This is a genomic window from Streptomyces sp. MB09-01 (assembly GCF_033794505.1).
Classification (GTDB): domain Bacteria; phylum Actinomycetota; class Actinomycetes; order Streptomycetales; family Streptomycetaceae; genus Streptomyces.
In genome coordinates this window covers 1-56,498 of sequence record NZ_JARAYQ010000012.1, presented here as the reverse complement: position 1 = coordinate 56,498, position 56,498 = coordinate 1, and the positions used below count along the sequence as shown (strand labels likewise).

52 protein-coding genes, 1 tRNA gene and 3 pseudogenes (1 of these 56 running past the window's edge) are annotated in these 56,498 nt (G+C 69.4%); 22 read left to right on the top strand and 34 right to left on the bottom strand.

Going from position 1 to position 56,498, the window contains the following annotated elements:
• Positions 1–1,196, top strand: the 3' end of a protein-coding gene (locus PV721_RS04575) for a beta-glucosidase family protein (RefSeq protein ID WP_319721485.1). Its footprint begins 1,261 nt before the window's first position; the window shows 1,196 of its 2,457 coding nt (coding positions 1,262–2,457); the start codon falls outside the window, past its left edge; the stop codon is at positions 1,194–1,196.
• Between the two features lie 109 nt (positions 1,197–1,305).
• Here the strand turns inward: PV721_RS04575 and PV721_RS04570 are convergent, their stop codons facing one another.
• Entirely contained in the window at positions 1,306–2,202 is an 897-nt protein-coding gene (locus PV721_RS04570; RefSeq protein ID WP_319721484.1) for an SGNH/GDSL hydrolase family protein, read from the bottom strand.
• 249 nt (positions 2,203–2,451) lie between these two features.
• On the opposite strand from PV721_RS04570, the gene PV721_RS04565 reads away from it, so the two are divergent.
• Positions 2,452–2,946 (top strand): DUF3145 domain-containing protein, encoded by a 495-nt coding sequence (locus tag PV721_RS04565; RefSeq protein WP_030160508.1) that lies wholly within the window; start codon positions 2,452–2,454, stop codon positions 2,944–2,946.
• Between the two features lie 68 nt (positions 2,947–3,014).
• On the opposite strand, the gene fabF is transcribed toward PV721_RS04565, so the two are convergent.
• The 5 genes from fabF to PV721_RS04540 form a co-directional block, all read right to left on the bottom strand.
• Complete coding sequence (gene fabF, locus PV721_RS04560) at positions 3,015–4,280, bottom strand: beta-ketoacyl-ACP synthase II (protein WP_319721483.1); 1,266 nt, start codon at positions 4,278–4,280, stop codon at positions 3,015–3,017.
• Positions 4,281–4,359: 79 nt separating this feature from the next.
• Positions 4,360–4,608, bottom strand: a complete 249-nt coding sequence (locus tag PV721_RS04555) for an acyl carrier protein (RefSeq protein WP_319721482.1) — start codon at positions 4,606–4,608, stop codon at positions 4,360–4,362.
• A 55-nt stretch (positions 4,609–4,663) separates the two neighbouring features.
• Complete coding sequence (locus tag PV721_RS04550; RefSeq protein ID WP_319721481.1) at positions 4,664–5,668, bottom strand: ketoacyl-ACP synthase III; 1,005 nt, start codon at positions 5,666–5,668, stop codon at positions 4,664–4,666.
• A 19-nt stretch (positions 5,669–5,687) separates the two neighbouring features.
• Positions 5,688–6,605: an ACP S-malonyltransferase gene (locus PV721_RS04545; protein ID WP_319721480.1), complete on the bottom strand. Its 918-nt coding sequence runs from the start codon at positions 6,603–6,605 to the stop codon at positions 5,688–5,690.
• 89 nt (positions 6,606–6,694) lie between these two features.
• Positions 6,695–7,912: a PucR family transcriptional regulator gene (locus tag PV721_RS04540; protein WP_319721479.1), complete on the bottom strand. Its 1,218-nt coding sequence runs from the start codon at positions 7,910–7,912 to the stop codon at positions 6,695–6,697.
• A 93-nt stretch (positions 7,913–8,005) separates the two neighbouring features.
• Here PV721_RS04540 and PV721_RS04535 point away from each other — a divergent pair, with 93 nt between their 5' ends.
• Positions 8,006–8,659 carry a pirin family protein gene (locus PV721_RS04535; protein WP_319721478.1) on the top strand — a complete coding sequence of 218 codons (654 nt, stop codon included), beginning with the start codon at positions 8,006–8,008 and terminating at the stop codon, positions 8,657–8,659.
• On the opposite strand, the gene PV721_RS04530 is transcribed toward PV721_RS04535, so the two are convergent.
• Positions 8,656–9,474: a serine hydrolase domain-containing protein gene (locus PV721_RS04530; RefSeq protein WP_319721507.1), complete on the bottom strand. Its 819-nt coding sequence runs from the start codon at positions 9,472–9,474 to the stop codon at positions 8,656–8,658. The two genes, PV721_RS04535 and PV721_RS04530, sit on opposite strands and share 4 nt — an antisense overlap.
• Before the next feature lie 78 nt (positions 9,475–9,552).
• Between PV721_RS04530 and PV721_RS04525 the strand changes: the two genes are divergently transcribed.
• Positions 9,553–9,936 carry a MerR family transcriptional regulator gene (locus PV721_RS04525; RefSeq protein WP_319721477.1) on the top strand — a complete coding sequence of 128 codons (384 nt, stop codon included), beginning with the start codon at positions 9,553–9,555 and terminating at the stop codon, positions 9,934–9,936.
• On the top strand, positions 9,933–10,964 hold the full coding sequence (locus tag PV721_RS04520) for an aldo/keto reductase (RefSeq protein WP_319721476.1): 1,032 nt from the start codon (positions 9,933–9,935) through the stop codon (positions 10,962–10,964). The genes PV721_RS04525 and PV721_RS04520 overlap by 4 nt, the downstream gene beginning before the upstream one ends.
• 22 nt (positions 10,965–10,986) lie before the next feature.
• Here PV721_RS04520 and PV721_RS04515 read toward each other — a convergent pair whose 3' ends face one another.
• The 7 genes from PV721_RS04515 to PV721_RS04485 form a co-directional block, all read right to left on the bottom strand.
• Positions 10,987–11,328, bottom strand: coding sequence for a hypothetical protein (locus PV721_RS04515; RefSeq protein ID WP_319721475.1), 342 nt, complete (start codon positions 11,326–11,328; stop codon positions 10,987–10,989).
• Complete coding sequence (locus PV721_RS04510; RefSeq protein ID WP_319721474.1) at positions 11,328–11,903, bottom strand: ABC transporter permease; 576 nt, start codon at positions 11,901–11,903, stop codon at positions 11,328–11,330. Before PV721_RS04510 ends, PV721_RS04515 begins: the two co-directional genes overlap by 1 nt.
• On the bottom strand, positions 11,900–12,787 hold the full coding sequence (locus PV721_RS04505; RefSeq protein ID WP_319721473.1) for an ABC transporter ATP-binding protein: 888 nt from the start codon (positions 12,785–12,787) through the stop codon (positions 11,900–11,902). Before PV721_RS04505 ends, PV721_RS04510 begins: the two co-directional genes overlap by 4 nt.
• Positions 12,784–13,170 carry a GntR family transcriptional regulator gene (locus tag PV721_RS04500; protein WP_319721472.1) on the bottom strand — a complete coding sequence of 129 codons (387 nt, stop codon included), beginning with the start codon at positions 13,168–13,170 and terminating at the stop codon, positions 12,784–12,786. The genes PV721_RS04505 and PV721_RS04500 overlap by 4 nt, the downstream gene beginning before the upstream one ends.
• 96 nt (positions 13,171–13,266) lie before the next feature.
• Complete coding sequence (locus tag PV721_RS04495; RefSeq protein ID WP_319721471.1) at positions 13,267–14,112, bottom strand: DUF4429 domain-containing protein; 846 nt, start codon at positions 14,110–14,112, stop codon at positions 13,267–13,269.
• A gap of 76 nt (positions 14,113–14,188) precedes the next feature.
• A complete protein-coding gene (locus PV721_RS04490) occupies positions 14,189–15,328 on the bottom strand; it encodes an alpha/beta hydrolase (protein ID WP_319721506.1) in 1,140 nt (379 codons plus the stop codon).
• Between the two features lie 218 nt (positions 15,329–15,546).
• Positions 15,547–16,218, bottom strand: coding sequence for a TetR family transcriptional regulator (locus PV721_RS04485; protein ID WP_319721470.1), 672 nt, complete (start codon positions 16,216–16,218; stop codon positions 15,547–15,549).
• 382 nt (positions 16,219–16,600) lie between these two features.
• On the opposite strand from PV721_RS04485, the gene PV721_RS04480 reads away from it, so the two are divergent.
• On the top strand, positions 16,601–16,996 hold the full coding sequence (locus PV721_RS04480) for a peptidase inhibitor family I36 protein (protein ID WP_319721469.1): 396 nt from the start codon (positions 16,601–16,603) through the stop codon (positions 16,994–16,996).
• On the opposite strand, the gene PV721_RS04475 is transcribed toward PV721_RS04480, so the two are convergent.
• Together PV721_RS04475 and aceE are read right to left on the bottom strand one after the other, a co-directional pair.
• Positions 16,977–17,876 (bottom strand): potassium channel family protein, encoded by a 900-nt coding sequence (locus tag PV721_RS04475; RefSeq protein WP_319721468.1) that lies wholly within the window; start codon positions 17,874–17,876, stop codon positions 16,977–16,979. The genes PV721_RS04480 and PV721_RS04475 overlap by 20 nt on opposite strands.
• Positions 17,877–18,010: 134 nt before the next feature.
• The gene (gene aceE, locus PV721_RS04470; protein WP_319721466.1) at positions 18,011–20,743 is read right to left on the bottom strand and encodes a pyruvate dehydrogenase (acetyl-transferring), homodimeric type; all 2,733 of its coding nucleotides are present in this window, start codon (positions 20,741–20,743) and stop codon (positions 18,011–18,013) included.
• 426 nt (positions 20,744–21,169) lie between these two features.
• On the opposite strand from aceE, the gene PV721_RS04465 reads away from it, so the two are divergent.
• From PV721_RS04465 to PV721_RS04440, 6 genes are all read left to right on the top strand, one after another.
• Entirely contained in the window at positions 21,170–21,601 is a 432-nt protein-coding gene (locus PV721_RS04465) for a DUF3052 domain-containing protein (RefSeq protein ID WP_319721465.1), read from the top strand.
• A gap of 138 nt (positions 21,602–21,739) precedes the next feature.
• Complete coding sequence (locus tag PV721_RS04460) at positions 21,740–22,198, top strand: peroxiredoxin (RefSeq protein WP_030657023.1); 459 nt, start codon at positions 21,740–21,742, stop codon at positions 22,196–22,198.
• A gap of 138 nt (positions 22,199–22,336) precedes the next feature.
• Positions 22,337–22,912 carry a TerD family protein gene (locus tag PV721_RS04455; protein ID WP_030009302.1) on the top strand — a complete coding sequence of 192 codons (576 nt, stop codon included), beginning with the start codon at positions 22,337–22,339 and terminating at the stop codon, positions 22,910–22,912.
• Positions 22,913–23,041: 129 nt separating this feature from the next.
• Positions 23,042–23,617: a TerD family protein gene (locus PV721_RS04450; RefSeq protein WP_319721464.1), complete on the top strand. Its 576-nt coding sequence runs from the start codon at positions 23,042–23,044 to the stop codon at positions 23,615–23,617.
• Between the two features lie 25 nt (positions 23,618–23,642).
• Positions 23,643–24,758, top strand: coding sequence for a DUF475 domain-containing protein (locus PV721_RS04445; protein WP_319721463.1), 1,116 nt, complete (start codon positions 23,643–23,645; stop codon positions 24,756–24,758).
• Between the two features lie 124 nt (positions 24,759–24,882).
• Complete coding sequence (locus PV721_RS04440; protein ID WP_319721462.1) at positions 24,883–25,623, top strand: Tellurium resistance; 741 nt, start codon at positions 24,883–24,885, stop codon at positions 25,621–25,623.
• 39 nt (positions 25,624–25,662) lie between these two features.
• Here PV721_RS04440 and PV721_RS04435 read toward each other — a convergent pair whose 3' ends face one another.
• Positions 25,663–26,403, bottom strand: coding sequence for a TerD family protein (locus PV721_RS04435; RefSeq protein ID WP_319721461.1), 741 nt, complete (start codon positions 26,401–26,403; stop codon positions 25,663–25,665).
• Between the two features lie 194 nt (positions 26,404–26,597).
• On the opposite strand from PV721_RS04435, the gene PV721_RS04430 reads away from it, so the two are divergent.
• The 4 genes from PV721_RS04430 to PV721_RS04415 all read left to right on the top strand — a co-directional run bounded on the left by PV721_RS04430 (position 26,598) and on the right by PV721_RS04415 (position 31,805).
• The gene (locus tag PV721_RS04430) at positions 26,598–27,764 is read left to right on the top strand and encodes an HpcH/HpaI aldolase/citrate lyase family protein (protein WP_319721460.1); all 1,167 of its coding nucleotides are present in this window, start codon (positions 26,598–26,600) and stop codon (positions 27,762–27,764) included.
• Between the two features lie 83 nt (positions 27,765–27,847).
• The gene (locus PV721_RS04425) at positions 27,848–30,322 is read left to right on the top strand and encodes a phosphoribosyltransferase (protein WP_319721505.1); all 2,475 of its coding nucleotides are present in this window, start codon (positions 27,848–27,850) and stop codon (positions 30,320–30,322) included.
• Positions 30,319–31,149 carry an HAD family hydrolase gene (locus PV721_RS04420; protein ID WP_319721459.1) on the top strand — a complete coding sequence of 277 codons (831 nt, stop codon included), beginning with the start codon at positions 30,319–30,321 and terminating at the stop codon, positions 31,147–31,149. The genes PV721_RS04425 and PV721_RS04420 overlap by 4 nt, the downstream gene beginning before the upstream one ends.
• On the top strand, positions 31,146–31,805 hold the full coding sequence (locus tag PV721_RS04415; RefSeq protein WP_319721458.1) for an O-methyltransferase: 660 nt from the start codon (positions 31,146–31,148) through the stop codon (positions 31,803–31,805). The genes PV721_RS04420 and PV721_RS04415 overlap by 4 nt, the downstream gene beginning before the upstream one ends.
• A gap of 15 nt (positions 31,806–31,820) precedes the next feature.
• On the opposite strand, the gene PV721_RS04410 is transcribed toward PV721_RS04415, so the two are convergent.
• The 3 genes from PV721_RS04410 to PV721_RS04400 all read right to left on the bottom strand — a co-directional run bounded on the left by PV721_RS04410 (position 31,821) and on the right by PV721_RS04400 (position 34,454).
• Positions 31,821–32,039 (bottom strand): zinc ribbon domain-containing protein, encoded by a 219-nt coding sequence (locus tag PV721_RS04410; protein WP_319721457.1) that lies wholly within the window; start codon positions 32,037–32,039, stop codon positions 31,821–31,823.
• A 48-nt stretch (positions 32,040–32,087) separates the two neighbouring features.
• Positions 32,088–32,648, bottom strand: a complete 561-nt coding sequence (locus PV721_RS04405; RefSeq protein ID WP_319721504.1) for a DUF4383 domain-containing protein — start codon at positions 32,646–32,648, stop codon at positions 32,088–32,090.
• A gap of 561 nt (positions 32,649–33,209) precedes the next feature.
• The gene (locus PV721_RS04400; RefSeq protein WP_319721456.1) at positions 33,210–34,454 is read right to left on the bottom strand and encodes a hypothetical protein; all 1,245 of its coding nucleotides are present in this window, start codon (positions 34,452–34,454) and stop codon (positions 33,210–33,212) included.
• A 105-nt stretch (positions 34,455–34,559) separates the two neighbouring features.
• Here PV721_RS04400 and PV721_RS04395 point away from each other — a divergent pair.
• A tRNA-Val gene (locus PV721_RS04395) sits at positions 34,560–34,634 on the top strand.
• Positions 34,635–34,696: 62 nt separating this feature from the next.
• Here the strand turns inward: PV721_RS04395 and PV721_RS04390 are convergent.
• The 10 genes from PV721_RS04390 to PV721_RS04345 form a co-directional block, all read right to left on the bottom strand.
• The gene (locus tag PV721_RS04390) at positions 34,697–35,839 is read right to left on the bottom strand and encodes a site-specific integrase (RefSeq protein ID WP_319721455.1); all 1,143 of its coding nucleotides are present in this window, start codon (positions 35,837–35,839) and stop codon (positions 34,697–34,699) included.
• Positions 35,839–36,036: a helix-turn-helix domain-containing protein gene (locus PV721_RS04385; protein ID WP_033225951.1), complete on the bottom strand. Its 198-nt coding sequence runs from the start codon at positions 36,034–36,036 to the stop codon at positions 35,839–35,841. Before PV721_RS04385 ends, PV721_RS04390 begins: the two co-directional genes overlap by 1 nt.
• A 460-nt stretch (positions 36,037–36,496) precedes the next feature.
• Complete coding sequence (locus tag PV721_RS04380) at positions 36,497–37,972, bottom strand: ATP-binding protein (RefSeq protein ID WP_319721454.1); 1,476 nt, start codon at positions 37,970–37,972, stop codon at positions 36,497–36,499.
• A 2-nt stretch (positions 37,973–37,974) separates the two neighbouring features.
• Positions 37,975–38,859: a bifunctional DNA primase/polymerase gene (locus PV721_RS04375; protein WP_319721453.1), complete on the bottom strand. Its 885-nt coding sequence runs from the start codon at positions 38,857–38,859 to the stop codon at positions 37,975–37,977.
• A 294-nt stretch (positions 38,860–39,153) separates the two neighbouring features.
• Positions 39,154–41,277: an ATP-binding protein gene (locus PV721_RS04370; protein WP_319721452.1), complete on the bottom strand. Its 2,124-nt coding sequence runs from the start codon at positions 41,275–41,277 to the stop codon at positions 39,154–39,156.
• Positions 41,278–41,370: 93 nt separating this feature from the next.
• On the bottom strand, positions 41,371–41,598 hold the full coding sequence (locus PV721_RS04365; RefSeq protein WP_319721451.1) for a DUF6257 family protein: 228 nt from the start codon (positions 41,596–41,598) through the stop codon (positions 41,371–41,373).
• A 73-nt stretch (positions 41,599–41,671) separates the two neighbouring features.
• On the bottom strand, positions 41,672–42,046 hold the full coding sequence (locus tag PV721_RS04360; protein ID WP_319721450.1) for a DUF6251 family protein: 375 nt from the start codon (positions 42,044–42,046) through the stop codon (positions 41,672–41,674).
• Between the two features lie 22 nt (positions 42,047–42,068).
• Positions 42,069–42,908, bottom strand: a complete 840-nt coding sequence (locus PV721_RS04355) for a DUF2637 domain-containing protein (protein WP_319721449.1) — start codon at positions 42,906–42,908, stop codon at positions 42,069–42,071.
• Positions 42,905–43,357 carry a DUF6303 family protein gene (locus PV721_RS04350; protein WP_319721448.1) on the bottom strand — a complete coding sequence of 151 codons (453 nt, stop codon included), beginning with the start codon at positions 43,355–43,357 and terminating at the stop codon, positions 42,905–42,907. The genes PV721_RS04355 and PV721_RS04350 overlap by 4 nt, the downstream gene beginning before the upstream one ends.
• Complete coding sequence (locus tag PV721_RS04345) at positions 43,354–43,623, bottom strand: DUF6284 family protein (protein WP_319721447.1); 270 nt, start codon at positions 43,621–43,623, stop codon at positions 43,354–43,356. Before PV721_RS04345 ends, PV721_RS04350 begins: the two co-directional genes overlap by 4 nt.
• 262 nt (positions 43,624–43,885) lie before the next feature.
• On the opposite strand from PV721_RS04345, the gene PV721_RS04340 reads away from it, so the two are divergent.
• Positions 43,886–44,752 (top strand): winged helix-turn-helix domain-containing protein, encoded by an 867-nt coding sequence (locus PV721_RS04340; RefSeq protein WP_319721446.1) that lies wholly within the window; start codon positions 43,886–43,888, stop codon positions 44,750–44,752.
• Positions 44,736–45,434, top strand: coding sequence for an HAD family hydrolase (locus tag PV721_RS04335; protein WP_319721445.1), 699 nt, complete (start codon positions 44,736–44,738; stop codon positions 45,432–45,434). Before PV721_RS04340 ends, PV721_RS04335 begins: the two co-directional genes overlap by 17 nt.
• A 1,418-nt stretch (positions 45,435–46,852) precedes the next feature.
• Here PV721_RS04335 and PV721_RS04330 read toward each other — a convergent pair.
• From PV721_RS04330 to PV721_RS04325, 3 genes and pseudogenes are all read right to left on the bottom strand, one after another.
• The gene (locus PV721_RS04330; protein ID WP_319721444.1) at positions 46,853–47,884 is read right to left on the bottom strand and encodes an LCCL domain-containing protein; all 1,032 of its coding nucleotides are present in this window, start codon (positions 47,882–47,884) and stop codon (positions 46,853–46,855) included.
• Positions 47,885–48,067: 183 nt separating this feature from the next.
• Positions 48,068–48,121 (bottom strand): annotated as a pseudogene (locus tag PV721_RS43850) (zinc-ribbon domain-containing protein); the annotation flags it as partial.
• Positions 48,122–48,675: 554 nt separating this feature from the next.
• Positions 48,676–49,424: pseudogene (locus tag PV721_RS04325) on the bottom strand (tyrosine-type recombinase/integrase); the annotation flags it as partial.
• 300 nt (positions 49,425–49,724) lie between these two features.
• On the opposite strand from PV721_RS04325, the gene PV721_RS04320 reads away from it, so the two are divergent.
• Both PV721_RS04320 and PV721_RS04315 read left to right on the top strand, forming a co-directional pair.
• Positions 49,725–50,171 carry a hypothetical protein gene (locus PV721_RS04320; protein WP_319721443.1) on the top strand — a complete coding sequence of 149 codons (447 nt, stop codon included), beginning with the start codon at positions 49,725–49,727 and terminating at the stop codon, positions 50,169–50,171.
• Between the two features lie 399 nt (positions 50,172–50,570).
• Positions 50,571–51,010: pseudogene (locus tag PV721_RS04315) on the top strand (NUDIX hydrolase); the annotation flags it as partial.
• Positions 51,011–51,871: 861 nt separating this feature from the next.
• Here the strand turns inward: PV721_RS04315 and PV721_RS04310 are convergent.
• Positions 51,872–53,662, bottom strand: a complete 1,791-nt coding sequence (locus tag PV721_RS04310; RefSeq protein WP_319721442.1) for a DUF262 domain-containing protein — start codon at positions 53,660–53,662, stop codon at positions 51,872–51,874.
• Between the two features lie 1,497 nt (positions 53,663–55,159).
• On the opposite strand from PV721_RS04310, the gene PV721_RS04305 reads away from it, so the two are divergent.
• A complete protein-coding gene (locus PV721_RS04305; RefSeq protein WP_319721503.1) occupies positions 55,160–55,849 on the top strand; it encodes a DUF4389 domain-containing protein in 690 nt (229 codons plus the stop codon).
• Positions 55,850–56,498 lie beyond the last annotated feature (649 nt).

The following is a 56,498-nucleotide window of genomic DNA, read 5'->3' as shown; positions in this document are numbered from 1 at the left end:
AGGGCAGCCTGCCGACCGGCCAGGTCCAGTGGATCGGCGACGACCTGCCCGCCGGCGCCACGTACGAGACCATGGCGAGCATCGAGGTCTCCGGCACGTTCGTCCCGCGCGAGAGCGGCGAGCACGCCTTCGGCACCCGCGGACTGGGCGCCTTCAGCCTCGCGGTCGACGGGCGGACCCTCTGGGAGGGCGTCCAGGAGATGGGCAACGAGGCCGACCCCTTCGAGGCCTTCTTCGGCGCCCCCAGCGAGCGCGCCCGCGTCACCATCGCCGAGGGCGAGCCCGTCGAGGTGTCGCTGACCTACCAGGTCCCCGACGTGTCGGCGCTGCCGCTCAAGGCGATCATGTTCTCGCTGCTCCACCTCGGCCCGCGGAGCGACCCCGACGAGCTGATCGCCGAGGCCGTGGCAGCCGCCCGCGCCGCCGACACCGCCGTCGTGGTCGTCGCCACCACCGAGCGCGTGGAGTCCGAGGGCTTCGACCGGCAGGACCTCACCCTCCCGGGCCGCCAGGACGACCTGGTGCGCGCCGTCGCCGCCGTCAACCCGAACACCGTGGTCGTCGTCAACGCGGGCTCCCCGGTGGAGCTCCCGTGGCGCGAGGACGTCGCCGCCGTGCTGCTGACCTGGTTCCCCGGGCAGGAGGGCGGGGCCGCGCTGGCCGACGTACTCCTCGGCGACGCGGAGCCCGGCGGGCGGCTGCCCACCACGTGGCCCGCGCGGTTCGCGGACGCGCCCGTCACCGAAGTCGTCCCCACCGAGGGGCGCCTGGAGTACGGGGAGAGCCTCTTCATCGGCTACCGGGCCTACGAGAAGCACGGCGTGGCCCCCGCCTTCCCCTTCGGCCACGGCCTCGGCTACACCGACTGGGCGTACGAGTCCGTGGAGGCCACCGCCGACACGGTCCGGGTCCGCCTCACCAACAGCGGTACCCGGCCCGGCCGCGAGGTCGTCCAGGTCTACCTCGCCCCCGTCTGCGACCCCGTGGAGCGCCCCGCGAGCTGGCTGGCGGCCTTCGCGGGCGTCTCGGCGGGACCCGGTGAGACCGTCGAGGCCGTGATCGCCCTGCCCGCCAGGGCCTTCGAGATCTGGGACCAGGAGACCTCCGGCTGGCAGCGGATCGGCGGGACCTACGAGGTCCGGGCGAGCCACTCGCACGGCGACACCCGGCTGACGGCCACGCTCGACATCGCATAACACACCGTAACCATCGGAAGTGGCTGGAAATCACCCCTGAAACACCCTTGAAAGCCGGTCCGGGGGCGAGTCCTGTCACTCGCCCCCGGACCCTCCGTGCACAGCGGCGTCAACGTGGCGGTTCGGCGGCCGTCACCTGGCGGTGCGCCAGTTCCGCCAGCCGCGCCTGCCCGTCCTTGCCCGGATGGAACCAGTCCCAGCGGCTTAACTGATCCGCCGCGAAGGGGTACTGGAACACCGCCCCGCCGTCGTAGCGGCACAGTGCGTCCCTCGCGCAGACCTCGCGCAGCACCTCGTTGTACTCGACCACGCGCGCCCGCACCTGCTCGCGACGGGCCGTCGCCCCCGTCGCCGCCGACAGCGGATCGGCGAGCATCGACTGACAGATGCCCAGCTTCCAGACCTGCCGCACCATCGGCAGGTCCTTGCCCTGCTCCCACAGCCGTTGGAGGTCCGGCACGCTGGAGACGTACACCTGGGAGGAGGGGGACGCGGTCCGGAGCCCGGCGAGGGCCTTCTCGAATCCGTCCCGGAACTCCGCCACCGGCGTCATCGACGAAGCGGTGGGCCGGCAGGCGTCGTTCGAGCCCACCATGACCGTGACCAGGTCGGGCTTGTGCGCGGCGGCCTCCGCCAGCTGTCCCGGCAGGTCCGCCATCCGTGCGCCGGTCACCGCGTAGTTCCAGCTCCGGGCGGGCACCCCGGCGTCCCCGAGCAGCCGGGCGGCGAGGGAGCGCACCGCGGGGTCGTTCCCGGTGGCCCACGAGACCTCGGGGCAGTCGGCCAGGACCGAACAGGCGTCGAAACCGCGCGTGATGGAGTCGCCCACGGCCGCGACCGAAGTCGGCGCCGTGTTCCAGCGCGGAGCGGCCTGCGCCCCGCGCTCGCCCTCGCCGCGCGACGCGCCCGGACTGCACCCCGTCACCGAGCCGGCCAGCAGCACGGCCGTCGCACCCGCGCCCGCGAGGATCCGGCGCGCGCGGCGGCGCGGAGCGGTGGTGCGCATGGGAAGGGGTCCTCCTCGTCGCCCCCGCATCGTTCGGGGGGTCCTGCTGAGTGAAAGCTCTGTGTTTACGGGCCTTGGAGCGACCGTACGTCACACCACGACCCCTGGCGCACGGTAGCTTTTTCCCGTGGCGTTTCGGCCGCAGGTCCCGTAGCGCAATGTCAAATAATTTCCGTTACATTACGTCACGTCACATACTGTCCGTTTTCTGGAGTTTATTCCCGACCTCGTCCACCACTGGAGGTCCCGGTGACGACACGTGGAGTTCTGTACGTGCATTCCGCACCGCGCGCGCTCTGCCCGCATGTGGAATGGGCTGTTGCGGGCGTGCTCGGGGTGCGGGTGAACCTCGACTGGATCAGGCAGCCCGCCTCCCCGGGCACCTGGAGAGCCGAGTTCTCCTGGCAGGCCGAAGCGGGCACCGCCTCGAAACTCGCCTCCGCGCTGCGCGGCTGGCACCTGCTGCGCTTCGAGGTGACCGCGGAGCCGTGCCCGACCGCCGAGGGCGAGCGCTACAGCTCCACCCCGGAGCTCGGCATCTTCCACGCCGTCACCGGCATGCACGGCGACATCCTGATCCCGGAGGACCGGCTGCGCGCCGCCCTCGCCCGGTCCGCACGCGGCGAGACCGACCTGGAGGCGGAGATCGCCAAACTGCTCGGCAAGCCCTGGGACGACGAACTGGAGCCCTTCCGCTACGCGGGCGAGGGCGCCCCGGTCCGCTGGCTCCACCAGGTCGTCTGAACCCCTTACGAGGCGAAGGGCCCCGCACAGCGACTGCTGCGCGGGGCCCTTCGTCGTGCGGTACGGGATCAGACGGTGCGGAACGCCAGGGTGACGTTGTGACCGCCGAAGCCGAAGGAGTTGTTGATCGCGGAGATCGGGCCGTCGGCCGGCAGCTTGCGGGGCTCGCCGCGCACGATGTCCGCGTCGATGTCCTCGTCGAGGTCGTCGACGTTGATCGTCGGCGGGGCCAGCCGGTTGTAGAGCGCCAGCACGGTCGCGACGGTCTCGATACCGCCCGCGCCGCCCAGCAGGTGACCGGTCATCGACTTGGTCGCGGAGATCGCGATGTGGTCGAGGTCGTCGCCCAGCACCTTGCGCAGCGCCTTCAGCTCGGCCGTGTCACCCTGCGGGGTCGACGTGGCGTGCGCGTTCAGGTGGACCAGCTCGGCCGGGTCGAGGCCCGTGTTGTCGAGCAGGTTCTGCACCGCGGCCGCGACACCGCGACCGGTCGGCTCCGGCTGCGCGATGTGGTGGCTGTCCGCGGACAGACCCTGGCCCAGCACCTCGCAGTAGACCCGGGCACCGCGCGCGGCGGCGTGCTCGGCGGACTCCAGGACGACGACGCCCGCGCCCTCGCCCAGTACGAAGCCGTCACGGCCCTTGTCGTACGGACGGGAGGCCTGCTCGGGGTTCTCGTTGTTCTTGGACATCGCCATCATGTTGGCGAACGCGGCGATGGGCAGCGGGTGGATCGCCGCCTCGGTGCCACCCGCGACGACCACGTCGGCACGGCCGGTACGGATCATCTCGACGGCGTAGCCGATGGCCTCGGCGCCGGAGGCGCAGGCGCTGACCGGAGTGTGCACGCCCGCCTGGGCGTTGACCTCGAGGCCGACGTTGGCCGACGGGCCGTTCGGCATGAGCATGGGGACGGTGTGCGGGGAGACCCGGCGCACACCCTTTTCCTTCAGCACGTCGTACTGGTCGAGCAGGGTGGTGACGCCGCCGATACCGGAGGCGATCACGGTGCCCAGGCGCTCGGGCCGGATCTTCTCGTCCTCGCCGGCGGGGGCGGCGTAGCCGGCGTCGGCCCACGCCTCGCGCGCCGCGATGACGGCGAACTGCGCCGAGCGGTCGAGCTTGCGGGCCAGCGGCCGGGGCAGTACCTCGCTCGGGTCCACGGCGGCACGGGCGGCGATGCGTACCGGGAGTTCGGCGAAGCGCTCGCCCTCCAGGGGCGTTACGCCGGAACGGCCGGCAAGCAGACCTTCCCAGGTCGAAGCGCTGTCGCCACCCAGCGGAGTGGTTGCGCCGATACCGGTGACGACCACGGTGCGATTGGTCGGGCTCACAGGAATTCTTTCTCCACGTCTCAGGGGGTGCTGAATTGTCACGGCGCCACCGCCAGGTGGCGACAAACGCTCGTCAGGCTCAGGCCTGGTGCTTCGCGATGTAGTCCGCGGCGTCGCCGACCGTCTTGAGGTTCTTGACGTCCTCGTCCGGGATCTTGACGTCGAAGCGCTCTTCGGCGGCGACGACGACCTCGACCATGGACAGCGAGTCGACGTCCAGGTCGTCGGTGAAGGACTTCTCGATCTGGACGTCCTCGACCGGGATACCCGCGATCTCGTTGACGATCTCCGCGAGACCCTCGACGATCTCTGCCTGCGTGGCGGCCATGTGGCGCTCCTTCTCTGGGTAACTGGGTAGGAAGACCGGGATGTGGATCCCGGTCCTAGGGGAGGGTAACGACCGTCGCGGCGTAGACGAGCCCCGCCCCGAAGCCGATGACGAGCGCGGTGTCGCCGCTCTTCGCCGCTCCGGTCGCCAGGAGCCGCTCCATAGCGAGCGGAATCGAGGCGGCCGACGTGTTGCCGGTGGTCTCCACGTCACGGGCGACCGTGACGTGCTCCGGCAGCTTCAGAGTCTTCACCATCGAGTCGATGATCCGCATGTTCGCCTGGTGCGGGATGAAGACGTCCAGGTCGTCCGCGGTGATCCCGGCGGCGTCGAGCGCCTGCTGGGCCACCTTGGCCATCTCGAAGACGGCCCAGCGGAAGACCGCCTGACCCTCCTGCGTGATGGCCGGGAACTTCTCGGCGGTGTCCTTGGCGCGGAACTCGTCCCACGGCACGGTCTGCTTGATCGTGTCGGACTTGTCGCCCTCCGAACCCCACACCGTGGGGCCGATGGCCGGCTCGTCCGAGGGACCGACGACCACGGCGCCTGCACCGTCGCCGAACAGGAAGGCCGTCGCGCGGTCCTCCAGGTCGGTCAGGTCCGAGAGCCGCTCCACGCCGATGACGAGGACGTACTCCGCCGAACCTTCCACCACCATGCCCTTGGCCAGGGTCAGACCGTAGCCGAAACCGGCACAGCCCGCGGAGATGTCGAAGGCGGCGGGCTTGACCGCGCCGATCCGGTGCGCGATCTCGGTCGCGATGGCCGGGGTCTGCTTGAAGTGCGAGACCGTCGAGACGATCACGGCACCGATCTGCTCGGGGGCGACACCGGCATCGGCCAGCGCCTTGCCCGAGGCCTCCACCGACATCGCGGCGACCGTCTCCTGGGGCGAGGCCCAGTGGCGGGTCGCGATGCCCGAGCGGGAGCGGATCCACTCGTCGGACGAGTCGATGGTCTCGAGGATGACCTCGTTGGGCACCACACGGGTCGGGCGGTAGCCGCCGACCCCGAGGATGCGGGCGTACGGGGAGCCCTTGGCCGGCTTGATCTTGGACATGCTGTGTGGGCTCCTTCTCTCAGGCCGTCAGTTCGGCGACGAGCGCCGCGGCCTTGTCGAGATCGTCCGGGGTCTTCAGCGCCACGCTCGGTACGCCCTTCAGCGCGCGCTTGGCCAGACCCGTCAGGGTGCCACCGGGGCAGAGCTCGATGATCCCCGTGACGCCCAGTTCGGCGAACGTCTCCATGCACAGGTCCCAGCGGACCGGGTTCGCGACCTGGCCGACCAGGCGGGCGACGACGTCGGCGCCCGTGGTGACGACAAGGCCGTCCTTGTTCGAGACGTACTTCAGCACCGGGTCCGCCGGGGAGAGGGCCTCGGCGGCCTTCGCGAGCGTGGCCACCGCGGGGGCCATGTGGTGCGTGTGGAAGGCGCCCGCGACCTTGAGGGCGACGATCTTCATGGAGCCTTCGGGCTTGTCGGCCTCCAGGGCAGCGATCTGCTCCATGGTGCCGGCGGCCACGATCTGGCCCGCGCCGTTGATGTTGGCCGGGGTCAGACCCAGCTTCTCCAGGTGGGCGACGACCACGTCGCGGTCACCGCCGAGGACCGCGGCCATGCCGGTCTCGGTGACGGCGGCGGCCTCGGCCATGCCGAGACCGCGGGTCCGGACGAACGACAGCGCGTCGGCCTCGGACAGCACGCCGGCGTAGGCGGCGGCGGTGATCTCGCCGACGCTGTGGCCCGCGACGGCACCGAAGGTCAGGGAATCGGGCAGCGCCGAGGCCGACAGCAGGCCCGCGGCGACCAGCAGGGGCTGGGCCACGGCCGTGTCGCGGATTTCGTCGGCGTCAGCGTTCGTGCCGTAGTGGGCAAGGTCCAGCCCGATGGCGTCGGACCAGGCGGCGACGCGGTCAGCGGCACCGGGGAGGTCGAGCCAGGGAGTCAAGAAGCCGGGCGTCTGAGCGCCTTGGCCGGGAGCGACGAGTACGAGCACCCTCACACTCTCTCTTGTGGATGGTCCCGGCCGCCGGTGGGGACAGGGACGAAGAACCGTCGGGGTAATTGTTGATGTCCGACAAAAGTCTAGGACTGGAGATCGCCGTCGGCCAGACGCCCCAGAATCAGGGCGATTCGCAGCGTGAACGCCGAGCGGACATCGGAGGGTGACCATCCGGTGACGTCGGTCACACGTCGCAGCCGGTAGCGCACCGTGTTGGGGTGCACGAACAGCATCCGCGCCGCCCCTTCGAGGCTGCTCGCCTGCTCCAGGTACACGCTCAGCGTCTCCAGCAGCGCAGAGCCGGCCTCTTCCAGCGGTCTGTAGATCTCCTCCACCAGTTGTTCCCTGGCAGCGGGATCGGAGGCGATCGCGCGTTCCGGCAGGAGATCGTCCGCCAGAACCGGACGCGGGGCATCCTGCCATGCCGTACAGGCCTTCAGCCCGGCCGCCGCGGCCTGCGCCGACTTCGTCGCGTTCAGCAGGTCGGAGACCACCGGGCCGGCCACGACCGGACCGGCCGCGAACGGCCCGATCAGCGACTTCGCCACCTGCATCGGGTTGTCGCTGCCGCCCGCGATGACGACCAGCCGGTCCCCGAGGACTCCGGTGAGGACCTGCAGCTTGTGGTGGCGGGCCGCCCGCCGGATCGCCTCCACCGTCAGCTCGCTGTCCCCCTCCGGCGCGGTGCCGAGCACCACGCACACGTGCTCGGGGGAGTTCCATCCCAGCGCCGCCGCCCGGGAGAGTGCACCCTCGTCGGCCTCGCCGGACAGCACCGCGTTGACGACCAGGGACTCCAGCCGCGCGTCCCACGCCCCGCGCGCCTCGGCGGCCTGCGCGTACACCTGGGCCGTCGCGAAGGCGATCTCCCGGGCGTACACGAGCAGCGCCTCGCGCAGGATCTGCTCGTCGCCCGGGGCCGCCACCTCCTCGATCGCGGTCTCCATGACCTCGATCGTGGTGCGGACCATCTCGACGGTCTGGCGCAGGGTGATCGCCCGGGTCAGCTCGCGCGGCGCCGTTCCGAACACGTCGGTGGAGATCGCCTGCGGGGTCTCCGGGTGCCGGAACCACTCGGTGAACGCGGCGATGCCGGCCTGCGCCACCAGGCCGATCCAGGACCGGTTCTCGGGTGGCATCGCCCGGTACCACGGCAGGGTCTCGTCCATCCGCGCGATCGCGTTGGCGGCGAGCCGGCCGGAGGACTTCTCCAGTCGGCGCAGCGTCGCGGTGTGCGGATGGGCGGGAGCGGGATGCGCGGAGTGTGTGGCGGGCGAATGCTCACGTTCGGGTTGGGGCACGTGACAAGACTGCCTTATCGGGACGGGTGCGCGGAGTCCGGTACCGGGCCGGGCCCGCGACCCCGTGCCGCGACTGGGTCTACCGTGGCTCCCATGATTGATGTACGCCGAGGCGCCGACCGGTACGAGGGCGGGGACCCGGCCGCCGGGATCGCCACCCGGCACGCCTTCTCCTTCGGGTCCTTCTACGACCCGGACAATCTGCGCTTCGGCCCCGTCCTGGCCTGCAACGAAGAGCTCCTCGCCGCGGGCGCCGGATTCGACGAGCACCCCCACAGTCACACCGAGATCGTGACCTGGGTCGTCGAGGGAGAGCTCACCCACCAGGACAGCACCGGCGAGAAGGGCCTGGTCCGGGCCGGGGACGTGCAGCGGCTGAGCGCCGGATCGGGCGCGCGGCACGTGGAGCGCAACGACGGCGTCGGGCGGCTGCGCTTCGTGCAGATGTGGCTCGCGCCCCTCGCCGCGGGCGGCGAGCCCTCGTACGAGGTGGTCCGGGACATCGCCGACGACACGCCCTACGAGGTCCCGGCGGCCGGCGCCGTACTGCACGTGCGGCGGCCCGGATCGGGCGAGCGGGTGGCCGTGCCGGCGGCGGAGCGGGTGTACCTGCACGTGGTGCGCGGTGACCTGCGCCTGGACGGGGAGGAACTGGGCCCCGGGGACTCGGTGCGGATCACCGCCGAACGGGACCTGGAGATCACCGCCGGGTCCCCGGGGGAACTGCTGATCTGGGAACTTCCCTAGGCCGGGCGCAGTTCGGCCAGGACCGCGTCCGTGAACGGGGTCCAGGCCGCAACGGCCCACGGGCCGAAGGCGCGGTCCGTCAGCGCCACGCACGCGGCGCGCGCGTCCGGGTCCACCCACAGGAAGGTGCCGGCCTGGCCGAAGTGCCCGAAGGTGCGGGGCGAGGAGGACAGGCCCGTCCAGTGCGGGGACTTGCCGTCGCGGATCTCCATGCCGAGGCCCCAGTCGTTGGGGGACTGGTGCCCGTACCCCGGCAGGACGCCCTTGAGCCCGGGGTGCACGACGGAGGTGGCCGCGGCGACCGTACGGACGTCGAGCAGCCGGGGCGCCTGCAGCTCGGCGGCGAAGCGCAGGAGGTCGGACACGGTGGAGACGCCGTCCTTGGCGGGCGAGCCCTCCAGGGTGGTCCGCGTCATGCCCAGCGGCTCGAAGACCGCCTGGTGCACGTACTCCGCGAAGGGGATGCCGGTGGCCTTGGCGATGTGGTCGCCGAGCACCTCGAAGCCGGCGTTGGAGTACAGCCGGCGCTCCCCGGGCGGGGCCGACACCCGGTGCTCGTCGAAGGCCAGGCCGCTGGTGTGCGCCAGCAGGTGACGGACCGTCGACCCCTCGGGCCCGGCCGGCTCGTCCAGCTCGATCGCCCCTTCCTCGTACGCGACGAGGGCGGCGTACGCGGCGAGCGGCTTGGTCACGGAGGCCAGCGCGAAGCGGTGGTCGACGGGCCCGTGGGCGCCGGCGAGGCTCCCGTCGGCGCGTACGACGGCCGCCGCGGCCGTGTCCACCGGCCAGGTTTCGATGATCCGCAGGCTTTCCATGCCGTTGACGGCCTCCATGCTTTCCATGCGGCCGAGCCTACTTGCTTGGAGTGCACTCCAGGGTTTTAGCGTGGGGTCATGAGCCAGAGCCTGACGCAGACGCGGTACACGATCAGCGAGGTCGAGGCCCGGACCGGTCTGACCCAGCACACCCTGCGCTGGTACGAGCGGATCGGCCTGATGCCGCACGTGGACCGCTCCCACTCGGGACAGCGGCGTTTCACCGACAAGGACCTCGACTGGCTGGCCTTCGTGGGCAAGCTGCGCGCCACCGGGATGTCGGTGGCGGACATGGTCCGGTACGCCGAACTGGTCCGCGAGGGCGCGCACACCGTCGGGGAGCGCCGCGAGCTGCTGGAGCGGACGCGGCACGAGGTGCGGGCGCGCATCTCGGAGCTCACGGACGCGCTGGCCGTACTGGACTACAAGATCGGCATCTACTCGGGGAAGGCACAGCCATGACGGAAGCCACGAAGATCGACCGGGCCGAACTGGGCAAGGGCGGCCCGCTGGTCGGCGTCCAGGGCCTCGGCTGCATGGGCATGAGCGAGTTCTACGGGGACACCGACGAGGCGGCCGCCCGCGCGACCCTGGACGCGGCGCTGGCCGCCGGGGTCACCCTCTTCGACACCGCGGACGTCTACGGGCGGGGGCGCAACGAGGAGTTCCTCGCCCCGTTCGTGGCCGCCCACCGGGACGAGATCACCCTGGCGACGAAGTTCGCCATAGAGCGCACCGACGACCCCGCCTACCGGGGCGTGCGCAACGACCGCGCGTACGTCCGCCGGGCCGTCGAGGACAGCCTGCGCCGCCTCGGCGTGGACGTCATCGACCTCTACTACATGCACCGGCGCGACCCCGCCGTGCCGTTCGCCGAGTCGGTCGGCGCCATGGCGGAGCTGGTGCAGGAGGGCAAGGTGCGCCACCTCGGCCTCAGCGAGGTCACCGGAGCCGAACTGCGCGAGGCGCACGCCGTCCACCCGATCGCGGCGCTCCAGTCGGAGTGGTCGCTCTTCAGCCGGAGCGTGGAGCGCAGCGCGGTGGGCGCGGCGGCGGAGCTGGGCGTGGCGCTGGTGCCGTACTCCCCGCTGGGCCGGGGCTTCCTGACCGGGGCCTTCGCGGACGCCACCGCCGAGCTGTCGCAGGACGACTTCCGGCGCCACCAGCCGCGGTTCACCGGTGAGAACGCGAAGGCCAACGCGGCGCTGCTGACCCCGGTCCGGGAGATCGCCGAGGAGCTGGGAGCGACCCCGGCGCAGATCGCCCTGGCCTGGGTGCAGCAGCGGGCGAAGGTGCACGGGCTGACCGTGGTCCCCATCCCGGGCACCCGCAAGCCGGGCCGGCTGCGCGAGAACACCGCCGCCACCCGGATCACCCTCGCCCAGGCGCAACTGGCCCGACTGGAGCCGATCGCCGCCCGGGTCGCGGGCGACCGCTACCCGGACATGAGCGCGACCTCGGAGGCCCGCGAGGGCCAGGACCCGAGCTGAAGACAGGCCCTGGCCGCGCGCCTCAGCGGTGCCGGGTGCGCAGCACCGCGAAGGCGGCCCAGAGGGCGAGGGCGGCCAGGGCCAGGACCATCGCCGTCTCGATGGACTGGGTGGGCCAGTAGTGCGTGGCCGGGTGGTAGTCGAGGTACCACCCGGTCACGTCCAGGTCCTCGGGACACGCCCTGCGGCTGCCGGAGTGCGCGAAGCAGGTCCACTCGGGCAGGCGTTCGCCCGAGGCCGTGGTGAGTCCGGTGTCCATCATGAAGGCGCCGCTCGGAGGCATCGGCACCCCGGTCGCGGCCGACGACGTGGTGAGGGTGCGTACGGGCAGGAAGGACCACCGCAGGGTGCCGAGCAGCGCCATCACCAGCCGGTGACGAGCCCGGTGACCGCCATGGCGGCGAGCGTGCGCCGTACGAGCTGGCCGACGAGGGTTCCCAGGGCCACGCCCAGGAGGCAGTACGCGACGAGCACCGTGCCGAGCGCTTCGTACGGTCCCCGGTCGGCCCAGGAGAACTGGTGCGTGCCGTCGAGCGGTGCCCAGCCGAGGCGGTAGACCCCGGCCAGGGCGGCCGAGCAGGCGACCGCGGCCGCCGCGGCCACCGTGATCTTCGAGGCGAGCCAGGCCCGGGCGGTCGACGACTGGGTCAGGGCGAGGCGGTAGGTGCCGCTCTCCAGTTCGCGGGCGACCATCGGGCCGGCGACGAAGGCCCCCAGCAGCAGGGGCAGGAGCAGCATCGCCATGCCGGCGTACTCCATCCCCACCCGCAACGGGCCGTCCGGGTGGTGCGAGCGCAGGCCTGACGGGATGCTCGCCCACCAGCGCAGGGCGGCGACGACGGCGAGGCTCGCCGCGACCGCGGCGGGCAGCGCCCACAGGGCGCGCCGGTGCTGGCGGACCGTGACCCAGCGCGGGCCCTTCAGGGTCAGCACGCTCATGCCTCCACCCCTTCGGCGGTGAGGGGATGGATGGTGAGGGGCGGGGCCGCGGGAGAACGCAGGTGGGCGAGCAGGACTTCCTCCATGGACGGGTGGGCCGTCTGCCAGGTGTCCGTGTCGACCGGGCCGTGCAGCCGCGCGAGTGCGGTGAGCCGGCGGCCCGTCGTACGCGACTCGACGACGGTGTGCGCGGCGAGGTCGGTGAGGGCCGTGGCGGGCCCGGTGAGCAGGCGGTGGGCCGCGACGACCTCGTCGGCGGGGCCGGAGAGGCGGATCCGGCCGCCGTCGACGAGCAGCAGGTGGTCGCAGGCGCCCTCCAGCTCGGTGAGGATGTGCGAGGACATCACCACGGACGTGCCGTTCTCGGCGGCGTCGGCCATCAGCGTCCCCATGAGCCGGTGGCGGGCGAGCGGGTCTAGATCGGCCATCGGTTCGTCCAGCAGGAGCAGGCCGGGGCGCTTTCCGAGGGCCAGCGCCAGGGCGACGCGGGTGCGCTGGCCGCCCGAGAGGGTCCGGACCCTTGCGCCGCGGTCGAGGCCGCCCTCGTCGACGATCCGCTCCGCGCTCTTGGCGTCCCAGCGGCCGGGGTTGAGCTCGCGGCCCATGCGCAGGGTCTCGTCGACGGTCAGCTGCGGGTAGAGGGGTTTGTCCTGGCCCACGTAGGCAGTCTCCTCGCGCGGCGGCGCGTCGATGGTTCCCTCGGTCGGCCGGAGCAGTCCTGCCGCGAGCGCGAGCAGGGTGGACTTTCCCGCTCCGTTGTGGCCGACGAGCGCGCAGACCCGCCGGGCGGGCAGCTGGAAGGAGCAGTCGCGCAGTGCCCAGCCGCGCCGCCGTCCGTAGCGCACGCCGAGTAAGGACGCCTCGATCACCGGATCATCCGTCACGCGTCTTCCCCCTTGAAGTGTTGGTCCAGCACGGATGTGAAGAGCGCGGCCACGTCGTCCCGTTCCAGCCCGGCGGCGTGCGCACGGCGTGCCCAGTCGGCCAGTTCCTCCCGCAGGGGGGAGTCGGCCGGTGCGCTGCCCAGGGACTTCCGGACGAAGGTGCCCATGCCGCGCCGCCCCTCCACGAGGCCCTCGCGCTCCAGCTCCCGGTAGGCCTTGAGCACGGTGTTCGGGTTGATGGCCGTCGCCTCGACGACCTCGCGCGCGGTGGGCAGCCTGTCGCCCGGTTCCAGGAGTCCCAGGCGCAGGGCCTGCTTGGTCTGGTGGACGATCTGCAGGTAGGTGGCCATGCCGCTGCGCCGGTCGATGCGGTACTCCAGCACGTGCAGCACCCTTTCACTAGTTAAGTAGTGAAAGGGTGCTGCACGGAATGGACGATGTCAACGCGCCTCCGTCCCGGGCGCGTTGGTACGGCCCCCCTAGGCCCGGAAGCGGTCCAGCAGCTCCGCGTACTCGGCGTCCGTGAGGAGCCCCGCGCTGTGCAGCTCGTCCAGGTGCCGCATCCGGTCGCCCCCGGTGCGCGCCGCCGGGACGGAGCCCACGGCGGCGACCCGGGTGCGGCCGCGCACCGCGGCCAGGATCGCGGCCGCGAACGGCAGCGACTCGTGCACCGCCCCGTAGCCCACGCCGAAGACGGCCGCCGTCAGGTCGTGGTCCGGGCGCGGATCGGAGGGGGTGTCCCGCACGTGGAGCCTCAGGTGGCCGCCCGGGCCCTCCGGGGAGCACCACTCGACGCCGGTGACGGCGGCCAGCGGGACGCGCTGGTCGCCCGCCTTCCACTTGGTGCCGGTGGCACCGGTACGGGACCAGTGGAAGGTGACCGCCGACCCGTCGAAGTCCACCCGGGCGTCGAACGCCTTCAGGTGGACCGGTGGCCGCGGTACCTCGACCAGGAAGCGGTCGGCCGGCTCGGCGGCATCCGGCCCCAGCCGGGACCGCAGGGCGTCCGCGAACGCGGCGGCGTGCGGCGCCCGGTCGCCCGGCAGTACCAGCCGGTACGGGTCGCAGTTCTCCTTCAGCTGCCCGGCGGCGGCCTCGATCAGCGGATCCGCGCCCGGCCGCGGGACGGCACGCAGAATCACCGTGTCCCGCTTCCCGGCGGTCACGGTCACCTCGGACACCGCTTCGAGGGGAATCCGGCGCGGGCCGAGGGCGTGCAGGAGTCTCGGCACTCTCGGCGTTCGTATCCCCCGTGAGAAGCGGATGAGCACCGAGTCCGAGTCGAACTCCCAGACGGCATGATTTCCGGCCAGTACGTCACCCATGCGGCACATCGTAAAGGGCGGCGCCCCCGCGCGTCCCCCCTCCGTGCCGGGCCCGTTTTCCGCGCCTCTACGCGCGTCAGTCCGCCTCTGTCCCGGAAATTCCACGCCGGCAGGTGTCGTCCCCGGTCGAGCAGACAACGGAAGCGAACGCGCCGGTTCCGATCTTGGCGAAGTTCTCCACCGAGTCCGTCTCTGGCGCGAAATAGCCGGTGTGACTCCTGGCCCTGGCCGAGGACAGCAGCCGCGCCCCGAACTCCGGAGACACCGGATCGGCGCCGTGGCCCACCCCGCCGACCTCCAGGTGCGGTACGTCCGCGATCCAGTCGCCCTCGTCCCGCGTCGCCCAGACCCGGGCCGAGGTGTGCAGGCCCTCGACGCTCGAAGCGCGCATCCCGGGGCTGCCCGCCACCACCACGTCCGTCACCCGGGCCGGCAGCTCGTGCGCGGCGACCCCGCACACCACCGATCCGTAGCTGTGGCAGAACAGCGCCACGCCCGACCCCCCGGGCAGGGACGCGGTCAGCGCCTTCAGCCGGACCGCGCCGTCGACGGCCATCCGGCCCGTGGCGGCGTCCACGCCCACCCCGGCGGGCGCGGTGTAGCCGGCCCAGGCGATGACCGCCGTCCGGCCGTCCGGCGCGGCCGCGCGCTGCGCCGCGTACAGGGACTCGGCCATGCCGACGGGTGAGGTCAGGCGGCGCTGGGTGCGCTCGAAGGTGAGCGCGTCGGTGTCGACACCGGGCACGATCACCGAGACCCGGCGGGCCCGGTCGAGGTCACCGAAGACCTCGGCCACGCGGCCGCCGCCGGTGGGATCGAAGGTGAGGATCTGCCGGCCGGGGGCGGCGAGAGAGGCGAAGCGGTGGGAGCGCCGGGTGGCCTCCTCCCGGTCGGCCGGGGTCAGGGCCACGTCACGGCTGCGGGCCTCCTCGACCCGGCGGGCCTGCTCCAGGCCGTGCAGGTTGGCCCGGTAGCGGGTGGCGGCGGGGGCCCCGTCGAGATTGCCCACCACGAGGGGGTAGCCGTCGGCGAGCCGGGCCCGCTGCGCTCCGTCGAGGCCCGCGAAGAACCGGGCCACCGTCCGTACGGGGGCGTCGGCGGGCGGCACCGGGCGGCCGTCGATCCTGGCCTTCGCCCAGGCCCGGAGCGCGGCGGCCCGCAGCGGGGTGCCCCCCTCGGGCCGGTGCACGGCCGTCCAGCCGGTGGTCGCCAGCATGATGAACACCACCGCCAGCGCGAGCAGCGCGCGCAGGGCGGCAGGGCGCGGGTCGGCGCCGGGAACGGGGGGGTGGGCGAGGCCGGACAGATTCACTGGGACCAGCGTAGGAGACCTCCACCAGCCGCGGCGCCCTGGGTGACAGGACTCACGGCCGACCGTGGGACCCCTTACGGAAAGCGGGTGATCCGCTACAACTCCCCGGGAAGTCCCGGCGATCAGGCCCCGGCCGCCTCCGGGCGCCAGCTCGCGGCCAGCGACGGGCCGAGGCGGTCGAGGTAAGCCTCCGTCAGCCGGCGGATCGCGGCCACGCTGGTGTCCTCGCCCTGCCCCCAGAGCCGCCCCGTGACCCGCATCACACCACAGAACGCGGCGACGGCCACCCGGGGCCGCGGATCGGCGTCCACGTCCAGGCCCTCTCGGTCGGCGATCACCCGGGAGATCCGTTCCTCCAGCTCCGTGGAGCGCCGCAGGTGCACGGCGAGCAGGGCCGGGGTGCACTCGATCAGTCGGTAGCTGCGCATGTAGAGGTCGACGGGGACCACGTCGGCGAGGGCCTCCTCGACGGTGTCCCAGGCGGCGAGCGCCGCGCCCCGCATGGCTTCGAGGGGCCCCTCGGAGGCCGGCCGGGCGTGCAGGGAGGCGACGAAGTGCGCCTCCGTCAGGTCCTGGACGGCGAAGACGACCTCCTCCTTGTTGGCGAAGTAGCGGAAGAAGGTGCGCTGGGACACGTCCACGGCGTCGGTGATCTCGTCGACGGTGGTGCGCTCATACCCCTGCGAGAGGAAGAGCAGGAGCGCGGCGCGCAGCAGCGCGCCCCGGGTGCGGCGCTTCTTGCGCTCGCGCAGTCCGGGCACCGGTGCCGCCGGCGCCGACCGCTCGTCGATCATCACTCCGGGCTCCCTTCCGACGCCGAGTGGGCGGTCAGAGTACCGGTGACCGACGGGCCGCGACCGTCGCGTTAAGCCGTTTGCGAAGGGCCGTCGCCGTCCCGGGCCCCGGCGCGCGACCGGCCGCGCGTGACACGTTCGGGTCGGCCGCCGTCCGGGCCCCACCCCCCGCCGGGGCGGGCGCGGGGCCGCTCCGAGGCTCCCGGAAGCGTCAACTCCGTACGGACGACCGCCCCGCCGGACGGTTCCGGCGGGCCCGTCGCCTATCCGGGTGGACCCGCCACGGGCCCCTTCCGCCCGCCCGTCACCGCAGGTCAGCGTGGTGTCAGCGAGGCCCCGGAATCGGTCCGGGCGCCCGCCGTCCACAAGGAGTTGACCCGTCATGCGTACGTGTGGAACCACGCGCGTCACCACCGTCCTGGCCGCGACCGTCCTGGCCCTCACCGCCCTCATCCCGAGTACCGCCACCACGGCCCAGGCCGCGGGCCCGCCGGCCCTCGGGGCCTGCGCGACCGGGCAGCTGTGCCTGTGGGCGAAACCGGAGTTCAAGGGCACCAAGCGGACCCACGAGCTCAGCACTCTGGACGTCGACAGCTGCACCGCGCTGCCCGCCGGGACCAGCGCCCAGTCGCTCACCAACCGCACCGGGCGGCCCGTGACCACGTACCAGTCGGCGGAGTGCGCGGAGACCGGCGAGTTCCAGACCTACCCGGGCGACGGGGTCTGGCTGCCCCAGTCGCCCTACCAGGTAAGGGCGTTCAAGGTGTGGGAGAGGTAGCTTCCCGCTGCGCCGGGGCGTTCGGCCGGTCGGGTGCGGGTGCGGGTGCGGGTGCGGGTGCGGGTGCGGGTGCGGGTGCGGGTGCCGGTGCCGGTGCCGGTGCCGGTGCGGGTCCGGGCGAGGCCGTGGCCCCGGTCGCGGCACCGGCCGCGGCCCCCGCGCCGCCCAGCCGGGCGACCTCGCCGCGCAGCGCCCGCACCTCCTCCCTCAGCTCCCGGATGGCCGCCAGCTGGAGCCGCTCCGCCTGGTCGTCGCGCTCGAAGCGGGAGATGAACCAGGCGGCGATGTTGGCGGTCACCACCCCGAGGAGGGCGATCCCCGACAGCATCAGGCCCACGGCCAGGACCCGGCCGAGTCCGGTGGTGGGCGAGTGGTCCCCGTACCCGACCGTCGTCATCGTGGTGAAGGACCACCACACGGCGTCGCCCAGGTTCTTGATGTTCCCGTCGGGGGCGTCCCGCTCCACGCTCAGCACCGCGAGCGAGCCGAACATCAGCAGCCCCACGACCGCCCCGGCCACGTACGTCGTCAGCTGGATCTGCGGGGCCATCCGGGCCCGCCGGCCCACCAGCATCAGCGTGGCGACCAGCCGCAGCAGCCGCAGCGGCTGCACGAGCGGCAGCACCACGGCGGCCAGGTCCAGCCAGTGGGTCCGGACGAAGTGCCTGCGGTCCGTCGAGAGGCCCAGCCGCACCAGGTAGTCGAGGGCGAAGGCACCCCACACCAGCCACTCCACGTGGGTGCAGGCCCGGTGTACGTCCGCGGTCGCGTCGGGGGCCACGATGGGCACGGCGTACGCCACGGCGAAGGCCACGGCGAGGAGGAGCAGCGGGGTCTGGGTACGGCTTTCCCACTGCGCCTGACGGGAGGGTTCCTTCATGCCGAGCATCGTAGGCAACGCGTGAAGAAGCGCGGGCCCCGGCCGGAGCCGGGACCCGCGCCGGGTCCGCGAGCGGTGCGCGGGGCGGACCGGGACCGCCGGCCCGCCTCACCCCTTCGGGTCCGCCGCAGGCGTCAGGCGTCGCCGCCCGCCGCGCCCGGGTCGGCCGCCGCCACGTCCAGCAGCTGGTACCGGTCGACGGCCTGCTTCAGCACCGAACGGTCGACCTGACCGGTCTTCGCGAGCTCGGTGAGCGTCGCCAGGACCACCGACTGCGCGTCGATGTGGAAGAAGCGCCGGGCCGCACCGCGCGTGTCCGCGAAACCGAAGCCGTCCGCGCCCAGCGAGGTGTACGGGCCGGGCACCCACCGCGAGATCTGGTCCGGGACCGCCCGCATCCAGTCCGAGACCGCCACGAACGGCCCCTCCGCACCCGACAGCTTCCGCGTCACGTACGGAACCCGCTGCTCCTCCTCGGGGTGGAGCAGGTTGTGCTCCTCCGCCTCGACCGCCTCGCGGCGCAGCTCGTTCCAGGAGGTCGCCGACCAGACGTCCGCCCGGACGTTCCACTCCGCAGCCAGGATCCGCTGCGCCTCCAGCGCCCACGGCACCGCCACGCCCGAGGCCATGAGCTGCGCCCCGACGATGCCCGAGGTACCCCTCGACACCCGGTGGATGCCCTTGAGGATGCCGTCCACGTCGACGTCCGCCGGCTCGGCCGGGTGCTGGATCGGCTCGTTGTAGACGGTCAGGTAGTAGAAGACGTCCTCCGCCTCCGGCCCGTACATGCGCCGCAGACCGTCCTGGACGATGTGCGCGATCTCGTATCCGTAGGCCGGGTCGTACGCCACGCAGCCCGGGTTCGTCGAGGCCAGCAGCTGGGAGTGACCGTCCGCGTGCTGCAGGCCCTCACCCGTCAGGGTGGTCCGCCCGGCGGTCGCGCCGAGGACGAAACCGCGCGCCAGCTGGTCGGCCATCTGCCAGAACTGGTCACCCGTGCGCTGGAAACCGAACATCGAGTAGAAGACGTAGACCGGGATCAGCGGCTCGCCGTGCGTCGCGTACGCCGAACCCGCGGCGATCAGCGAGGCCGTGCAGCCCGCCTCCGAGATGCCGTCGTGCAGCATCTGGCCGGTCGGCGACTCCTTGTACGCGAGCAGCAGGTCGCGGTCGACCGCCTCGTACTGCTGGCCCAGCGGGTTGTAGATCTTGGCGCTCGGGAAGAACGCGTCCATACCGAAGGTGCGGTACTCGTCGGGCGCGATCAGCACGAACCGCTTGCCGATCTCCTTGTCCCGCATCAGGTCCTTCAGGATGCGGACGAAGGCCATCGTGGTGGCGATCGACTGCTGGCCCGAGCCCTTCTTGGCGGCCGCGTACGTCGCGTCGCCCGGCAGCTCCAGCGGCTTGGCGCGCACCACACGGGTCGGCACGTAGCCGCCCAGCGAGCTGCGCTGGTCGTGCATGTACTGGATCTCGGGGGAGTTGCGGCCCGGGTGGTAGTACGGCGGGGCCCCGCCCTCCAGCTGCTGGTCGGTGATCGGGATGTGCAGGCGGTCGCGGAAGCGCTTGAGGTCGTCGACCGTCAGCTTCTTCATCTGGTGCGTCGCGTTGCGGCCCTCGAAGTTCGGGCCGAGCGTCCAGCCCTTGACCGTCTGCGCCAGGATCACCGTCGGCTGGCCCTTGTGGGCCTTGGCCGCCGCGTACGCCGCGTAGACCTTCTTGTGGTCGTGCCCGCCACGGCCCAGGTGCTGGATCTGGTAGTCGGTCATGTTCGCGACCATCGCGCGCAGCCGCTGGTCGTCCCCGAAGAAGTGCTCACGGATGTACGCGCCCGATTCGGTGGCGTACGTCTGGAACTGCCCGTCCGGGGTGGTGTTCATCTTGTTGACCAGGATGCCGTCGCGGTCCTGGGCCAGCAGCGGGTCCCAGGAGCGGTCCCAGATCAGCTTGATGACGTTCCAGCCGGCCCCGCGGAACTGCGACTCCAGCTCCTGGATGATCTTGCCGTTGCCGCGCACCGGGCCGTCGAGCCGCTGCAGGTTGCAGTTGACCACGAAGGTCAGGTTGTCCAGGCCCTCGCGGGCGGCGATCGACAGCTGGCCGAGGGACTCCGGCTCGTCCATCTCGCCGTCGCCGAGATACGCCCAAACGTGGGACTTGGAGGTGTCCGCGATCCCGCGCGCCTCCATGTACCGGTTCATCCGCGCCTGGTAGATCGCGCCGAGCGGGCCGAGGCCCATCGAGACGGTCGGGAACTCCCAGAAGTCCGGCATCAGCCGCGGGTGCGGGTAGCTGGAAAGGCCGTACGGAGCCTTCGACTTCTCCTGGCGGAACGCGTCGAGCTGCTGCTCGGAGAGCCGGTCCAGGAGGTAGGCGCGGGCGTAGATGCCGGGGGAGGCGTGGCCCTGGAAGAAGATCTGGTCGCCGCCGTCGCCCTCGTCCTTGCCCCGGAAGAAGTGGTTGAAGCCCACGTCGTAGAGGGAGGCGGAGGAGGCGAAGGTGGCGATGTGGCCGCCCACCCCGATCCCGGGACGCTGGGCGCGCGAGACCATGACGGCCGCGTTCCACCGGGTGGCGTTCAGAACCTTGCGCTCGATCTCCTCGTTGCCGGGGAAGAACGGCTCGTCCTTGGTGGCGATCGTGTTGACGTAGTCCGAGCTGCGCATCTCGGGCACGGCCACGCGCTTCTCACGGGCCCGCTCGATCAGCCGCAGCATCAGGTAGCGGGCGCGTTCACGGCCCCGCTCGTCGACTGCGGCGTCCAGGGAGTCGAGCCACTCCTGCGTCTCCTCCGGATCGAAGTCCGGGACCTGACTCGGCAGGCCGCCAATGATGATCGGATTGCGATCGGATGCGGAAGCCACGCTGTTCCTTCACTGTCGGGGGGAGTCGTGCCTTGGGTTCGCCGCCTCCCATGCTCTTACGCTCGACCGAAATCGTCATCTTTACCACCGGGTAATGGCCGGAAGATCGGTGGCGGGTCCGGACAAACCGCGATCTTACGCCCGAGCCGGGCGCCGGCTCCGTGAGACCGTTCGTCGCTCAAACAGGTAGGAAAGCCGTCGAGGGTCCCCGATGATGCCGAATGAGCTGGAATGGTGTGGGATGAGTCACCAGAGGTGCACACGGGAAGGCTGAAAGTTGCGGCGAGACGGCCGCAATCGTCACCGTTTCGACGGTCTCGGCGGCCGGGTACTTGCGCGATCCGCCGCGCCCGTGTGGACTACGCCCAATGCTGCGCGTACGCGCGCCGCCGAAGACATTCACCGAACATGAGCAGGAGGCACCCCGTGAGCGCGACCGCGGACCACGCGGAGAGCCTGGCCGCCCGGCTGGGTTTCCAGTCCGAACAGGTGGTCCAGGAGATCGGCTACGACGACGACGTCGATCAGGAATTCCGTGATGTCGTCGAGGAGCTCGTCGGCGAACTCGTCGACGAGGACTACGACGACGTCGCGGACGCCGTACTGCTGTGGTTCCGAGAGGAACCCGACGCCGACGATCTGGCGGACGTACTGGTCGATGCCACCGAGCTGATCGAGGACGGCGCACTGATCCTGCTGCTGACCCCCAAGACGGGCCGTCCCGGCTACGTCGAGGCCAGCGACATCCAGGAAGCCGCGGAGACCGCAGGTCTCTCGCTGGCCAAGGGCGCCCCCGTCGGCAAGGAGTGGGCCGCCACCAAGCTGGTGACGCCCAAGACTGCCGCCAAGAAGCGCTGAGCAGCGTCCTAGAGGACATCTCGTACACCCCGTCGGCCCCGGTCGGCGGGGTGTACGCGTTCGCGGCCCCGGCCGCCCTAAGCTGTGTCTCACCCGAACAGCCCAACGCAGTGATGCAGGAACGAAGGGATGCGACAGATGGCGATCGAGGTCGGCGACAAGGCCCCGGACTTCGAGCTCAAGGACAACCACGGCGCCACCGTGCGGCTCTCCGACTTCCGCGGGGAGAAGGCCGTGGTGCTGCTCTTCTACCCGTTCGCCTTCACCGGAGTCTGCACCGGCGAGCTGTGCGAGCTGCGCGACCAGCTCCCGCGCTTCCAGAACGACGACGTGCAGCTCCTCGCGGTCTCCAACGACTCCGTGCCGACTCTGCGGGTCTTCGGGGAGCAGGAGGGCCTGGAGTACCCGCTGCTGTCGGACTTCTGGCCGCACGGGGAGACCTCCCGCGCGTACGGCGTCTTCGACGAGGCGAAGGGCTGCGCGGTCCGCGGCACCTTCATCATCGACAAGGACGGCGTGGTGCGCTGGACCGTGGTCAACGGGCTGCCCGACGCACGTGACCTGAACGAGTACATCAAGGCGCTCGACAGCCTCTGAGCGAGTCTGCCCGGGCCGTACCCGCAGTTCCCTGCGAAAACCGCTTACGGGCGGGAACCCGTCACTAGGATCGAAACGTTGATCCGGTAGCAACCGCAAGACGGGGCACCGCCCCACACAGAACCCAATGGAGGACCCGTGGGAGTCAGCCTCAGCAAGGGCGGCAACGTCTCGCTGACCAAGGCCGCGCCTAACCTGACGGCGGTCATCGTCGGTCTGGGCTGGGATGCTCGCACCACCACCGGCGTCGACTTCGACCTCGACGCCAGCGCGATCCTGACCAGCGACCAGGGCAAGGTCACCAGCGACGCGAACTTCGTCTTCTTCAACAACCTGAAGAGCCCCGACGGCTCGGTCGAGCACACCGGTGACAACACCACCGGTGAGGGCGAGGGCGACGACGAGGCGATCAAGGTCAACCTCGCCGGCGTTCCTGCCGACGTAGCCAAGATCGTCTTCCCGGTCTCGATCTACGAGGCCGAGAGCCGCCAGCAGAGCTTCGGCCAGGTCCGCAACGCGTACATCCGCGTCGTGAACCAGGCCGACAACACCGAGCTCGCCCGCTACGACCTCTCCGAGGACGCCTCGACCGAGACCGCCATGGTCTTCGGCGAGCTGTACCGCAACGGCGCGGAGTGGAAGTTCCGTGCCATCGGCCAGGGCTACGCCTCGGGCCTGCGCGGCATCGCGCAGGACTTCGGCGTCAACGTCTGACCCCGAGCAGCCCATCCGTCCGGCGCCGTGCACTGTGTGTACGGCGCCGGACGCGCTTCACCACATCGCTGTACCCATGCACTGCCGCACCGCCACATCGCCACACCGTCGTCCGGGGAGGACCACAACATGGGCGTCACACTCGCCAAGGGGGGCAATGTCTCCCTGTCCAAGGCCGCACCGAACCTCACCAGGGTGCTGATCGGTCTCGGATGGGACGCGCGCTCGACCACGGGAGCCGACTTCGACCTCGACGCCAGCGCGCTGCTGTGCAACAGCGGCCGGGTGCTGGGCGACGAGTACTTCGTCTTCTACAACAACCTGAAGAGCCCCGACGGCTCCGTCGAACACACGGGGGACAATCTCACCGGCGAGGGTGACGGCGACGACGAGTCGATCATCATCGACCTGACCAAGGTGCCGGCCCAGGTGGACAAGATCGTCTTCCCGGTCTCCATCCACGAGGCGGACAGCCGCCGGCAGAGCTTCGGCCAGGTCAGCAACGCCTTCATCCGCGTGGTGAACCAGGCCGACGGCCAGGAACTGGCCCGCTACGACCTCTCCGAGGACGCCTCCAGCGAGACCGCGATGATCTTCGGCGAGGTCTACCGGTACGGGGGCGAATGGAAGTTCCGTGCGGTGGGGCAGGGGTACGCGTCGGGGCTCAGGGGCATCGCTCTAGACTTCGGGGTCAACGTTTCGTAAAGCCGTACAAGACGATGGGGTGCCAGTGGTTCTCAAAACCTTCGGCTGGTCGTTCGCAATCACTGCGCTCGGTCTGGTCGCAGCGGTGTTCTACGGGGGGTGGCAGGCCTTCGGGATCGTGGCGATCCTGTCGGTCCTCGAGATCTCGCTGTCTTTCGACAATGCGGTGGTCAACGCCGGAATCCTGAAGAAGATGAACGCCTTCTGGCAGAAGATCTTCCTCACCATCGGCGTACTCATCGCGGTCTTCGGTATGCGACTGGTCTTCCCCGTTGTGATCGTCGCGATCAGCGCCAAGATCGGGCCCATCGAGGCCGTGGAACTGGCCATCAACGACAAGGAGATGTACGAGCAGCTCGTCACCGACGCGCACCCGTCCATCGCCGCGTTCGGTGGCATGTTCCTGCTGATGATCTTCCTCGACTTCATCTTCGAGGACCGTGACATCAAGTGGCTCGCCTGGCTGGAGCGCCCGCTCGCCAAGCTCGGCAAGGTCGACATGCTGTCCGCCTGCATCGCGCTGATCGTCCTGGTCATCACCTCGATGACCTTCGCCGCCAACGCCCACCAGCACGGTGGCGTCCACGTGGACAAGGCGCAGACCGTCCTGATCTCCGGCGTCCTCGGCCTGATCACCTACATGGTCGTCGGCGGCCTCTCCGGCTACTTCGAGAACAAGCTGGAGGAAGAGGAGGAGGCCGAGCACGAGGCGGAGGAAGAGGCCAAGAGGACCGGCAAGCCCGTCTCGGCCGTCGCCATGGCCGGCAAGGCCGCCTTCTTCATGTTCCTCTACCTCGAAGTCCTCGACGCCTCCTTCTCCTTCGACGGGGTCATCGGCGCCTTCGCCATCACCAACGACATCGTGCTCATGGCCCTCGGCCTCGGCATCGGTGCCATGTACGTCCGGTCGCTGACGGTCTACCTGGTCCGCCAGGGCACCCTCGACGACTACGTCTACCTGGAGCACGGCGCGCACTACGCCATCGGCGCCCTCGCCGTGATCCTGCTCGTCACCATCCAGTACGAGATCAACGAGATCATCACCGGTCTCGTCGGCGTGCTGCTCATCGGGTGGTCCTTCTGGTCCTCGGTGCGCCGCAACAAGCGCCTGGAACTGGAGGGTTCCACCGCCGAGGCATGACCGCGGCGGTAATGCGGAACGCTCCATTGCGGGGCGGTCCACCGGGTCCACGGACCCGGCGGGCCGCCCCGCTTCCGTAGGCTCCACAGGGACCAGGGGACCAGGGGATCAGGGGGGTAGGGGGATGGGCTTCTTCGACGGCATCATGGGCAGCCGCGCCGTGCAGTTCCAGTCGGGCAGCGCCTCGTCGAACGCGATCGAGCTGACCAAGCGGCACTCGACGGTGTCGCTCACCAAACAGGGGGCCGTCCACGGCAATCTGCGCGTCAATCTGTCCTGGCGCATGCGCACCTCGGACATCGGCGGCCGCTCCGGGCAGAGCGGCCAGCTCTTCCGGCACCCGTTCAAGCTGTTCAAGCCGGACATGGTGCAGGCGCACACCCAGGGCATGGTCAACGTCGACCTCGACATGGGCTGCCTGTACGAGCTGACCGACGGCACCCGTGGCGCCGTACAGCCGCTGGGGAACCTGCTGGGCGACCTCAACGACCCGCCGTACGTCAAGCTCAGCGGGGACGACCGGTTCGGTTCGGCCTCGGGGGAGACCCTCTACGTCAACCTCGACCACGCGGACGAGATCAAGCGGCTGCTGGTCTTCGTCTACATCTACGACCAGACCCCGGCCTTCGACCGGACGCACGCCATGGTCACCCTCTTCCCCGTCACGGGGCCGCGGATCGAGATCCCGCTGGACGAGCGGCAGCCGCAGGCCCGCTCCTGCGCGGTGGTCTCCCTGGAGAAGGTCAAGGGCGAGCTGGTCGTGCGGCGCGAGGTGAAGTTCGTGTACGGGTTCCAGGCCGAGCTGGACCGGCTGTACGGCTGGGGGCTGCAGTGGGGGCGGGGCTACAAGAGCACCAAGAGCTGACCGGAGCCCCGGCGGCGACGCCGGCGGGGCGGTACCGGCTCAGCGGCGGATGAACTGCGGACCCTGCACCGGCAGCCGGAAGGACGGATCGCCGCCCGGACCCGGCACCGGGGACACCGGCTGCGGGTACCCGTAGGCCGGCTGGACGGCCGGCGGGGCCTGCGTGGGCGGGGCCATCGCGGTCGTCTGCTCGGAGGCGGGCCCCGCCGCCGGGCCCGCGGCGGCCTCGGCGGCGTTCTCGTCGACCGAGATCCCGTGGTCGGTGGCCAGGCCCACCAGCCCGTCGGAGTAGCCCTCGCCCAGCGCGCGGAACTTCCACCCCTCGCCCCGGCGGTACAGCTCCCCGCAGATCAGCGCCGTCTCGGCGCCGGTCTCGGGCCGTACGTCGAAGTAGGCCAGCGGTTCGGAGCCGCCGGTCGCGGTGGCGTCGTAGAGGAGGATCCGCAGGTCGTGGACCCGCTGGAAGGGGACGTCCTCGGCGGAGGCGACCACCAGGATCCGGTCCACCGTCGGCGTCACCGTCCGCAGGTCCGCCTGGACGGCGTCGGTGATCGCGTCGCCGATCTGCTTCTTGCCGAGCCGCCAGACGGCCCCCGAGGGGTGCCGGGGCTGGTTGTAGAAGACGAAGTCCTCGTCCGAACGCACCCGGCCGTCCGGGCCCACGAGCAGCGCGGAGGCGTCCACGTCCGGCACCTCGGCGCCGCCGGTCCAGCGCAGCACCGCCCGGACCGCCACGGCGGCCACCGGGATGTTCGAGCCCTTCTGCATCGCGTGCGTCATGCACGTCATCCTGCCCTCCCGGGGTGGAGCGGGACAATGCGGCCCCCCGTAGGGCCTTGTCTCGAACGGGAGACCTGGGCATGGTGCAAGAGGGTTACCTGAACTTCATGTGCTTGAGGAACTCTTGACTCACGTTCGTACGTACTATTACCGGCCATGCCAGTTGGGCCGCCGAGGCAGTACGGGGGAAGCACATGCGTCACTTTGGGCACATAACGCCCACCGTCCGTAAGGACCTCTTCCACCAGGAACCGGCGGCATTCACCGGAGCCTCACCCGCCCGCGTCCTCGCCGCCGCGCTGGGAGCCACGCTCTACAGCCCGGCCACCCGCCCCGCACTCGCCGCGGACATCCGCAAGCAGGCCGGCCGCGGAGTCGTGTCCATGGTCCTCTGCCTGGAGGATTCCATCAGCGACGCCGACGTCTCCGGAGCCGAGGAGAACCTCGTCCGGCAGTTCGCCGAGCTCGACGCCGACGAAGCGGAGCTCCCGCTCCTCTTCATCCGCGTCCGCACGCCCGAGCAGATACCCGACCTGGTGCGCCGCCTGGGAAGCTCCGTGCGGCGCCTGGCCGGATTCGTACTCCCGAAGTTCGACGAGAGCCGGGGCATCGCCTTCCTCGAAGCCGTCGCCCAGGCGGAGACCGTCAGCGGACTGCCCCGGCTGTATGCCATGCCCGTCCTGGAGACCCCGGACCTCCTGCACCTCGAAACCCGCGTCGAAACCCTCGCCGGCATCTCCCGCACGGTCAACAGCCACCGCGAGCGGGTCCTGGCGCTCCGGCTCGGCGTGACCGACTTCTGCTCGGCCTACGGACTGCGCCGCACCCCCGACATGACCGCCTACGACGTCCAGATCGTCGCCGGCGTGATCGCGGACGTCGTGAACGTCCTCAGCCGCGCCGACGGCACCGGCTTCACCGTCACCGGCCCCGTCTGGGAGTACTTCCGCAGCCAGCAGCGCCTCTTCAAACCCCAGCTGCGGCGCAGCCCCTTCCTGGAGGAGGGCGTGGAGGAACTGCGCACCGCCCTCATCGAGCACGACCTGGACGGCCTGCTGCGCGAGATCGAACTCGACCGGGCCAACGGACTGCTCGGCAAGACCTGCATCCACCCCGCCCACGTCACGCCCGTGCACGCCCTGTCAGTGGTCTCGCACGAGGAGTTCTGCGACGCCCAGGACATCCTGAACCCCGAGCGCGGCGGCGGCGGAGTCATGCGTTCCGCCTACACGAACAAGATGAACGAGGTGAAGCCCCACCGGGCCTGGGCCGAGCGCACCATGCTGCGCGCCGAGGTCTTCGGTGTGGCGAAGGAGGAAGTCGGCTTCGTCGACCTCCTCACGGCCGGGCTCCAGGTGTGAGCGGGCCCTCGGAGCAGCAGAGTCGGACACAGAGGAACCCGCCGGCGCAGGGGAACGCGCCGACGACGAGGAAAGGCAAGACGATCGAAGCAGTGTGGTCGGGTACCTGGGTCGCGCAGCGGCTGGGCGTCAGCCTCGAGGACTCCGAAGGGGGCCCGCGGCTGACGGAGCTGCTCGGGCTGGCCCTGCGGCGCAACCCCAAGCGGGCGCACCTGCTCGTCTCGCAGGTGCTGGGCAAGCACGTCCCGCAGTCCCCGCGGACGGTGTACGCCGCCGGGTACGGGCTCGGCGAACGCGTACGGGCGCTGCTCGGCGAGGACGGCGCCGCCACGGCGGTGGTCCTCGGCTACGCCGAGACCGCCACCGGGCTCGGCCACTGCGTGGCCGACGGCCTCGGCCGCGCCCCCTACCTGCACTCCACCCGCCGGCCCGTGCAGGGCGTGCAGCCGGCCGGCGGCTTCGAGGAGGCGCACTCGCACGCCACCTCGCACCTGCTGCTGCCCGAGGATCCGCGGCTGCTCGCGGGCAGCGGCCCGCTGGTCCTCGTCGACGACGAGTTCTCCACCGGCAACACGGTCCTGAACACCATCCGCGACCTGCACGCCCGCCACCCCCGCCCGCACTACGTGGTCGTCGCCCTCGTGGACATGCGCTCCCCGGCCGACCGGGACCGGCTCACCGCCTTCGCCGCCGAGCTGGGCGCGCGGGTGGACCTCGTCGCCCTCGCCTCGGGCACGGTCTCCCTCCCGGACGGCGTCCTCGCCAAGGGCCAGGCCCTGGTCGAGGAACACGAGAACCAGCCCGCGCCCCCTGCCGAAACCGTTCAGGCGGCTCTCACCGAGGGCATCCCCGCAGACGGCCCGCAGCCGATCACGCGCGTCGACCTGAACTGGCCCTCGGGGGTACCCGACGGTGGCCGCCACGGCTTCACCCCTGCCCACCGCACGGCACTGGAGGCCGCTCTCCCCGCTCTGGCCGGCCAGCTCACCGCCGCGCTCGGCACCGAACCCGGCCGGGTCCTCGTACTCGGCAACGAAGAGCTGATGTACGCGCCGCTGCGCCTCGCGAAGGCCCTGGAAGAGGCGGGGGCGGCCCGCGAGGTCCGCTTCTCCACCACCACCCGCTCGCCGGTGCTCGCCGTGGACGACCCCGGCTACGCCATCCGCACCCGGCTCGTCTTCCCGGCCCACGACGCACCCGCCGACGGCCCCGGCGACCGCTACGCCTACAACGTCGCGGGCGCCGGCTTCGACGCCGTCGTCGCCGTCGTCGACTCGGCCGGCGACACCCCCGAACTCCACGCCGGGCTGCTCGCGGCCCTCGCCCCGCACGCCGGCCGCGTCGTACTGGCCGTCGTCCCGTCGTACACACCCGGCACACCAGCCACATCCGGCATATCCGAGCGGCAGGAGCCGACCATGCCCGAGCCCCTGCGCGGCCCCGCCTTCTCCTCGTACGCACCCGAGGACGTCGGCTGGCTGCTCCAGGACTTCTCCGACGTCGAGCTGGAGGCCCCGACCGAGGAGCGGGAGGAGGCCATCCAGGCGGGCGGCGCCCACTACGCCGAATCCCTGCCCGTCGAGTACCAGCCGTCCCCCCAGTACCAGGAGCTCTACCAGAGCGCCCTCACGGCCTCCGCCGCCCGCATCGCCCGGGCCGTCGGCACCGTCACCGAGACCGTCCTCGCCGAGCGCTCCCCCTCCCCGGTCCTGGTCTCCCTGGCCCGCGCCGGCACCCCCGTGGGCGTACTGATGCGCCGCTGGGCCCAGAGCCGGCACGGCCTCGACCTGCCGCACTACGCCGTCTCCATCGTGCGGGGCCGCGGCATCGACGCCAACGCCCTGCGCTGGCTCGCAGCCCACCACGACCCCGCCGACGTCGTCTTCGTGGACGGCTGGACGGGCAAGGGCGCCATCACCCGCGAGCTGCGCGACGCCCTCGCCGAGTTCGAGGGCTTCAACCCGGAGATCGTGGTCCTCGCCGACCCGGGCTCGTGCGTGGACACGTACGGCACGCGCGAGGACTTCCTGATCCCCTCCGCCTGTCTCAATTCCACCGTCTCCGGTCTCATCTCGCGTACGGTTCTGAGGTCCGACCTGGTCGGACCCGCCGACTTCCACGGCGCGAAGTTCTACCGCGAGCTCGCCGGGGCCGACGTCTCCGTCGCGTTCGTCGACACCGTCGCCGCCCACTTCGACGAGATCGCCGACGCCGTCGACGAAGAGGTCAAGGAGCTGCTCGCGGCCGACCGCGCCCCGACCTGGGAGGGCTGGGCGGCGGTCGAGCGGATCAGCGAGGAGTACGGCATCCACGACGTGAACCTCGTCAAGCCCGGCGTCGGCGAGACCACCCGCGTGCTGCTGCGCCGGGTGCCCTGGAAGATCCTGGCGCAGCGCGGCGCCGGGGCCGACCTGGACCACGTACGGCTGCTCGCCGAGCAGCGCGGGGTCCCGGTGGAAGAGGTCGACGGGCTTCCCTACACGTGTGTAGGACTCATCCACCCCCGATTCACGCGCGGCGCCACCGGCGCCGACGGAAAGGCTGTGGCCTCGAAGTGACTGTCCTCGTAGCCAGTGATCTCGACCGTACGCTCATCTACTCGACGGCCGCCCTCGGCCTGACCATGCCCGACCCGGTGGCCCCGCGGCTGCTGTGCGTCGAGGTCCACGAGAGCAAGCCGCTGTCCTACATGACCGAGACGGCGGCGGGACTGCTGGCGGAGCTGACGGCCGACCCCACGGTGGTCTTCGTGCCCACCACCACCCGCACCCGCAAGCAGTACCAGCGCATCCGCTTCCCCGGCCGCCCGGCTCCCTACGCGATCTGCGCCAACGGCGGTCAGCTGCTCGTCGACGGGGTGGCGGACCGGGACTGGCGGCGGCAGGTCGCGGATCGACTGGCACGCGAGTGCGCCCCCCTGGAGGAGGTCCACCAGCACCTGCTGGCCACGGCCGACCCGGCGTGGCTGCGCAAGGCGCGGCTGGCGGAGGACCTCTTCGCGTACCTCGTCGTCGAGCGGGACCTGGTCCCGGACGAGTGGGTGAAGGCCCTGTCGGAGTGGGCCGAAGCGCGCGGCTGGGCGGTCTCCCTCCAGGGCCGGAAGATCTACGCCGTCCCGCGCCCGCTCACGAAGAGCGCCGCCATGCACGAGGTCGCCCGCCGGACGGGAGCGACCACCACCCTCGCCGCCGGCGACTCGCTGCTCGACGCGGACCTGCTGCTGGCGGCGGACGCCGGCTGGCGCCCCGGCCACGGCGAACTCGCCGACGCGGCCTGGACGGCGCCTTCGGTGACGGCCCTGACCACGGCGGGCGTCCTGGCCGGCGAGGAAATACTCCGCGCGTTCACCCGAGAGGCCGGCCGACTCGGCAGACTGGGCGCATGACCAAGGGCAACAGCACCAAGATCACGGACGAGCTCTACCAGTACGTGCTCGGCCACAACCCCCCGCTGGACGCGGTCCAGCGGGGGCTGGTGGCGACGACGTACGCGAAGTTCCCCGACGTCGCCGGAATGCAGTCGGCGGAGGAGCAGGGGCCGCTGCTGGCCTTCCTGGTCCGGCTCACGGGCGCGCGCCACATCGTCGAGGTCGGCACCTTCACCGGCTTCTCGGCCCTGTCCATGGCCCAGGCCCTGCCCGCCGACGGCCGCCTCATCGCCTGCGACGTCTCCGAGGAGTGGACGGCGTACGGCAGGGCGGCCTGGGAGGAGGCCGGCGTCGCGGACCGCATCGAGCTGCGGATCGCACCGGCCCTGGACACCCTGCGGGCGATGCCGGCCGAACCCCACATCGACATGGCCTACGTGGACGCGGACAAGCAGAGCCAGATCGCCTACTGGGAGGAACTGGTGCCGCGGCTGCGTCCGGGCGGCCTGATCGTCACGGACAACACGCTCTACCACGGCACGGTCCTCGACGAGTCGGCCACAGGCGCGGCCGCGGGCGTCCGCGCCTACAACGAGCACGTCGCGGCCGACCCGCGCATGGAGTCCGTCCTGCTGGCGATCTCGGACGGACTCACCCTCTCGCGCAAGCGCTGAGCCACCCGCCCGGGCTCAGCCGCAGCCGCCACCACCGCAGCAGCCGCCCCCGCCGCCACCCATCGCGGGCGCGGGGGCGCCGCTGCTCGTGCCGCCCACGGCCACGGCGGACAGCAGCTTGACGGTGTCGGCGTGGCCCGCCGGGCAGTCGGCGGGCGCGGAGGACTCGGCCATGGGCCGGCTGACCTCAAAGGTGTCGTCGCAGGTCCGGCAGCGGAATTCGTATCGAGGCATGCGCACAGGCTAAGCGCGCCCGGCCACCACGCGCTACGCACCGCGCGACTACGGAGAGCGGCCGTGCACCACGGGTGCCCGACCCCGACCGGTGCGCCGCGCCCGGTCCTCCCGGGCCGCCTCCTCGGGGTGACGGGCCCGCCAGTACGGATTGTCGTGCGGCAGCGCGCTGCCCACCCGTCCGTACATCCCGAACCACATCAGCATCACGCCGACGACGAAGCTGAACAGCACGTTCTGGATCTCGAAGGCCAGGAAGTTCAGCCCCGTGTCCAGCAGCGCGAGATTGATGAACCCGCTCGCGATGAACGCCACCCCGAGCACGATGTTCAGGGTGGAGGCGAAGGTTCCGCCGATCACCATGCCGGTGAACAACAGCGCGCCGATGCAGATCGAAAGGACGCTCAGGGCGCCGTTGGTGTTCAGGGCCAGCACCGTGTCCCCACCGGTGTCGAAGAACCCGACCTGATCGATCAGCCCCAGGATCCCGAACACCACCAGGAGCAGACCCGTCAGACCCGCCCCGACCCGGTACACCTGGCTGAGCCTGTGGTCCGTGGGCAGATGATCGTCGAGCCGCGCGTTGACCGGATGCAGTGCGCGCTCCATACGCCGGGAGACCGTGTCGGCGAGGCGCGGCGGAGCGGGGGCATCGGGATCGGGCTCGTGAGCTATGTAGGGCGCGTAGTGCTCATGCGGCTCGGTGCACCCGTACGCCGCGTGGGCCACGTACGGCCCCGGCTCCTGGGCCGCTGTCGTACGAGGCTTGCGGAAGGTGTGGGCAGCCATGGCGCCCTCCTCTGGTCCGTTCCCGGCACCTCCCAGCATCCGCCGCCGGACGCCGCGAAACAAACGGGGGCGCCGCCGGAGTCCGGCCGGCGCCGCCGCGCCGACCGGGCCGTCCCCCACGCAGCCTCCACACGGAAGCCCGTCCGCCGGCCCTGGGGGCGGGGGGCATGGCCCGTGGGGGCGCCGACAGCTAAGCCGTCTCTTTTGGATCTTGCCTGACCCGCGCCCCTCCCCCAGCTAGCGCTGGGAGGTACCCCCAGGCACCGCACCTCGCCGCGTTGTCGGAGCACCCAAGTACGTCCAGTACGAGGGCGCCCCTCCGCCTTGCGATGACGGCGCCAGACGACGCGGGCTCAACCGGCAAGATCCAAAAGAGACGACCTAGCCCTGGCCGCGCTCGGCCCGGATCCCGCCCACCACCCGGTTCACGGCAGCCCGCACGTCCTCCATCTCATGCAGGAACGCCCAGTAGTCGGGGTGCCGGCCCTCCAGCCCCTCCAACGCCCGGCCCACCCGCGCCACCGCATCGTCCAGCGGCCGCGCATGCCGCGGATCCGGCACACTGCGGCCCGCCATCGCCAGACGCTGCGCGTCCCGGATCGCGAACCGGGTCCGGTCCACCTCCGCCTGCGGATCCCGCGCCACCGCCTCCAACCGCGTCAGCCGGTCCTGCGCCGCCGACACCGCCTCGTCCGTCGCGTCCAGCGAGCCGCGGACCGCCTCGATCAGCACCCCCACGTCCGCCCAGCGCTGCTCGTCCCGCGCCCGGCCGGCCTCCTTGAGCCGGTCCTCCGCCTCGGCGACGTCCCGGACCGCCTGGTCCGGCACGTGCTGCAGGTCCTGCCAGCACGCCGCACTGAACCGCCGGCGCAACTCGCTCAGCACCGGATCCACCCGGTCCGCCCGGTTGCGCAAGGCCTGCGCCCGCGTCCGCAGGCTCACCAGCCGCCGGTCGATCTCCGCCGCCCGCTCCGGCAACCGCGCCACCTCGGCCCGTATCGCCTCCGCGTCGCGCAGGATCCGGTCGGCACGCTGCACCGTCTCCTGCACCCCGTGCTGCGCCGCGCCCTGGTTCAGCTTGGTCAGCTCCGGACCGAGCGCCGCCAGCCGCGCCGCCAGATCATCGGCCCGCATGCCCTTGGCCCGTACGGCGTCCAGCGCGTCACTGGCTGCGATCAGCGCGGCCCTGGCCCGCTCCCGGGCCGGCGCCACCCGCGCGAGCTGCGTCTCGGCCTTGTCCAGCAGCGGCTGCAGCCCCTGCGCGAACCGGTCCAGCTCCCCCTTGACCCGCACCAGCTCGTCGCGCGCCCGCGTCAGCTCCTCCTGGGCCCGCGTCGCCACGGAACCCTCCAGCTCGGGCCGGTCCAGATCGTGCGCGTCGACCGCCTCGATGTAGACGTGGCTGACCTGGTCGATCCGCTGCCCGAGCGAGGCGAACCCCTCGGCCGCCTGCCGCGCGGCGGGCGACCCGTCCGCCGCGGCGATCGTCTCGATCGAGATCCGCAGATCCCGCTGTGCCGTATCCAGCTCGTAGAACGCGGCGGCGGCGGCATCCTTCGCCGCCTGCGCATCCGCCCGCCGACTCTCGTCCCGCCCACCGAACCACCGCCGGGATGCCGTCGTCACAATCCCTCTCCCGTACCGCGTCCGCCATGCCCCGATCCATTCTCCCCCACAGCAACGGGTTTGCGTGGGGGGCGTGCACGCCATGTAGGCTGTCCACTCATCCACGGGTGCGTAGCTCAGGGGTAGAGCGCTGCTCTTACAAAGCAGATGTCGGCGGTTCGAAACCGTCCGCGCCCACCAGTCAAAAGGCCCCCAACCGATCATGGTTGGGGGCCTTTGACGGCTAAAAGTGACGGCAACGCCTACTCGGCGGGCCGCCGTCGGCGCAGCAGCCGGTCCATGTGCCCCATCGCCTCGCGCCTGCCGCTGTCCGCCACGTGGGTGTAGATGTTCATCGTGACGGCGATCTGCGAATGACCCAGGATCTCCATCACCACCCGAGGCGCCACCCCGGCCGCGAACAGCAGGGTCGCGCACCCGTGCCGAGCGTCGTGCAGCCGGATCCGCGGCAGGCCGACGTCCTGGCCGATCCGCTCGAAGGACCGACTGATGTTGCGCGGCTCGATCGGCCGGCCGGTGCGCGTGGTGAACACGTAGTCGCTCACCTCCCACTCCTTGGCCGCGGCCTGCAACGCGGCCTGCCGCATTCGCTGCCACCGCAGGGGCGCGACGCACATCTGGGGGAGGGGGATGACCCTGCTCCGCCGGTTCTTGGTGGAGTCCGCGTACAGCTCCTTCTGCACCCGCTGGATCTGGTTCCGTACGGTCAGGGTCCGGCGGTCGAGGTCGATGTCGGACCAGCGCAACCCGAGGATCTCGCCGCGGCGCAGCCCCAGGGCGACCGCCAGCACGAACGCGGCGTACAGCGGGTCGCGCCGGCTGGCCTCCAGGAACGTGAGGGTCTCGGCGAGGTCCCACGGCTTCAACTCGCGCTGGACTACGCGCGGCGCCGGCACAAGCATCACCACGTTGCGGCTGATCAGCTCCTCCCGGTTCGCCGCGGTGAGCGCGCTGCGCAGCACGCGGTGAGACTCCTTCGCGGTCGCGGCGGAAGCCTGCGCGGTCACGGCAGCCACCATCCGCCGCACGTCCCGCACTCCGAGGGTCTCCAGACGCTTCGAGCCCAGCTGAGGGACGAGGTACAGGCGTACGTGGGTCTCGTACTTGGCGTACGTCGTCTTCTTCCGGTCGTGCTTGACGAACGTCTCCAGCCAGAACGGCAGCCACTCGGACAGCTTGGCCGAGCGGGTGGGCGTCGGGACGCCCTGCCGGTCGCGGAGGACCAGCTCCTGACGCTTGGTGTCGCACTCCTCCCACGTCTTGCCGTACACGGTCTTCCGACTGCGGGTGCCGTCGGGCTGGGGGACGTAGACGCGCGCCTCGTATCGACCGTCGCTGCGCTGCCAGATGCTGCCGGCGCCGTTCGGGTTCCTCTTGCGTGCCATCAGGCTGCTTCCTCCAACTTGGCTTCCAGATAGGCGCGAACGCTGTCTGCGGGGATCCGGCGCGAGCGGCCCTCGGTGAAGCTCGGGAGGGCGCGGGAGCGGATCAGGTTGTAGACGGTGAAGCGGCTGAGCCGCAGGGCGGCCATGACCTCGGGAACGGTCAGGGCCTGGTGAGTGGTGGGCAGGGCAGAACTCACTGCGGCCTCCATGGGCGTGGTAAGTGCGCGTGTGTCCGAGGTGGGGATTTCTGCGTCATCGCGTTGTCTGTGTCGTTCGCAGGCCTGACCTGCGGCTTTCGATGACTCGGGGGTGGGGTCATGCGTCACCGGCTTGCGTCACCGTCACCGGGGTGACGCGGGCCGGTGACGTGGGTGACGCGTGGTGACGCAGCCGTTGGCCGTTTGCGTCACCGGTGTAGCCGCAGGTCATGGGCCATTTGGAGCCTGGTGGTGACGTGGGTGACGCAGCGTCTCTTCTCTTAGGAAAAGAGAGGGGTGGTGTCTGTTGTGGCGCGGTGCGCCTTCGAGCGCGAAGAGGGAGCCGCTGCGCGGCACGTCCCTTGCAGCGGCGGCAAGCCGCCGGAAGGGCAAGAGGAGCACGCAGCACCGGGCGACGGGTGCTCTTCTTGCTTGTGCCAGCCGGTCGCGGTGGCGCCGATTAGAACGCTGCCTGCTGCTGGCCGGGCGGTGGGTCGGCCGGTCGGGCCATCTCGATGTAGCGGGCGGTACTGGTGCGGCCCCAGTCGACGAGGACGCCGCGGGCGGCGAGGGTGGGCTGGAGCCGCTTCAGGCGGTCGGAGAGGACCTTGCCGGTGGTGGGCCACCCCTTGGGCATGGTGCGGAAGTCGTCTCCGGTGTAGAGCTGGGTGAGGGCGTGCAGCAACTCGGTGGAGGTCATCCGCACCGCCTCGCCCGGGTCTAGGCCGGCGGCGTGCTTGAGGGTGGTCTGGGCGAGGAGGTCGCCTTCGATGACGTCGTCGTTGAGTTCGTCCAGGGTCGCGCGGTACGCGTTCAGCACTCCGAGCCCCTTGGCCGCATCGAGCTGCGCGCAGAGGTGGGCGAAGTCGGCCATCCGCAGGTCGGCGGGGATGTCGGCCTGAGTCGCCCGCACCTTGACGGTCAGGTCCAGCAGGGAGCCGAGGATGACGGGCAGGACCTGCGCGAACTCCGCCCACAGCTCCGCCTCCGTCCGCCGGACGCGGGGCCGTTCCAGGCGCAGGGTCAGGAGGCGTTCGGCGAGGTCGGGGCGGATGACGCCGACGTCGATGCCGGTCAGCAGGAGCGGGCGGCGGTAGCGGGAGCGGTAGACGTCGCCGTCGCTGAACAGGGCCCGTTTGATGCTTTCGGCGCCGGTGACGATGCAGCACATGAGGTCGGAGAGGTCCGGGGGGAGGTGGGAGAGGTTGTCGAGGGCGGTGACCCATCCTGCGGCGACGGCCGTGATCAGGTTCTCCTCGTCCTTCGGTGCCCGGCGCAGGTCGCCGCTCATGCCCTCGATGATCCGCATCAGCATGCGGGCTGCGGTCGACTTGCCGGCACCCTGGGGGCCGGTGAGGAACGGGGCGGGGACGGGTACGGACGGCTCCAGGCAGCCGATCAGCCACGCGATGGCCAGGCACTCGCTCTCGGCACTGGCGTAGTTGCACAGCCGCATCAGGAGGTCGATGCCCTTGCCGTCGGTGTCCTTCTCGGGGAGGGGGAGTTCGCCAGTGAGCTGGGTGCGCCGCCAGCACACCTCGCGGGGGTCGGGGGTGCAGATGTCCCAGCCGGTGGGGTGGATGCGGACGGACTTGCCGTCGTCACGGCCCAGGTCGAGCCAGGTCGCGCCGTCGAATCCCGGGGCGACCCGGATGTGGGTGGCCTGTACGTCCTGGCTGAGCGCGAGTGCTTCGATCAAGTCCAATGCCTCCTTAAGTGCGGAGCCGTTGAAGGAGCCGAGCCCGTCGTTGTAGAGGCCGACCATGAGTTCCTGCCGGTGGCTGCCGGTCGTGCCCTGGGAGCGGATCGGCCGTGCCACGGGGTGCCCGTTCTTCTGCGCGTACACGGTGCCTTCGGTGGTGCGGAAGTACCGGAAATGCTGCTGCGCGTAGTCGGTGATGATCTGCCGGGCCGGGGTCTTGTCGTCGTCGGTCACGGTCACATCCCCACCTGGGTGCGGGCGTTGGTCCAGGCGGTCTCGCAGTGCCGCAGGGACTCGCCCTTCTCCTGCGCCGCGGTGAACAGCCGCCCGATGTGCGCCTCGGTGAGGCAGCCGCACCAGCCGTGCGCGGACAGCACCGCGAGGAACGTCCGGTACACGGTCTTGTGGATGGCGTCGGGTGCCTCTTTGATGCGCTGCTCCGCCATGGCGATACCGCGCTCCAGATAGGCGGGCGAGCGGTGACGGCACACCGCGTCCACGGTCGGCGCGGGCGCGGTGACGGTGGACGACGCCGGCCGGACTGTCGCGGGTTCCTTCACGGCGAGTGCTCGTACAGCGTTGGGCAGGAGCTGCATCGTTCCGGTCCCGGGGCCGAGCCAGCGGGCGTAGGCCATCGAGGACTTGATGTCGACGCCGGGCCGTACATCGTTGTGGGAGGTCATGGTGCCGAGATAGATCCAGTGCTCACCCCGGGTGGTGGACACGGTCTTGGTCGCCGGGAGGTTCTCGCGGGCCCAGGCGATCGCGTCGGCGTTGTCGAGGTCGACGACGGTAAGCGCGGCGCCACCGGGGTGATAGGCGACATCCTGAGCCTGCCTCCATGCCCGGGCCCACGCGGGCGAGGTGAGGATGTCCGGGTCGGTGGTCGCGGCGGCCCAGCCGTGGCAGGGAGCGGGGCACTCGCACGGGCCGGCGGCCTTCATGTGCGGGCGGTCGCCGCACGCTGAGCGGGTGCAGTTACGGCAGTTCCCGAAGGGCAGCTTGCCCTCCCGCAGCGGCAGTGCGGGCAGGCCGCGTTCGGCGAGCTGGAGCGCGGTGCGTAGGTGGGTGGGTAAAGCCGGGCGCTCGTGGTCTCGCGGGATGTCGGTCGTGTGGGTCATGCTGGTCTCTCCAGTTCTGTTCGTTCTGGATGGGAGCGGCCCCGGTCATTGGCGTGAGTGGGGGCCGCTCTTTGCATGTCGGACGGGTGAAGCGGAATCGCTGCCTCTCGACGGGCAGGGAGGCTGGGGTACCCCCAGTCGGGATGCGCCTGGAGGGGGTTCCGGGGCGCTGTCCTGCGGTGCCTCCCTGACTCCCTGGTGGATCATTTGTGCAGGTCAAGGTCAGGGTGACGGGTCAGGGAGGCGGTCAGGGAGTTCTCCCTGCCTCCCTGGCCGTGCGGGGGTTGGCTCCCTCTACTCGGCGGCGGAAGCGGAACCCTTCTCGGGGCGGTTGGCGAGGACGCGGGCGAGGCGGTCGCGGCCGATGACCATGCGGCCTTCGGACTTGTAGGGTTCGGCGCCGGTGCCGTCGAGGGCGCGCTTGAGGTCGATGAACGACCACCGTCCGTACGCGTCCTGGTCGAGGGTGGCGAGCCGCTTCAGCACGTCCTGGGTGAGGACGCGGGTCTCGGCGCCGAGGACGGTGAGGATGTCGGCGAGGGGGTCACGCTGCTCGCCGGGGTCTGCGGTGGGGGTGTGGGTGATGCCGGCGCGCAGGGCCTTGGCGCGGTCGGCGACCTCGGCGGCCTGGTCGGTGTCGATGTAGTGGGTCCGCACGGTGATGGACGTCTGCCCGGCCGGGACGGTGATGCCGTCCGAGGCGACCACGACGGTGCCCTTGTCGAGGCCCTGGCGGAGCTGGTGGGGTGCGGCACCGCCGTCGACCGCATTGTCGCCGAGCGCCATGCGGGCCTGCGACTCGGTGCCCAGCACCAGCGAGATACGGGTGTGGGCGCCTTCACGGACCAGCTTGGGCAGGTTCTGGTCGGTGGGGTCCTGCGTGCCCTCCCACAGCAGCACGTCCACAGCCCGCCCCTGGTTGTGGATCTTCCGGACGGCCATGAAGTACCGGGACGTCGTCTTGGCACCGCCGTAGGGCCGCTTCTGGTCGTCGACGGCGGGGCACATGAACGCAACCTGCGCCTCGTCCACGATCCCGATGAGCGGGGTGAAGACGCTCCCCGGCGGGGCCTGGATCCGGCGGTCCATCTCCTCGACGAGTCCTTCGACCATCTCGGTCGCCTTGATGACGTGCTCGTCGGTCGGGCCCTGGATCAGGGTGGTGGCCAGGCCGCCGTCGAACATGCCCCAGTCCCCGACACCCTTGAGGTCGGCGATCCGGAACTCGACCGTGCTGTCGAGCGCGGCCCACAGGGCGAGCGCGCGCAGGGCGGCGGTCTTGCCCTGGTTGGACTTGCCCGTGATCAGCAGCATGCGCTGGTACAGGCTGAGTGTGGCCGCGTCTCCGCGCAGGTCCTGGCCCCAGATGGCTTTGCCAGTCTTGTAGTTCGCGGTCAGGGTGGTGTCGAGGATCAGCGGGGACGGGCCGATCGGCTCGTCGAGTGCGCCGGAGTCGGCGATCCACAGGCGGATCGTGCGGGCGGCGACCGGGATGGTGATGAACACTTCGTGCTGGTGCCGGGCGAGGTTCTCGGCGAGCTTGCGCCGGCGTCCCTGTACTTCTTCCGTCGACACCCCGGACGGCAGGGCGACGTCGACTTCCACGCCGCATCCGGCGATGCGGATCGGCCCCAGCATTTGCGCGCCGGCGTCGCCCATCTCGTTGATGGCCTTGCGGAGCGGAGTGATACCGAGGTCGCGCAGGGCGGTGACGACGATCGACGGCGTGATGGGGGCGCCCACGCTGTCGCGCTCCTTGGCGGGGAGCGTCCACTGGGGTGCGGTCTGCTGGCGGCGACCGACCCCCCACAGAGCGAGTAAGGCGAGCCACGGCCCCACGGTCAGGGCCGGTCCCCATACGACGGTGGCGACCATGACGGCCCAGCGGATCGCCTCGATCACCGCGCCGATCGGGCCGACGACCCAGGTGATGTCCTTGTTGGCTATGGCCAGCACGATCCCCAGCAGGAGCAGACCGCCCACGGTCAGGCCGGTGCCGTAGGCAGCGCTTTTGGCGAGGTCGGGGGCGGAGCGGAGCAGGTCCATGCGCCGCTGGTGACGGCCCGCGCGGAAGCGCTGCAGGCGGTCTTCCCACTCCTTGGCCTCCTCGAAGTTCCCGCCGGCCTCGGCGGCGCGGAGCATCCGCTCGTAGCGGGAAGCGGTCCGCCCGTCCCACGTCCGCTTGGCCGCGATCCGGGTCCCGCCAATGACGTACATGCCATGGCGGGCCACCAGCCGGGCGGCGGCGCGGGTCCGCTCGCTGGTGACGGCCGTGCGCAGGTGGCGCGCGGTCTGCTTCCACACCCGCGCCGGCCGCACCTTCGGGGCGGTGGTGGCCGGGCTGGTCGGGGTGTCGCCGGGGAGCGTGTAGGTGCCTGTTGCGGGGTCCTTGAAGAGGGGGACGACGTTGTCGGTCATGCTGAGAACTCCTGCTCTCGCTGACAAGCGGGTGGGTAGGGCCCGGGGCGGCTGGCGTTCTTTGGCGAGAGGGACGGCCGCCCCGGGGCACAGCTACTTGCGGTTCTTGGCCCTGGCCTTGCGGGCGGCCTTCTCGGCCTCCGCCTGCTCGGCGGCCTGCTGGGCTTCGCGTTCGCGGGCGCCGTCGATGATCCGGTCGACCTTGTGCTCCAGGTCGCCCTGGTGGACGGTCTCGCCGGCGATGCCGCGCTTGGCCATCCGGGCGATGTACCAGCTGATCTGAGCGGTTTCCTTGGTGGTGAACTTCGGGTCCTTCGCCATCACGGGACTCCTTCCGGGGCCGGTCTGTCCGGCTCCCCTCACCACCCACTGGGGTGGGTGGATCGGGCAGCCGTCAGCGACGGCGGCGGGCCTTGCGCACGTTCTTCACGGCCGCCGCACCGGCGTCGCCGCCGATGGACTTCACGACTGTGTGCACGACCCAGCCGAGGACCAGGGCGAGGAAGGCCAGGAACGCGATGTTCGCGGCGATCGCGGTGAGCGCGCCGATCAGTAGCGGGCCGAAGTACACCCCGGCAGCGACGGCTCCGGCGCCGACTCCGGAGCCGAGCGCCATGCGCTGAACGGTCTTGTCCGGGGCGGCCTGGTGGATGTGCTGGTGGACGACCTGCGGCCCGGCGTACGGGGCGGGCAGGTTCTCGGCGTAGACGTGGGTGCCGTCCGGGAGTTGCACGACGGTCGGTCGGACGGGTTCGGGCAGGTGGTTCACGAGCGTCTCCCTTCAGAGAGGTTCAGGCGGGTACGACCGCCACGGCATCCCGCTCGCGTTCCGCCTTCAACGCCTCACGCACGATCCGGGCCTTGGCCGGTGACGTGCGCAGGGCTTTGCGGATGCCCTCGCCGGTCAGCTTCTCGACCGGCCAGGACTCCGTGAGGCTCCGCGCCTCGGTGAGCAGCTCGATGTCTGTGCGAGTCGGTCGGGTCGATCGAGCAGCGGCCGGTACTCGACCGGTCGCCCGACGAGGACGCGTCGACTCGGCCGCTACGGCGAGCTGCGGCCGGACCTCGATCGGCTCGACTACCGGGGCGGGGGAAGAGTCCACCTCCACCGCCGGGGCCGTCTCCTCAGCCGACGGTTCGTCCTGGTCAGGCATGGACTGATTTGCATCGATCTGTGATGCTTTCAGCGCATCCGGCTCGATCGCCGGACGGTGGTGGAGGACCTTGGCGACGAGGTCGGAGCCGAAGTAGATCGAGCCGACCGGCAGCGACGTTGCGAGCAGTACGAGCGCCCAGTTCGTGTAGTCCCCGTCGGCCAGTCGGCTCCAGCCGATCGACTCGGCGTGCAGCTCGGGCAGGAGTCCGTGGACGTAGTTCAGGACCAGCGATGCGAGCGTGTATCCGGCGAGGACCCGCAGGGCGAACGTGCGGGCCTCATCGGTCAGCACGAGCGCGGCGACCAGGGCGACGGCCATCAGGCCGTCGACCACGAACGGATAGAGCGTCGCCGCTGTGTCGTCGGCACCGATGGCCTTGGCGACGTCCCGCAGCGCATTCCAGGAAACCCTGAACGCCATGCCGACCACGAGCACCAGAGCGAGCACAAGGAGTGCCTTGGCTGTGCGGTTCACCGGTCGGCCTCCTCGTCGTCGCGGTCGCCCGGAACCCACACCCACGACTCACCCATCCCGTCATCCCCCCGGTCCGGATCCGCCGGCGATCCGAGAAGGGGCGGGGCGGCGGGCTCGACGGCCAGCCGGAGGGGGAAGAGTTGCCGCCGGAGCTTCACTGCACCCAGCAGGAGCACCCGCACCGGGTGCGGGTGGAAGTCCGGGCCGGTGAGCTCCGTCCACTCCCACTCGGCGCCCTCGTCGAGGACGAACCCGAGGTACGCCAGAGCCGCCTTACGCGCCTCGATGCTCGGGACCTCGGTGGTGGTCGGCCAGTTGAAGGTGGGCCACTCGCTGACCAGACCGGACATGGCCACGTACAACTGCCAGCACGGGCCGGCCGTCCGATCCGGGAACGTGGGGCCGCAGCAGCGCAGGGAGAGCTGCGCTCCGAAGATCTGCTTGCTCATGCCGCATCCCCCGAGGCCGTCGACCCGGCGGTGCGGTTGGCCAGGTCCCGCCGAGCCGCCAGGACCCGGTTGTCGGCGCGCCGGATCCGGCGGGCGTCGACCTCGGACGGGGTCCGGTCCAACGTCATGATCTGCGCGTCGAGGAGGTCGCGCTCCGCCAGGATCAGCGGCAGCTCGACCTCGATCGCGTCCAACTCCGCGTCCGTCGGCTCCAGGCCGTCGGACCACGGGGTAACGAGGTTCTGTAGTGCAGCGATGGGCTTCATGGGTCTTGCTCCTTCTGTGGAGGAACGGGCCCGAACAGCAGCCTCGGTGTTCCAGCACCGGGGCTGCACTGCGTTGTGGAAGCAGGAAAAACTCCGGCTCCTCAGCCCCTTGACCAGCACCGATAGGCACAGATCACCCGTACAGCCTGACCAACTTGGCTAGCCCGGTGGGCACAGGAACAACGTAGCCAGCCTGGCTAGTCACGTCAAGAGGTGACTAGCCAGGCTGCCCAAATAGTCAGGTTGGCCGTAGCATCGAGCCATGACCTTTGCGCTTGAGCCTCTGGACCCGGACGACGATCGGCCGCCGTACGAGCAGGTCGCGCGCAGCCTTGGCGCGGCAATCCGAACGCGGAAACTGGCCCCTGGTGAGCGGCTCCCGTCGCACAAGATGCTGACGGACCACTACGGCTTCGCCCGCGCGACGATTCAACGGGCCTTGCGGGACCTCGAAGACGAAGGCCTGGTCGTGTCCCGGAAGGGCAGCGGTGTGTTCGTCCGGAATCGCACCGAGCGGCCGGCCGGACTACGGCCCTACGTCGAGCAGGCCTTCGCCAGTCACAACGTCACGATCGACTTCGCGGGCTTCTCCAGCGAGACCTTGCACGGAGCGCTGCAAGAGCCGCTCGACAAGATCCGCGTGGGCCGCCTGACCCCATCGAGCATCCGGATTCGCATCCTCGTCCCCGACATGGCCGTACCTCAGGCAGCTCCCGTGCGCCGGGAGGACTGCGGCGACGATCCGCGGCTTCGGGCCCGCATGCACGACATCATGGTCGGCTACACGCGGAGCATCTCCGACGCCATAAGCGAGCTCAGCCACCTCGGACTCGTCCAGGAGAGCACCGTCGACGTGCGCGTCCACAGTGGAACGCAGTTCTTCAAGTTGTACGTGATCAATAACGAGGATGCCTTCTTCGGCTACTACCCGATCCGTCCGAACAAGGTGGTGGCTCAGGGCGAGGCCATCGAGATTTATGACCTCGTCGGCAAGGACACCATCCTGTTCCACTACTCGCTCAACGACGGCGACTCATCCAGCGGAGCGCAGCAGGTAGAGCAAGCCCGCATGTGGTTCGACAGTGTGTGGGAGACGATCGGGAGGGACGCCAATGCCGACGCAAGCTGAGGCACTCGACACTGTGCTCAGCGCGTCGCAGGTCATCCTCTTCGACTTTGACGGTCCGATCTGCGACGTGTTCCGTGGCCTACCGGCACCCGAGATTGCCGGGGAACTGGCCAACCTGCTCTCCAGGCTGGCACCTGCGTTGGGGGCGGCAGCTCGCGCCACCGATGACCCCATGGAGGTCCATCGCCTCTCGCAAGACGGAGGAGCAACGGTCCTCGCGGCCGTAGAGGCATCACTGACCGCTGCGGAGATCCGAGCCGTAAAGGTCGCTGGAGGCCCGACAGCAGGTGCTGTCCAGGCTCTCAACGGGGCGCGCGACTCTGGCCGGCATGTCGCGATCGTGAGCAACAACTCGACAGAGTGTGTTTGGGAGTACCTCACCCTGCACGGGATTGCGGGGGTCGTTGACGAGGTCATCGGCCGTCCCCCATTGCGACCCGAGCTGATGAAACCGTCGCCGCATCCGCTCCTAATCGCAGCCTCGTCCTTCGGCGTGGCACCGAGCCGCACCGTTCTCCTGGGTGACTCGGTGACAGACATCGAAGCAGCACGTGCAGCCGGGGCGAAGAGCGTCGGGTATGCGAACAAACAACCCAAGCAGGCGTCGCTGAGGGATGCAGGGGCGGACGTCGTGGTGCTTGATATGCAGGAGGTCGCCGACGCCCTTGGCTCTACTGCCTGACTCCCCGAGCCGTTTCCGCATTGTCCTGGTGAGGGCAGGTGGGTGCGCTACGCGCACACAAGCGGACTTGAGAGCTGTCGCAACCCTCATGCGATAAGAGTCTCCCTACTCCATCAAGGCACCCGCCGCGCACAGCGCGGCGCGCGCGGCCCGTCACCCGGGCCTGCGCTCCTGTCTGCGCCCCGCTCCAGCCCGGCCGCCGTCCGCACGCCTACGGCTCGGGTCGATGGGTTGCTTCCCCGAACCCGAGCTGTGGAACATCTGCGTGACTCAGGCCGACGTCCAGACACGGCAACCGTCACATGGCATGCGTGGCCGGGAACGCTGCCGACTGCGGCCGGGACGGGGCGCCAAAAGACGGCCAGAGGCGAGGGAGGGGTGGCCTCTTGCGCACGGCCGGCCGAGTGCCAGGCCTGAGTTGGGCCGGGCGCCGTACCCCCGTCGTCACAGATGACGGGCGCGTAGGCGAACGCACCACCGGGAATGGGCTGGCGGGGAGCAGCAGCTGCCGCGATTTGGCACAGCCCGGTGGGGTCGCTCCGCGTCGGTGCCGGTCTCGCCGTGGCCGATGAGCGCGTCGTTCAGTCGTCTTCCGGTAGCTCGTCGGCGCCCGATGATGCTCGATCCCAGCCCGGGCAAATCACCGGCAAAGCCACTCCACTGACCTCACGCATCCGCCTGTCGCACCCTGACTGCCAACCGTAGAGTATGCGCAAGCTCTTACGGTGCCACCAGGGGGGAAAGTGCGCGCAGCAGAATCCCGAATCGTCGTCCGAGATGTACAGCATCCGGCCTATTTTCCAGACGCTGTCTGGACTCTTGAAGTTGGCGAACTTGACGCGAACGCGGATGATGTCAGTGAGGAGCTAAGGAGAATCGTCACACTTGACGACACCCTCCCCATCCCCGCTCCTTTTCGAATTTCCACGACGGAAAGCCAGATCAACTGGGGTGCTTCTGGATCATTTGCCCAGTACGTAATTGACCTCTCCGTCAATTATGGTGGCGCCATCTCCGCAGCTGCGACGGTCTCCGCGATCAAGGTCGCATTCGATCGAATTCAGAATCGTACTGTTCAGCCCGGACAGCCCACGCCGGTCGGATCCAACGAGGCTCGCCGACTCATTAAGTCCCACATCTCCATGCACTTCGAAGTCCCCGGAGATCAGCTGATAGAGACATTCTCCTCCCATTCACCAATTGGCCACGTGCACGAGTTCTCTTTTACTGGACCGGATGGCACTGAATATGGCGGAAGGGTCGGGTCGGAAGACGATCCCACTCGATGCACGAAGGTCTGGCGAAAGTCTGGAGATCCTCGATTCCGACCTGCCGGGTGATTTTGGCAGCGCAGTCTGTGTGCTACCACTCCTTCACATCAACCCGGTGAAACACAGACAGCTCCGGGGAGACGATCCCTAACCGGCAAAATGGAAACTCCGTGGCCATTTATCCCAGTCAGACGATGTAACCCCGTTCCTGGAAGTACCCCGGAAGGCAGAAGCGCCGTCAGTGATCACGATGGTGACTGTCCCACCCTCTTCGAAAGAAATTTTTCCTGCATGGACTCCGGCCGTGCAAATTGATGAGTCGTCGGTATATGTGCCGGTTCCCCACACGCTCGCCGCTTCACCTCCGGGTGGACATTTAAAAGTAAACCGTTTCCCAATCTGATCACTATAGTCACTGGCGGCCTGGGACCAGGATATTGCAGCAATGTTCGACTGAGCCTTAGGGTTCTTCGTTTGTATTTCAAAGCTCCAGTTCCAGTGATCTGTCCAGTCCTGGGACGCCACGCCATTCCTGGCGCTACCGATGTAACCCGCCCGCCCCTCGCGAAGCATGATGGTTACCTTTCCACCCTCCATGAGGGTAATGCTGCCGGCATGAACCGCCGCATAACAGATGGACGAGTCATCTGTATACACGTCCGTGCCGTAGACTGAATTAGGCGTACCAGACGGCGGGCACTGGAATGTCAACTTTTGCCCACGAGGGCGTTCTCTGAAATCAGTCGCGTTAGTAGACCAAGAGATGCGCTCGCCGGTTCCTTCGGGGTTCGTAGCGTCTGGAGGTCTGGCTGGGGTGTTTGCGGTATCGTTCTCTCCCGACTGGCCTCCAAATAGAAGTACGCCTCCCACCAAGAGAAGTACCGCGGAAAGCGCGAAGATAAGCCACTTCCTCTTTGGGTGTAAACCTTCCGCTCGGTGAAGGTGCTCCCCCTCCTCCAGCACATCGAAAGTCGAAGCCGACTCCACCTGATATTGGTCAGGATCATACGGCCGCTGGTAGTGGCGGCTGTACCAATGCGGTCCAGATGGTTGCGGCTCAAACCCGTGCCTGATGATCTCTTTATCCATCAGCTGCAACTGCTGCAGGGCATCTTTCAAGTCTCCAGGAGAGAGATCTTCGACCGGATGAGCATCCATCTTAAGGAAATTTGCCGCCATAGCCTCGTAGCTCCCTGCGGGGGAGCTAACGCGAGCGGCGAGTTTACATTCCCAGATTCCGCCGGGCGTCCCCCCAAGGAGCTGCGAGGCAAATGTTGCACCATGCCGCATTCCCTCGACGCGGGCTTCTATATCTAGGTACTCCATTTGCTGCGCGGGGGATGGGGTGCCAGATATTCGATTGCCGCATTCTGGGCAAAACTGAGCACTGGAAGATATCTGAGTTCCGCACCGCATGCAGTACACAGGAATGCCTCCAATATTGGTGGTGGCAGTTCCAATGCTGTTTCTATGAATTATACGCCGCGCGTCCTAGTCTCGCGCTTCGCAACGTAGGCTGTTGGATGCTTGATCAAACGCCGTTGGTGCCGGCGTGCCAGGCGGCTACCAGCAACGCGGCCCTTGCCCCCACGTCACCGGGGGATGACCGAGATCGCCATCGAAGAGCTACGGCCTATGCGTGGACTGGCACGGTCGCTCGACCAGGCTCTGAGCCCCTGATCTGCCGAAACGCGTGAGACGCACGGGGCCTCCGGAGCCGTGCGTCAGTAGCCGTACCTCTGACGGCAACCGTTGACGGCAACGGCTGCGCACGCCGACGGCTTGCGGCTGATCATGAGGTGAAGGTTGGCAGGCGGGCAGGCTGGCTGTCTGAGGTCACCTTCCTGGGCGGGCGAGCTTACAAAGCAGATGTCGGCGGTTCGAAACCGTCCGCGCCCACCAGTCAAAAGGCCCCCGACCAGCAATGGTCGGGGGCCGTTTGCATCCACATCTGACATCAACGGGAGCGGTCAGGAACGGCCGGGCCGCTTCCTGAGCAGCCGGTCCATATGCCCGATCGCCTCGCGCTGCGTGTCCTGCACGACGTGCGCGTACACGTTCATCGTGACGGCGATCTGCGAGTGCCCGAGGATCTCCATCACGACCCGGGGCGGTACGCCGGCGGCGGTCAACAACGTGGCCGTCCCATGCCGTGCGTCGTGCAGGCGAACCACCCTCAGCCCGGCCTCCTTGGCCACGCGGGTGAAGCACCGGTAGACGTTCCGCGGCTCGATGGGCCGCCCGGTCCGGGTGGTGAACACGTACCCGGTTTCCTGCCAGATGTCCCCGGCCTGGGCCGCGCCTCAGCCTGCTTCATCCGCTGCCACCGCAGGGGAGCGACGCAGATCCCGGGCAGAGGGAGGGTCTGCCGGCGTCGCCGCCCCTTGGGATCGTCCTCGTAGGCCTCGCCGCCAACGCGCTGACGCGGAGTCCGCACCCGGATCTCGCGCTTGTCCAGGTCCCCGTTCTCCCACCGGAGACCGACGATCTCCCCGCGCCGGAAGCCGAGCGCGATCGCCAGCACGAAGGCGGCGTACAGCAGGTCTTTGCGGCTGGCGGCGAGGAAGTCCAAAGTCTCCTGGAGGCTCCAAGCCGACAGGTCCCGAGCTTCAACCCTCGGCGGCTCGACCAGCGTTGCCACGTTCCGAGTCACCAGCTCCTCCCGGACGGCCGCGGCGCTGGTCTTCTTCTGCAGCTGCACGAGAACCTTCCGGACATCGCCCCCGCTCGGCGTCAGATGAAGGGCGCGGGGCCCGTGGCTCAGAGGCCACCCTTCCCGGCGGGGGTGGCGCAGCCTCCTCGGGATCAATCCCGTCCCCCGCTCAGCCACCGACCGGCTACAACACACCAGGGCCCACTGTCCTCTCACCTCACTCCCCCTACCCGAGAGATCCCAGACAAGGACCGGGCGCAGTGCTTGCCTTCCGACGGCTGCCGCCTTGACGATCTCGTCGGCTGGCGGCTACCTTCCCTTCTTTTCGACCATGGCCCCAAATGGGGTGAAGATACGGGGAGTTCTATGCCCAAGGTGCTGAGAAGCCTTGTCGTTCTGATGTCCGCTCTGACGCTCGCCTTCGTCGCGGCGGGTCCTGCCTCGGCCGCGAGCTGGGGCAGCCCCAATCTCTCGGGCAGCCGGGCGTGCAGCGCGAAGCAGTACCACCGTGGGACCCCTACGGTGGCGATGTACGCCTGCTACGTCCTGGTACCCAACTCAAGGACCCAGGTCGTGATGATCGTCGGCAACGGCGGAGGCAGAGCTGTCCCGATCGGCGGCGAGATCACCACCATGGACGGTTCGCGCGACACCTGCCCCAATACCCATCTCAGCGCGAAGAAGAGCACCGCGTGTTATGCCCGGGCGACCGAACTCAACTGCAACTACTTGCACGGCACGGTGACGCTGAGGATCAACGGTGTCTCGCACACGATGCGCACCCCCAAATTCAATGCCGGGGACGGTTGCTGACGGTCAGCGCGGTGGCCGGAGGGCTGCAAGCCCGACTTGTAGCGCAGCGGCTTACCGGCACGCCGGCAAGTACGGCGAAGCAGCCGCGGAGCACTGGATTCGCATCCACGTCCGCCGGCGCACCGCGGGCGCGGCCCTGACCATTTCACGACAGCGCGGGCGCCGCCACCGAGTGCTGGCGGCCCGCGCTCGGGACGTCTGAGGCGGTCTCTCGGGCGGAGGACCACAGGAGCTTCGACAAAGGCTTTCTGCCCGCCAGCTTGCCAGCTCGAAGGCCAGGTTCGCGTTCGGAGACGCACCGTCCTCCGAAAGCTGGGTGACATCGGCCTTGGGATGTCCCTGCGCGGGTTCGCTAAGCGGCTAACCCGCAATCGGCGCAGCACTGGGAGAGATGCAGCTATGACTCATCCAGGCGGTCCAGCAACGGACCTCCCCCGCCATTCACTATCGGTGGCCGGCGCAGTGGTGCGCGAGGACGGGCGCCTGCTGGCGATCCAGCGAGCGGACAACGGCACCTGGGAGCTCCCCGGCGGGGTGCTGGAGCTGGACGAGAGGCCCCAGGACGGCGTACGCCGCGAGGTCTTCGAGGAAACCGGCGTCCTGGTCGACGTCAGCCAGCTGACCGGCGTCTACAAGAACCTCACGGCCGGGGGAGTCGCCCTGGCTTCCGCTGCAAGCCGTCCGGCGGCACCGAGCGCACCTCAGAGGAATCGACCGCGGTCGCATGGCTCACCTCGGAAGAGGTCTCCGCCCAGATGTCCGAGGTCTTCGCGATCCGCCTCCTGGACGCCCTGGACAATGCGGGCCGCCACGTCCGCGGCCACGACGGCCGCCAGCTCACCAAGAGCCCACGCGAGGGAGGACGGGCCGTGATGACGAATGTTGCTCTGTGCTTCGAACGAGTCCGTACCAGAGGAGCCCACCGCGATCTCAGGTTGCGCATCGGCGCCTACAAGCACCCCTGCGATTCCTACTACTTCGGGCTCGACGATTCTCCTGTGGTCCCGGGCGGCCTGGGAGCGAGACTCGCGCGCCTGCTGGAGCAGTGGGCGACCCAGGTCGAGGGACTCAGTAGAGCTGGTGGCACTGCCTACCTGCCCTACGACTTCTCGGACCAGTGCACAGCATGGTTGCGCGTGACCTCCCACGACGGAGAGTCCGCCGAGGTTCAGGCCGGCTGGAGCCTGATCGAGGCGTGGGGCATCGAGCCGTCCAACTACCTCGCCACCGCACCAGAGGTAACGGACTTCGACCCCATCACCGGGGCGAGGATCACATGCTCACTCGACGACCTCACAGCGCACATCGCCGCGAACGTCATCACCCTGGAAGCCGCCGGGCCGTAGCGCGGTAAGAGTTTCGTACTTCATCAAGGCACCCGCCGCGCCCAGCGCGGCGCGCGCGGCCCGTCACCCGGGCCTGCGCTCCTGTCTCCGCCCCGCTCCAGCCCGGTCGCCGTCCGCGCGCCTACGGCTCGGGTTGATGGTGGGAGAAACGCGCTGTGGCTGGGCGGTCGGCTCCACGGCTTTACCCACCTCCCCGGTTCGGGTCCCGCGTCGAGCAAGACCAGGGGGCCACTCGATCACATTGCGGTCAGGCCCGAGGGCTGACCGAGTTGCCAACTAGCGTACGGCCCCCTGATCATGCTCGACCCCAAACCGGGCAGGACGCCGGCCAAAGCCGCTCCGCCGACCTCAGTTTCAAGGGAATCGCTTGAAAAGTCTCCCAATGTCTCGGGCCGGAATCTCGACGGTGCTCGACCCTTGCCGTTCATACCATTTCTCTTGGTACGGGACAGGATGACCTGCTGATTTCACGGTCAAGAGCAGGACTGGTTTCCCATGGTAGTTCGCCGGTCGCATGTCACGCAACACTTGAGAAGCAAGTTCAGAATCGAGGCCCGCAGATCTGACCTTCTCGGTGAAGAAACTCATGTAGCCATCCAGTGATCCCCCGTGACTGGAGAATTCGTGCTCGACTCCAGTGATCCAGAATTCTCCGTCCCGCACGGGTGGATCTCCATACAGAGATCGAACTCTATCGGCATCAGATTTATTGTCTGCGATCCCGATTACCACATAGCCTGCAACTCCATCTCCGTCATTGGCGATCGCAGATATTGCCTTCATGGTTCGATTGAAGCCGTGAGAGTCGAAGTTGCCTGAACCGTCTAGGGAGTGAAGTCCCTGCTTGAGTTCGAAAAGACTGTGTTCTGCGAGTGCGGCACGGAGAAGCCTGTGGATTCTAGCCTCATTCGCTTCGAGGAGAACGTCACGTTGAGTAGTCTCGGGGGCGGTAAGGTCTCGAAGAACTCCAGCTACTGCTGCGATGTTGTCCCGCTTATTCTCGGCCGACCAAGTGCCACCACCAGCCGTGATATTCAGTACGCGGTCGCCAATGCCATCCAATGCTGCCGCTGTCTTGCGAACATCTCGAACCACCCGGTTCTCGCGGATGAGGAGCGCGTACAGGGAAAGGAAAATGACCGCATAGTAGCGGGGTACTCGCTGCCTCGGAGCCTTGAAGACCAACTGGGAGAAGCTCTTGCCCGATGCTTTGAGAATACTTTCCAGAACCCCGTGGACGTGCTCGAATCGTCCCTTGATGAGCTCGGCCCCCTCGCGCTGAACAGAGGCCTCGATGCGATCGCGGCGACGCTCCTTGGAATCTCCCGGCTTAATTCCGTAGTACTCGTCGAGGGTTTCAGATGCGTAGCGAGGAACGGAGTCTAGGATCATCGTCGCGAGGAGATCTGCGACGATTTCCTCGTCGCGAGATTCCCGAACTTGATCCTTCTCGAGAATCTTGTGCCGGACCCAGAAGACGTCTTCGATGTAAACACCAGGTCCTGTCCGGTCGCTTGAAATGCTAATGGCAGGCATTCCGGTGAGCGGGACGAGGTCTCGTACTGATGTATCTCCGCGTACGTAGGACGAGACATCTCGGACGAGATCGGCGAAATTGGAGATCGCTCCAGCTTGGCGGATCTCCTGCCTGGAGAGGTAGCGGCCATTCGAGTTGATCCGCCGGAATACCTCTTCGACGATCTCTTCGTCGGGGGCTCGATATGTGGACATCGGCAGGACGTAATTGGCGATGCTGACGCATTCTCGCCTATCCAATACGGGAGTCCGCTGCTCCAGCCTTCCTTCGTCTCTCCTCAACTTCGTCTCTGCGAGCGTCTCGAGATCGAAGTAATACCCATCCAGTGGATATTGGTTCTCGATGAAGGAGAAGATCGCATTTAGCCGCTGTAGGCCGTCGATGATTTCCAGGTTGGTCTTGTCGCTCAGCGTGCGCTCGGCAGTGAGAACCAAGGGGACGGGGAGTTGCTTCCGCAGGGAATCGATGAAGGCGGCTTTCTCGTGGATAGCCCAAACGAGCTTTCGCTGATAGCGCCTATTGACCACGAAAGACTGATTAACGTAGCTATTGTACAGAGTCTGAATATTCTCGCCTCGGACGATGAGGTTGCTACTCAGCTCTGCCATAAGAGTCCCCCGAAGAGCTCGACTTGACCGTGCGGTGCACCTATGCGGAGTGCCTCAAGTGGAGGCCGGCTACGCAAGACCTGTGGAGTCAGCAGGACGCTACCAGCTTGATCGCCTTAGGTCAGCTGCCCTGATGGTTACGTGCTGTGCATGACCTCTAGGCGCTGGGAGTGGGTCGGATGACACGCCTCTGTGACTCTCCCCCAGGGCCTCGGCGCGAGTCGGGCCCGAAGGGTTCGGTACCGCACCAGCACCTTTCCGTGAGCAGGCCGGCGAGGCTGTGAAGCAGCCGGTACGACCGCACTGACCGATGTGGCTAGCGGATCGGAGCGTGGCCGTGCCCTCCCGTGCCTCTTCATTGGGGAAGCAGCGGGGGACAACGGGCGCCGGCGAACAGCGCTCAAGCGAACGATTTTGACCGTTCTTGCTGGTCAGGGGTCATTCATCTGTGATGGTGTGGATGGCCGTCACCGTCGATCCCGAGCCCAGGTCAAGGACTGCACTGACCGGTGGGTGCTGGGGGCCTTAGCCGGCCCCCAGACCCCCGCTTCGGTCGGCATCGACCGGCGCGAACAGGTCTCGTCGTGGCTAGCCGCCGGTCGCGCCGGACGACACCGCCCACCTGTCCGCGTGGCTGGGGTGAGTTCGGCGGACGAGGCGCCGTCCAGGGCGCCCCGCAAGGTCCTTGACTCAGCCGAAGTGCGGGGGCTCCGAAGGAGTGGGGCGGTGCACGAGGCCGGCCGACGTGGGCTCCGGCCAGTGCTTCCAGTATCAGGGGGCTTGGACGGCCCGGGCTCGGGTGCAGCGCAAGAAGAAGGAAGCCGCGGCGAAGATACAGGAGCTTCGGAAGAGGAAGTGGTCCTGGTGGTGACCGGCTTCTGACATCCACGGGTGACATCAACACGGGTGAACGACAGCGATTCCAAGCGGTAGAGCAGGACTGGTGCGTCCTGGGCTTGACCGGTGAGGGCCGGGCGCCGGGCGAGCTTACGGAGCAGATGTCGGCGGTTCGAAACCGTCCGCGCCCACCAGCGTGGAGGCCCCCCGCCGGTCACGGCGAGGGGTCTTTTGCGTCCGCAGTCGACGGCAGCGGGAGCGCTCAGGTTGGAGGGGAGACCGGCTCGAGGGCGTTGGCCTCGCTGTCCTCCTTGCTGGGGGAAGGGGTGAACTGTGCCTCGCTGCCCGCCGGTTCGTCTGCAGTGGCGGGCAACAGGGCTGCGGTGGCGGGCGTGTCGGCGAATCGGGGCGGGCGGTCGGGCGGTGGCGTGACGGCTTTGCGTCGGCGGGCGTGGTGGCACGGGGTTGGTTCGGCCGTCAAGTCACGCGTTTTCCTGCGACGGGATTTCGGGTCATGACGTGGTCGGGTCGCCGGGGGCCTAATGGCGATACGGCTCGCTCAGAGCCGGTGGTGGCCCGTGGGTGCCGTCCGGAACAGCCCTGGCGGTGCGATGTGCGGGCACCTTTCCCAGTCCCCCTGCGAGAAAGGACGTGGCAGTGATGTTTCCTGCTCCCGCCCACCCCCTGTGCGTCGAAGCGACGCTGGATCCCCGGCTCACCCGCTGGAAGTGGCTGGTGAAATGGATCCTCGCCATTCCGCACTACATCGTTCTGTTCTTCCTGCAGGTCGCGTTCCTGTTGCTGAGCATCGTCGCGTTCTTCGGAATCCTCATCACCGGCAGCTACCCGCGGCGACTGTTCGATTTCAATGTCGGCGTCATCCGGTGGAGTACGCGCGTCAGCTACTACTGCTCAGCGGTGATGGGCACCGATGAATATCCGCCGTTCACCCTCAAGGACGTGCCCGGCTACCCGATCCGTGTCGACATGACGTATCCCGAGCAGCTGTCCCGCGGACTGGTCCTGGTCAAGTGGCTGCTGGTCATCCCGCAGGTGCTGGTGATCACGCTGATGCTCACCAGTGGCTGGAAGATGTACCAGTACCTGGACGACTACAGTCCGTTCTCCTCCGGACTCATCGGTCTGCTCTCCCTGGTCGCGGTGATGATCCTGACATGCACGGGGAGCTATCCGAGGGGTCTGTTCGACTTGCTGATGGGCCTGGTGCGCTGGACGCTGCGGGTGCTCGTCTACGCGTCCCTCATGACCGACGAGTACCCGCCGTTCCGCCTGGACATGGGAGGACGCGAGCCCGCGGCAGGAGCGCTGGAGCCGGCCGGCGGCGGGTGAGGACCGACGTCGCCGAGGCTGTCCGAGGCCATCTGTGAGAGCCCCCACCGGTTGCGGTGGGGGCTCTCTTCGTTTCTGCCAAGCCGGGAGCACTGGCGGATGTGCCGTGCTCATTGCAGGTCAGCTGACATTCGGGGGTGGGTGGGCAGGCCTGCGGTGAGGTGGGGGGCGCAGCCGTCATGGTTCCTTGCCCCGCAGCTGCCGCACGGCGCCGAGCGTGCGCTCTCCGCGTCCGATCCGGCTCCGCCCATCCTGGTCGTCCGAGCGGATGAGCGGATACGAGCGGACGAGCGGCGACTGTTGGGGGTTCTCTTGACCGAATGGAAGCAGGGGAAGTGCGGGTGGCCCGTCGCGGGCGGAAAGCGCTGTTCCAACCTGACGTTGAAGGGCACGTCCCGATGCTGGCGGCACCAGGGCAAATGGACCGGGCGAGGGCGGCGGGAAGAGGAGAAGAAGGCTGCCAAGCCGCAGAGGAAGTGGGCGGGGCCGGCGGCGGCGTGACGTCCACCTCGGGGATCCCGCCCGGCGCGTGAAAGGCCCCCGACCGGTCTCGGTCGGGGGCCTTCTCGGATGACTTCAGGTGTCGGCCGTGGCATCCAGCGCTAGTGCTTGCCCTCGGCCGGGGCGGGGGGAGTGCCCGGTGCCGGGG

Excerpts from the sequence above, each read along its gene's own strand:
- PV721_RS04440 (WP_319721462.1), top strand. The coding sequence starts at position 24,883 with ATGGGCTTCTTCGACGGCATCATGGGCAGCCGCGCCGTGCAGTTCCAG.
- PV721_RS04495 (WP_319721471.1), bottom strand. The coding sequence starts at position 14,112 with ATGGGTGACGTACTGGCCGGAAATCATGCCGTCTGGGAGTTCGACTCG.
- PV721_RS04340 (WP_319721446.1), top strand. The coding sequence starts at position 43,886 with ATGACCTTTGCGCTTGAGCCTCTGGACCCGGACGACGATCGGCCGCCG.
- PV721_RS04430 (WP_319721460.1), top strand. The coding sequence starts at position 26,598 with ATGCGTCACTTTGGGCACATAACGCCCACCGTCCGTAAGGACCTCTTC.
- PV721_RS04320 (WP_319721443.1), top strand. The coding sequence starts at position 49,725 with ATGCCCAAGGTGCTGAGAAGCCTTGTCGTTCTGATGTCCGCTCTGACG.
- PV721_RS04550 (WP_319721481.1), bottom strand. The coding sequence starts at position 5,668 with ATGTCCAAGATCAAGCCGGCCAAGGGCTCCCCGTACGCCCGCATCCTC.
- PV721_RS04305 (WP_319721503.1), top strand. The coding sequence starts at position 55,160 with ATGTTTCCTGCTCCCGCCCACCCCCTGTGCGTCGAAGCGACGCTGGAT.
- PV721_RS04490 (WP_319721506.1), bottom strand. The coding sequence starts at position 15,328 with ATGCTGGCGACCACCGGCTGGACGGCCGTGCACCGGCCCGAGGGGGGC.
- PV721_RS04460 (WP_030657023.1), top strand. The coding sequence starts at position 21,740 with ATGGCGATCGAGGTCGGCGACAAGGCCCCGGACTTCGAGCTCAAGGAC.
- PV721_RS04345 (WP_319721447.1), bottom strand. The coding sequence starts at position 43,623 with ATGAAGCCCATCGCTGCACTACAGAACCTCGTTACCCCGTGGTCCGAC.
- PV721_RS04525 (WP_319721477.1), top strand. The coding sequence starts at position 9,553 with ATGAGCCAGAGCCTGACGCAGACGCGGTACACGATCAGCGAGGTCGAG.
- PV721_RS04330 (WP_319721444.1), bottom strand. The coding sequence starts at position 47,884 with ATGGCGGCAAATTTCCTTAAGATGGATGCTCATCCGGTCGAAGATCTC.
- PV721_RS04370 (WP_319721452.1), bottom strand. The coding sequence starts at position 41,277 with ATGACCGACAACGTCGTCCCCCTCTTCAAGGACCCCGCAACAGGCACC.
- PV721_RS04535 (WP_319721478.1), top strand. The coding sequence starts at position 8,006 with ATGATTGATGTACGCCGAGGCGCCGACCGGTACGAGGGCGGGGACCCG.
- PV721_RS04335 (WP_319721445.1), top strand. The coding sequence starts at position 44,736 with ATGCCGACGCAAGCTGAGGCACTCGACACTGTGCTCAGCGCGTCGCAG.
- PV721_RS04415 (WP_319721458.1), top strand. The coding sequence starts at position 31,146 with ATGACCAAGGGCAACAGCACCAAGATCACGGACGAGCTCTACCAGTAC.
- PV721_RS04375 (WP_319721453.1), bottom strand. The coding sequence starts at position 38,859 with ATGACCCACACGACCGACATCCCGCGAGACCACGAGCGCCCGGCTTTA.
- PV721_RS04555 (WP_319721482.1), bottom strand. The coding sequence starts at position 4,608 with ATGGCCGCCACGCAGGCAGAGATCGTCGAGGGTCTCGCGGAGATCGTC.
- PV721_RS04405 (WP_319721504.1), bottom strand. The coding sequence starts at position 32,648 with ATGGAGCGCGCACTGCATCCGGTCAACGCGCGGCTCGACGATCATCTG.
- PV721_RS04510 (WP_319721474.1), bottom strand. The coding sequence starts at position 11,903 with ATGAGCGTGCTGACCCTGAAGGGCCCGCGCTGGGTCACGGTCCGCCAG.
- PV721_RS04365 (WP_319721451.1), bottom strand. The coding sequence starts at position 41,598 with ATGGCGAAGGACCCGAAGTTCACCACCAAGGAAACCGCTCAGATCAGC.
- PV721_RS04450 (WP_319721464.1), top strand. The coding sequence starts at position 23,042 with ATGGGCGTCACACTCGCCAAGGGGGGCAATGTCTCCCTGTCCAAGGCC.
- PV721_RS04570 (WP_319721484.1), bottom strand. The coding sequence starts at position 2,202 with ATGCGCACCACCGCTCCGCGCCGCCGCGCGCGCCGGATCCTCGCGGGC.
- PV721_RS04480 (WP_319721469.1), top strand. The coding sequence starts at position 16,601 with ATGCGTACGTGTGGAACCACGCGCGTCACCACCGTCCTGGCCGCGACC.
- PV721_RS04310 (WP_319721442.1), bottom strand. The coding sequence starts at position 53,662 with ATGGCAGAGCTGAGTAGCAACCTCATCGTCCGAGGCGAGAATATTCAG.
- PV721_RS04515 (WP_319721475.1), bottom strand. The coding sequence starts at position 11,328 with ATGGCGCTGCTCGGCACCCTGCGGTGGTCCTTCCTGCCCGTACGCACC.
- PV721_RS04475 (WP_319721468.1), bottom strand. The coding sequence starts at position 17,876 with ATGAAGGAACCCTCCCGTCAGGCGCAGTGGGAAAGCCGTACCCAGACC.
- PV721_RS04530 (WP_319721507.1), bottom strand. The coding sequence starts at position 9,474 with ATGGAAAGCCTGCGGATCATCGAAACCTGGCCGGTGGACACGGCCGCG.
- PV721_RS04390 (WP_319721455.1), bottom strand. The coding sequence starts at position 35,839 with ATGGCACGCAAGAGGAACCCGAACGGCGCCGGCAGCATCTGGCAGCGC.
- PV721_RS04410 (WP_319721457.1), bottom strand. The coding sequence starts at position 32,039 with ATGCCTCGATACGAATTCCGCTGCCGGACCTGCGACGACACCTTTGAG.
- PV721_RS04520 (WP_319721476.1), top strand. The coding sequence starts at position 9,933 with ATGACGGAAGCCACGAAGATCGACCGGGCCGAACTGGGCAAGGGCGGC.
- PV721_RS04350 (WP_319721448.1), bottom strand. The coding sequence starts at position 43,357 with ATGAGCAAGCAGATCTTCGGAGCGCAGCTCTCCCTGCGCTGCTGCGGC.
- PV721_RS04485 (WP_319721470.1), bottom strand. The coding sequence starts at position 16,218 with ATGATCGACGAGCGGTCGGCGCCGGCGGCACCGGTGCCCGGACTGCGC.
- PV721_RS04435 (WP_319721461.1), bottom strand. The coding sequence starts at position 26,403 with ATGACGCACGCGATGCAGAAGGGCTCGAACATCCCGGTGGCCGCCGTG.